The sequence below is a fragment of the Enterobacter sp. 725m/11 genome (genome assembly GCF_011683705.1).
GTDB classification, from domain to species: Bacteria; Pseudomonadota; Gammaproteobacteria; order Enterobacterales; family Enterobacteriaceae; genus Enterobacter; species Enterobacter bugandensis.
Window position 1 is genome coordinate 1 of the sequence record NZ_JAAQOK010000011.1, and the last position, 57671, is coordinate 57671.

At 51.3% G+C, this 57671-nt stretch carries 46 protein-coding genes, 1 tRNA gene and 3 pseudogenes (1 of these 50 running past the window's edge); 28 read left to right on the forward strand and 22 right to left on the reverse strand.

Annotated features, from left to right (window positions below; all coding sequences use genetic code 11):
- Positions 1–754: 754 nt before the first annotated feature.
- Positions 755–1700, reverse strand: a pseudogene (locus HBA26_RS22780) (IS3 family transposase).
- Between the two features lie 81 nt (positions 1701–1781).
- Positions 1782–2000, reverse strand: a pseudogene (locus HBA26_RS23095) (hypothetical protein); the annotation flags it as partial.
- Between the two features lie 95 nt (positions 2001–2095).
- Between HBA26_RS23095 and HBA26_RS06430 the strand changes: the two are divergent.
- From HBA26_RS06430 to HBA26_RS06450, 4 genes are all read left to right on the forward strand, one after another.
- Entirely contained in the window at positions 2096–4012 is a 1917-nt protein-coding gene (locus HBA26_RS06430) for a recombinase family protein (protein ID WP_090419475.1), read from the forward strand.
- Positions 4013–4270: 258 nt separating this feature from the next.
- Positions 4271–5035, forward strand: coding sequence for a lysozyme inhibitor LprI family protein (locus HBA26_RS06435; RefSeq protein ID WP_208298127.1), 765 nt, complete (start codon positions 4271–4273; stop codon positions 5033–5035).
- A 508-nt stretch (positions 5036–5543) separates the two neighbouring features.
- Entirely contained in the window at positions 5544–5918 is a 375-nt protein-coding gene (locus HBA26_RS06445; RefSeq protein ID WP_048224154.1) for a hypothetical protein, read from the forward strand.
- Positions 5919–6269: 351 nt separating this feature from the next.
- Positions 6270–6884 (forward strand): recombinase family protein, encoded by a 615-nt coding sequence (locus HBA26_RS06450; protein ID WP_003846897.1) that lies wholly within the window; start codon positions 6270–6272, stop codon positions 6882–6884.
- Between the two features lie 414 nt (positions 6885–7298).
- Here the strand turns inward: HBA26_RS06450 and HBA26_RS06455 are convergent, their stop codons facing one another.
- Together HBA26_RS06455 and HBA26_RS06460 are read right to left on the reverse strand one after the other, a co-directional pair.
- A complete protein-coding gene (locus HBA26_RS06455) occupies positions 7299–8690 on the reverse strand; it encodes an HNH endonuclease signature motif containing protein (RefSeq protein WP_166720824.1) in 1392 nt (463 codons plus the stop codon).
- A 223-nt stretch (positions 8691–8913) separates the two neighbouring features.
- Entirely contained in the window at positions 8914–10083 is a 1170-nt protein-coding gene (locus tag HBA26_RS06460) for a hypothetical protein (protein WP_166720825.1), read from the reverse strand.
- Positions 10084–11197: 1114 nt separating this feature from the next.
- On the opposite strand from HBA26_RS06460, the gene HBA26_RS06465 reads away from it, so the two are divergent.
- Genes HBA26_RS06465 through HBA26_RS06480 form a run of 4 tightly spaced genes read left to right on the forward strand, consistent with a single transcriptional unit; the run spans position 11198 to position 14496 of the window.
- Complete coding sequence (locus HBA26_RS06465; protein WP_090419463.1) at positions 11198–11557, forward strand: hypothetical protein; 360 nt, start codon at positions 11198–11200, stop codon at positions 11555–11557.
- Entirely contained in the window at positions 11554–12096 is a 543-nt protein-coding gene (locus HBA26_RS06470) for an ABC-three component system protein (RefSeq protein ID WP_072061320.1), read from the forward strand. The genes HBA26_RS06465 and HBA26_RS06470 overlap by 4 nt, the downstream gene beginning before the upstream one ends.
- Entirely contained in the window at positions 12090–12611 is a 522-nt protein-coding gene (locus HBA26_RS06475) for an ABC-three component system middle component 5 (RefSeq protein ID WP_048224162.1), read from the forward strand. Before HBA26_RS06470 ends, HBA26_RS06475 begins: the two co-directional genes overlap by 7 nt.
- Positions 12604–14496, forward strand: coding sequence for an ATP-binding protein (locus HBA26_RS06480; RefSeq protein ID WP_166720826.1), 1893 nt, complete (start codon positions 12604–12606; stop codon positions 14494–14496). Before HBA26_RS06475 ends, HBA26_RS06480 begins: the two co-directional genes overlap by 8 nt.
- Positions 14497–14738: 242 nt before the next feature.
- Here the strand turns inward: HBA26_RS06480 and HBA26_RS06485 are convergent, their stop codons facing one another.
- Both HBA26_RS06485 and HBA26_RS06490 read right to left on the reverse strand, forming a co-directional pair.
- Complete coding sequence (locus tag HBA26_RS06485; RefSeq protein ID WP_048224167.1) at positions 14739–15428, reverse strand: inovirus-type Gp2 protein; 690 nt, start codon at positions 15426–15428, stop codon at positions 14739–14741.
- 180 nt (positions 15429–15608) lie between these two features.
- Positions 15609–15863: a YkgJ family cysteine cluster protein gene (locus HBA26_RS06490; RefSeq protein WP_071841176.1), complete on the reverse strand. Its 255-nt coding sequence runs from the start codon at positions 15861–15863 to the stop codon at positions 15609–15611.
- A 237-nt stretch (positions 15864–16100) separates the two neighbouring features.
- Between HBA26_RS06490 and HBA26_RS06495 the strand changes: the two genes are divergently transcribed.
- Positions 16101–17192: a DUF4236 domain-containing protein gene (locus tag HBA26_RS06495; RefSeq protein WP_048224170.1), complete on the forward strand. Its 1092-nt coding sequence runs from the start codon at positions 16101–16103 to the stop codon at positions 17190–17192.
- A gap of 36 nt (positions 17193–17228) precedes the next feature.
- On the opposite strand, the pseudogene HBA26_RS06500 reads toward HBA26_RS06495, so the two are convergent.
- A pseudogene (locus HBA26_RS06500) lies at positions 17229–17312 on the reverse strand (YkgJ family cysteine cluster protein); the annotation flags it as partial.
- Between the two features lie 162 nt (positions 17313–17474).
- Here HBA26_RS06500 and yeiP point away from each other — a divergent pair.
- Positions 17475–18047, forward strand: a complete 573-nt coding sequence (gene yeiP, locus HBA26_RS06505; RefSeq protein ID WP_008500940.1) for an elongation factor P-like protein YeiP — start codon at positions 17475–17477, stop codon at positions 18045–18047.
- A gap of 45 nt (positions 18048–18092) precedes the next feature.
- Here yeiP and uxuA read toward each other — a convergent pair whose 3' ends face one another.
- Positions 18093–19283 carry a mannonate dehydratase gene (gene uxuA / locus HBA26_RS06510; RefSeq protein WP_069733501.1) on the reverse strand — a complete coding sequence of 397 codons (1191 nt, stop codon included), beginning with the start codon at positions 19281–19283 and terminating at the stop codon, positions 18093–18095.
- A gap of 205 nt (positions 19284–19488) precedes the next feature.
- Between uxuA and HBA26_RS06515 the strand changes: the two genes are divergently transcribed.
- The 9 genes from HBA26_RS06515 (at position 19489) to yejF (ending at position 31081) form a co-directional block, all read left to right on the forward strand.
- Entirely contained in the window at positions 19489–20955 is a 1467-nt protein-coding gene (locus HBA26_RS06515) for a fructuronate reductase (RefSeq protein WP_045629871.1), read from the forward strand.
- A gap of 123 nt (positions 20956–21078) precedes the next feature.
- A complete protein-coding gene (locus tag HBA26_RS06520; protein ID WP_048960965.1) occupies positions 21079–22065 on the forward strand; it encodes a GTP-binding protein in 987 nt (328 codons plus the stop codon).
- A gap of 33 nt (positions 22066–22098) precedes the next feature.
- Positions 22099–22812: a phosphatase PAP2 family protein gene (locus HBA26_RS06525; protein WP_028013876.1), complete on the forward strand. Its 714-nt coding sequence runs from the start codon at positions 22099–22101 to the stop codon at positions 22810–22812.
- Positions 22813–23227: 415 nt separating this feature from the next.
- Positions 23228–23797: a bifunctional murein DD-endopeptidase/murein LD-carboxypeptidase gene (mepS, locus tag HBA26_RS06530; RefSeq protein WP_028013877.1), complete on the forward strand. Its 570-nt coding sequence runs from the start codon at positions 23228–23230 to the stop codon at positions 23795–23797.
- 127 nt (positions 23798–23924) lie between these two features.
- Positions 23925–25481, forward strand: coding sequence for a cyclic di-GMP phosphodiesterase (locus HBA26_RS06535; RefSeq protein ID WP_166720827.1), 1557 nt, complete (start codon positions 23925–23927; stop codon positions 25479–25481).
- Positions 25482–25555: 74 nt separating this feature from the next.
- Positions 25556–27361: an extracellular solute-binding protein gene (locus tag HBA26_RS06540; protein WP_028013879.1), complete on the forward strand. Its 1806-nt coding sequence runs from the start codon at positions 25556–25558 to the stop codon at positions 27359–27361.
- 9 nt (positions 27362–27370) lie between these two features.
- Positions 27371–28465 carry a microcin C ABC transporter permease YejB gene (locus HBA26_RS06545; RefSeq protein WP_028013880.1) on the forward strand — a complete coding sequence of 365 codons (1095 nt, stop codon included), beginning with the start codon at positions 27371–27373 and terminating at the stop codon, positions 28463–28465.
- Positions 28465–29490 carry an ABC transporter permease gene (locus HBA26_RS06550; protein ID WP_063155045.1) on the forward strand — a complete coding sequence of 342 codons (1026 nt, stop codon included), beginning with the start codon at positions 28465–28467 and terminating at the stop codon, positions 29488–29490. The genes HBA26_RS06545 and HBA26_RS06550 overlap by 1 nt, the downstream gene beginning before the upstream one ends.
- Before the next feature lies 1 nt (position 29491).
- Positions 29492–31081 carry a microcin C ABC transporter ATP-binding protein YejF gene (gene yejF / locus HBA26_RS06555; protein WP_047367971.1) on the forward strand — a complete coding sequence of 530 codons (1590 nt, stop codon included), beginning with the start codon at positions 29492–29494 and terminating at the stop codon, positions 31079–31081.
- A 3-nt stretch (positions 31082–31084) separates the two neighbouring features.
- Here the strand turns inward: yejF and HBA26_RS06560 are convergent, their stop codons facing one another.
- The 3 genes from HBA26_RS06560 to rsuA form a co-directional block, all read right to left on the reverse strand.
- Positions 31085–31429 carry a YejG family protein gene (locus tag HBA26_RS06560; RefSeq protein WP_028013883.1) on the reverse strand — a complete coding sequence of 115 codons (345 nt, stop codon included), beginning with the start codon at positions 31427–31429 and terminating at the stop codon, positions 31085–31087.
- Positions 31430–31708: 279 nt separating this feature from the next.
- Positions 31709–32905, reverse strand: coding sequence for a Bcr/CflA family multidrug efflux MFS transporter (locus tag HBA26_RS06565; RefSeq protein ID WP_041908984.1), 1197 nt, complete (start codon positions 32903–32905; stop codon positions 31709–31711).
- Between the two features lie 15 nt (positions 32906–32920).
- The gene (gene rsuA / locus HBA26_RS06570) at positions 32921–33628 is read right to left on the reverse strand and encodes a 16S rRNA pseudouridine(516) synthase RsuA (protein WP_028013885.1); all 708 of its coding nucleotides are present in this window, start codon (positions 33626–33628) and stop codon (positions 32921–32923) included.
- Positions 33629–33780: 152 nt separating this feature from the next.
- On the opposite strand from rsuA, the gene HBA26_RS06575 reads away from it, so the two are divergent.
- Together HBA26_RS06575 and rplY are read left to right on the forward strand one after the other, a co-directional pair.
- Positions 33781–35541, forward strand: coding sequence for a DEAD/DEAH box helicase (locus tag HBA26_RS06575; RefSeq protein ID WP_047363059.1), 1761 nt, complete (start codon positions 33781–33783; stop codon positions 35539–35541).
- Between the two features lie 125 nt (positions 35542–35666).
- Positions 35667–35951 carry a 50S ribosomal protein L25 gene (gene rplY / locus HBA26_RS06580; RefSeq protein ID WP_028013887.1) on the forward strand — a complete coding sequence of 95 codons (285 nt, stop codon included), beginning with the start codon at positions 35667–35669 and terminating at the stop codon, positions 35949–35951.
- A 50-nt stretch (positions 35952–36001) separates the two neighbouring features.
- Here rplY and yejK read toward each other — a convergent pair whose 3' ends face one another.
- On the reverse strand, positions 36002–37009 hold the full coding sequence (gene yejK, locus HBA26_RS06585) for a nucleoid-associated protein YejK (protein WP_008500957.1): 1008 nt from the start codon (positions 37007–37009) through the stop codon (positions 36002–36004).
- A 134-nt stretch (positions 37010–37143) separates the two neighbouring features.
- Between yejK and HBA26_RS06590 the strand changes: the two genes are divergently transcribed.
- From HBA26_RS06590 to HBA26_RS06600, 3 genes are all read left to right on the forward strand, one after another.
- Positions 37144–37371 (forward strand): YejL family protein, encoded by a 228-nt coding sequence (locus tag HBA26_RS06590; RefSeq protein WP_014884596.1) that lies wholly within the window; start codon positions 37144–37146, stop codon positions 37369–37371.
- Between the two features lie 19 nt (positions 37372–37390).
- Complete coding sequence (gene yejM / locus HBA26_RS06595; RefSeq protein WP_028013888.1) at positions 37391–39151, forward strand: LPS biosynthesis-modulating metalloenzyme YejM; 1761 nt, start codon at positions 37391–37393, stop codon at positions 39149–39151.
- Positions 39152–39223: 72 nt separating this feature from the next.
- Positions 39224–39300, forward strand: a tRNA-Pro gene (locus HBA26_RS06600).
- A 37-nt stretch (positions 39301–39337) separates the two neighbouring features.
- On the opposite strand, the gene HBA26_RS06605 is transcribed toward HBA26_RS06600, so the two are convergent.
- The gene (locus HBA26_RS06605) at positions 39338–40525 is read right to left on the reverse strand and encodes an MFS transporter (RefSeq protein WP_028013889.1); all 1188 of its coding nucleotides are present in this window, start codon (positions 40523–40525) and stop codon (positions 39338–39340) included.
- A 123-nt stretch (positions 40526–40648) separates the two neighbouring features.
- Positions 40649–40909 carry a DUF2534 family protein gene (locus tag HBA26_RS06610; RefSeq protein ID WP_008500962.1) on the reverse strand — a complete coding sequence of 87 codons (261 nt, stop codon included), beginning with the start codon at positions 40907–40909 and terminating at the stop codon, positions 40649–40651.
- A gap of 209 nt (positions 40910–41118) precedes the next feature.
- On the opposite strand from HBA26_RS06610, the gene eco reads away from it, so the two are divergent.
- Positions 41119–41622: a serine protease inhibitor ecotin gene (gene eco / locus HBA26_RS06615; RefSeq protein WP_126345347.1), complete on the forward strand. Its 504-nt coding sequence runs from the start codon at positions 41119–41121 to the stop codon at positions 41620–41622.
- A gap of 80 nt (positions 41623–41702) precedes the next feature.
- On the opposite strand, the gene mqo is transcribed toward eco, so the two are convergent.
- Positions 41703–43352: a malate dehydrogenase (quinone) gene (mqo, locus tag HBA26_RS06620; protein ID WP_126345348.1), complete on the reverse strand. Its 1650-nt coding sequence runs from the start codon at positions 43350–43352 to the stop codon at positions 41703–41705.
- A gap of 188 nt (positions 43353–43540) precedes the next feature.
- Here mqo and HBA26_RS06625 point away from each other — a divergent pair, with 188 nt between their 5' ends.
- A complete protein-coding gene (locus HBA26_RS06625) occupies positions 43541–44830 on the forward strand; it encodes a SulP family inorganic anion transporter (protein WP_028013893.1) in 1290 nt (429 codons plus the stop codon).
- On the opposite strand, the gene mgtE is transcribed toward HBA26_RS06625, so the two are convergent.
- From mgtE to HBA26_RS06655, 6 genes are all read right to left on the reverse strand, one after another.
- Positions 44793–46229, reverse strand: coding sequence for a magnesium transporter (gene mgtE, locus HBA26_RS06630; protein WP_028013894.1), 1437 nt, complete (start codon positions 46227–46229; stop codon positions 44793–44795). The genes HBA26_RS06625 and mgtE overlap by 38 nt on opposite strands.
- Positions 46230–46376: 147 nt before the next feature.
- Entirely contained in the window at positions 46377–48020 is a 1644-nt protein-coding gene (locus HBA26_RS06635; protein WP_063155068.1) for a multidrug ABC transporter permease/ATP-binding protein, read from the reverse strand.
- 69 nt (positions 48021–48089) lie between these two features.
- Positions 48090–48746, reverse strand: a complete 657-nt coding sequence (gene alkB, locus HBA26_RS06640; protein ID WP_126345349.1) for a DNA oxidative demethylase AlkB — start codon at positions 48744–48746, stop codon at positions 48090–48092.
- On the reverse strand, positions 48746–49804 hold the full coding sequence (gene ada, locus HBA26_RS06645; RefSeq protein ID WP_166720833.1) for a bifunctional DNA-binding transcriptional regulator/O6-methylguanine-DNA methyltransferase Ada: 1059 nt from the start codon (positions 49802–49804) through the stop codon (positions 48746–48748). Before ada ends, alkB begins: the two co-directional genes overlap by 1 nt.
- A gap of 72 nt (positions 49805–49876) precedes the next feature.
- The gene (gene apbE, locus HBA26_RS06650) at positions 49877–50932 is read right to left on the reverse strand and encodes an FAD:protein FMN transferase ApbE (RefSeq protein ID WP_048958745.1); all 1056 of its coding nucleotides are present in this window, start codon (positions 50930–50932) and stop codon (positions 49877–49879) included.
- Between the two features lie 114 nt (positions 50933–51046).
- Positions 51047–52159, reverse strand: a complete 1113-nt coding sequence (locus HBA26_RS06655) for a porin OmpC (protein ID WP_028013899.1) — start codon at positions 52157–52159, stop codon at positions 51047–51049.
- Between the two features lie 743 nt (positions 52160–52902).
- Between HBA26_RS06655 and rcsD the strand changes: the two genes are divergently transcribed.
- A complete protein-coding gene (gene rcsD, locus HBA26_RS06660; protein WP_028013900.1) occupies positions 52903–55575 on the forward strand; it encodes a phosphotransferase RcsD in 2673 nt (890 codons plus the stop codon).
- Between the two features lie 16 nt (positions 55576–55591).
- Positions 55592–56242, forward strand: coding sequence for a response regulator transcription factor RcsB (gene rcsB, locus HBA26_RS06665; protein ID WP_006176468.1), 651 nt, complete (start codon positions 55592–55594; stop codon positions 56240–56242).
- Between the two features lie 112 nt (positions 56243–56354).
- Here rcsB and rcsC read toward each other — a convergent pair whose 3' ends face one another.
- On the reverse strand, positions 56355–57671 hold the 3' end of the coding sequence (gene rcsC, locus HBA26_RS06670; protein WP_166720828.1) for a two-component system sensor histidine kinase RcsC. 1530 nt of this gene lie beyond the right edge of the window; only the last 1317 of its 2847 coding nucleotides appear in the window; its start codon lies off the right edge, out of view — the gene reads right to left on this strand; it ends in the stop codon at positions 56355–56357.

Genomic DNA, 57671 nt, shown 5'->3' on the forward strand with positions numbered 1-57671 from the left:
AGATGTGTATAAGAGACAGGCAGTATTTACACGGTTTGTGTTGGACTAGTAAATCCTGTATAGTTTTTATAAAATACCAGCAGATAAACTGCTGGTATTTATTATCTTTATTGATATAACTATAAACTTACTTCAGATAAGAATAATTAACCCTTGATTCGAGTACAATTTTTGTAACAGAATGCAATTTCTCTCTATATAGTTTATATCACCGACATGAATAATCTATGCTTAATATCATGGATATAAGCCATCATGTTAGTTTATACTTAAAAATTTTCCACCTGATATATCATCGACATTCGCGAGATACACTATCAATTCCTCTTGGACAAACATTAGACTCATCAAGAAGCTCAACAATAAGTGATTGAACCCCCTCTGTAGAACAACCAACTGATAGTGTACTTAATATAATTAAGCATACTCGAATGATCATAAAACCTTTACTTGTTAGCAACATGTTTGTTATAAATCATTATCCAAATATACTTTCTATTAATGATATGTCCTTTAAGCGACCTAACATTTCATTAATATGTTAGTACATTTTACACGCGAAGAAATGCAAAGACAATTGCTTAACATCAACAATTAGTATACATTTCTTAATAGGATAATGTATTTACATTTCTATACCTTTTAACATGATTGTCAGTAACGTTGCGGAATTTTCTATTAAAATTTGTTAATAGATCCTTTTTGTCCCATGCATTTTTGAGATCCCGACCAGATAATTTTTTTTGCAGTATTCCTACGTTATCATATCATTCAACAATTAATGCGGGCGTTCACGGCTATATTCTGACAACAATTTTTTCCGTCATTTCTCGTGCTTCATTCAGTGCTCTGTACAGATAATAATCGGGTTCTCCTGTATGGTATCTCCGGCTAAAATGCTCATAAAAGCAATCTACATCGATTTACCCGCCTGGTTAAAACTCCAGTTTCAGTATGTTTCATACACATTCGTCACTACCAGCAAAATACACTCCGGACCATTATCCATGCGCAACATAGACGGATAGCCGGACTTTACCGTAATCCTATCGGATCCCTAGACCACTCATGGAGCGGGTAAATAAGGCCAATTCAAATCGGCAACTCCTCCCGGTTACAATCTTGAACTACTTTAAACGTGCGACAACGGACTAAGGAATCATGCATAAAATCGATCGACCATCTTTGGTTTAGTGTTTCCGCAAGGACCAGTGGTGAGGGATTACACACCGATAACAGTGTTTTCCCTGTCGGTGATAATTCAGCTTCATCAGAGTATAAATAGGGCGGATTTTATTGAGATGCCACGGGTATCCCTGTCGTCGCAGAATCAAGTACAGCTAGCAAAAATCGTATTGTGGATATCATTCTACTACCGCCTGCAATGCAGCAATAACGGGTTCGTCACGTAAGATATCCGGACGGTAATCGTAAATCCCCTCAGCTTATTTTCATACAACTACTGGGCTGACGGATACTGAGTCCGGATGTCTTGGCTAGATGAATGACCAGCTCAGGCTTAAAGACTGGTAATCATCTGTTTAAGATGTCAGTTCTCGTCCTTAAGATCCCGTATCTTTAGTATCAGAAACGTCTATATCGCAATAATGAGGCTTCCTGTTGTAGCAGGTGTCTTCTGAAAGGTCTGCCTTCAGCCCTACACCTTTGGCATTTAGTCCAGCTTAAACCGACTTAATCATGGCGATGATCTGCTATTCAGTAAAACGGACTATACGCATGGCGATCTCCTTTGTTAGCTGATTGATTATGCCGGAGGCTCTCTAAATGTGAATGAAACTATTATGTGAGATGCTTACAGTTACAGGGCAAGTATCATTCTCAAGTTTGATTAGGTAGGTCATTGCATCTGTTCGATTCGTTGAACACATTCCCAGAGACGGTTGTAGACTACTGCAAACTTTGGGACGAAGGTTGGATCCAAAAATCTTACATAAATTATCTTTAGATAACTGAAAACACCTTACATTTGCAGGCTTGCCTAACATATAATTATTCACTGTTTAAAATTCACATTCCTGCTGTTAGCATCAGGTCTATCTGATCAATCAATACCATCCGAAGGGAATCACACTCAATGAAACCCAAGCTGTATTCGTACGTGCGTTTTTCATCTGTGAAACAACGGGAAGGTAACTCCCTGGAGCGTCAGCAAGATACCGCTCTAAAAATTGCGGCCCGTTATAATCTCGAACTTGATACAACGGCTTTCCACGATCTCGGCATGTCTGCGTTCAAAGGAAAAAATGCTCATGAAGGGAAGCTATCGGAGTTCATCAAGCAGATTGGGGCTAAGGTTCCCGTTGGCTCGTGGCTAGTCGTCGAAAATCTTGACCGCATTAGTCGTGATGATGCCTGGAGCGCTTTGGATATATTCAAGAACATACTTAGCAGGGGGATAGTCGTTGTTACTGGCATGGATGAAAAGGTCTATAAGTACGCGGACGTAAAGAATAATCCAACCGATTTAATCATTTCATTGTTGATGTTCACACGCGCCCACGACGAGTCGTTGACAAAAAAGAATCGAGTTGAAGCCCAGGCCCGTTCGTTGATACGACACAACCTGACAAGAGAATCGGGAACACCAGCAAAAGCAATAGAATCCGTCGGTCAGAATGTTTGGTGGGTAGATACAAAATCAGGATACGTTACTCCACATCCTCTATATTTTACCGCAGCTCAGAAGATTATCGAACTTAAACAAAACGGTGAAACTCTTCTTGGAATCCAACGATATCTTAACGAACATTACCCTGCCCCTAAAAAGAGGGTTTATAAAGACCAGACAGGTCAAGCGCTGACACCCAAAACTGAACAATGGGGTAAACATTTGATCAGGACATTTTTGAACCCCACTGTTCACGGACAAAAAACCTTTAAGCTGGATAAACGCGATGAATCAGGTGTCATCATATACGATTCCGAATCAGATGAACCGTTAAAAGAAACATTCATTATCCCTGATTACTACCCTGCTCTTATGTCGGAGGTGGACTACTTGACACTTTCGAAATTAGATCGACACCGCGCCATCACTCGTAATTCATCAAAATATCCAGCAGGTAACCCTGAACCAGAAATCCCGCTACTCTCAGGTATCGGTATTCTTTTTTGCGGAAAATGTGGTTCTTTCATGTTCAAATCTGGTTCAAGTGAAAACAAGTACCGTTATATATGTGGTTCAAAAATCGTTCAGGGTAAACCTTGCGGTAAAAAAGGTTTTACGTCATACCAGCTTGAGCACACTGTTTTGCAACTAATCGCTGATCACGTCTGGAACAACCACCAAGAAGATAAAACGGCTTGGTACGAATCTGAGATTGAAAAGGCATCTGAAGCTGTTAAAAAGCTGTTAAAGCTGGCAACTTTGACAGATGACCTCGAAGAATTGGCAGATCAGATTAATGCCAATAAACAGAAAAAAATAACGCTTGAGCGAGAATATCAACAGTACAAAATCAGCCGCTCAGAAATTCAAACAACTGGCTGGGATCAATTCCGAAATTTCGATGTTCATGACACTAAAAACCCTGATCGTAAGCGAATTAGGTTGAAGATAAAGCAAGCTATCAAACGTATTGATTGCTATGACATTGATGGGCGGTATGGTCATTTTGAAGTAACCTTCGCCGACGAGACAAAACAGAGAATCGTGATTAAGTTCAATCGAAACCGATCACCTGGTGTTTCGTATGTAGAAGCACAGACAGTTAATGATCATGACTTACTAAAAATGCAAGGGCTTGTGTTGCACTCCTTCATTGATGAACTGATTTCACCTGAAAAATTTGCACAGCATATTAAGGACAAGCATGAAGTCAGCATTCTAAACCCGACGTTTATAACCAAGCTGGAGGATGGTGTAAACCAAAGCGAAGGTAATGGATTGGCTATCAAGGTAGCTAGCACTACAAATAAATCGTATGCAACTGTCAACGGTAATAAATACGAGATTAACTCGCTGGAAGACTTAGAAAAACTTTTACAGTAAATCACTCTCCCCTTGCATACCTATCAAGGGGAAGCCTACCAACGCCCCCAATAGCCATGTCTCCGTTTCCGTTACATCAAAGCAATCTCGGAATTATACACACCCCAATCGATCGCTTTTATAGATCAATTTTACGTTATTGATAGATTTTATAGATCAATGTAAGATCATGATTCTTCGAGTAGTGTTTCTCACAAGCAAGACTCACGGGATGGTGATCTGCCCCCGATGGAGTGCAATAGAAAGAAGGTATCCAGAATGACTATCCTTATAAAAACTTTAAAAATCATGGCATCAGGCGTTGTTCTCATTTCAGCTATAACCGCCGCCTCCAGTACCGTCTATTTCTTGCCAGAAGCGAAATCAGCAGGTGTCGCCAGCAACGACAAAAACGCCCTGATGTTTCTCGGAATGGACAGGGATGTAAATCTGAAGGGAATATGCTTCGCGATAACAAAGCAATCATCCTCGATCGTGCCGCTGGTAGATATCACTGCTACAACTGATAACGGCAGATTCACGATGCACGGACTACGCCCAAAGAATAACGACGATACGAAGGAATTAGTCTGTTCACTTGGTTCAGAAGCTGGGGATTTCTTGACTGGCATTGCGAAGTCTACCATCGTCAACGTGAAACTAGATTTCAATGGCGAGATCCGCAATTACAGTTTCAACACTACAGAATTCAGAAAGATACTGACTGCCAATGGTCAAGGTGTGTGGGACAAAGCAGCTAAAGACTACGCTCAGGGAGTTCGCGCACCCATTTTCTATAATAACAACCGCGAAGCCATCAAAAACAATGCAGTAACCTCAAATGTCGATACACACAGTTATAAAGCAAGCGATGAGAAACTAAATTCGGTCTGGAAAAACCTTAGCCCTGAAACACGAAAACGCTTACTCCCTTCTCAAAGAGAATGGATAAAGAAAAAATCCGACTGCAATAACGAACAGAAATGCCTTGTTGACATGACAAACAATCGCATTCATGAACTGGAGTCTGAAAATGAGAAATAATGCACAGACTCTAGTTTTAAAAAATGATTGGGTACCTTCGTCTTCTGGTAATGCGTATATCGGAAAATACACGATCGGGCGATTTCACATGACAGAGTCGTTCATCATTGAGTATATGAAACTGATACATGGAATTGAAATACCTGATTCATGGGTCAGTAGCTGTTTCACTAACATATCAGATATTGATACTCGCAAGGTTATGTATATGGAAGGCTGCGATATTTTAACGATAGATACAATGAATAAAATCCGTAACGCAGTGAAGTCCCCGCCTGAAGATTTGAAAATATACTGCAATGGCACTCATGTAACAAAAATAGAACTCATGGAAGAATGAAACAAAATCACCTTACGAAGGTTGTATTAAAATTTCAGTCATCATTTTTGATATACCTTCTTGCATCCATCTCAAGTAGGCAGTTCAGAATCATTCAAAAAATTCAAAGCAATATAGATATTTTAACTTCCTAATAGTAGGAATGATAATTCAAAGAAGGATAATATAATGAAGAAGCTATTAGTAACTACCATTCTTTCAGTAGCATCATTATCAGCTAGTTCCTGGGCGATGTCACCAGGTCTCATGCTAACTGCAAAAGACCTGTCCAAAGTACCGGATGACTCTCTTTGCCAAAACGGTGGACCAAGCAGAGACCTTCTTCTAACTGTTGCATCAGCAGACGCCCGTCAGCATGATGGTACATATGACCAGTTATTCAAATTAGAACAAAATATTCTTGAAAAAATGGAGCATGTTATTGAGCGACGCTGCAAGAAATATACGAACGGTCGTTGGGAACGTGGCTACAAGCCTTACAATCAATACAAATTGAGGGAAGAAATAAACAAACCAAGCAAGAAACTCCCAATTGGCTATTAATTCCCTCTTGGCCTAATTGCACGCCAGAAGAGTAATATTGCGGATGCTCTTGATCCGCCATTCCCGGACAATTTTTGTATTTTAAGTTAACAACGCCCGCTGCCGCCGGAGTTCCCTCGGAGAGTGATATCTCAGCGCGTTGTGCGGGTGGTTTACTGCGTTAAGGCTAATCGGGTATCCCCTTCCTTTCAAAATTGTCGATGTTTTTCTCCATCTTGTAGGTCTCTTTAGGGTATACCTGATAAAGACCATGATACAAAGTCTCAATAGGGTTGAATTTGACTCTATTGACAACAAAAACACGCACTGTATCATATAGGTATCCATTTAACACTCAAAAGAGAATGCATGATGAATGTCCGTATTTACTGCCGTGCATCTACCGAAGGCCAGCATGCTGATCGTGCATTAGTTAGCCTGCGCGAATTTGCGCAAAGCAAAAACTGGCAAGTAGCCGGAGAATACATTGAAAATGCCAGTGGTGCGAAGCTGGAGCGTGTGGAACTGATGCATCTCCTTGAGGAAGCACAACCCGGCGATCTGCTTCTCATCGAATCGATTGACCGTCTCAGTCGTCTTCAACATGAAGAATGGGCTGAACTCAAAGCTACGCTGAACAGTAAAGGACTGGTTATTGTTTCGATGGATTTGCCAACAAGCTGGCAGATGGTTGAAATGTCCGGCAACGACCTTACCAGCGGCATTCTTCGGGCAGTCAATGCTATGCTGATCGATATCCTTGCGACAATGGCACGACAAGATTATGAAACCCGCCGTAAACGTCAGGCACAGGGGATCGAGAGAGCAAAACAGGCAGGTTTGTATACGGGAAAAGAGAAAGATATGGAAGCCCGTGAAGTGGTACGTGAAATGTTGGCACAGAACGTTAAACCAGCTCACATAATGAAAGCTGCTGATATCAGTCGTGCAACGTTCTACCGGATCAAAAAGGAATTGGTAATCTAGTTCAAAATAAGTGTATTAGCTCGAAGTGACAGTTACAGTAGACAAAGTACAATCAAATCTGACTGTCCGCTCTGAGCAAATAGCAGACTGTTACCATGTGCAATTGAATATTTTGCCACTAACATTACATCCCTATTGCGAACCCTGGATCTGATATCTTTAAAACAACAATATACTCCACTTTATAAATCGTAACTCAAGAGATTACTTTGCAGCCAGAACACTCAAGACTTTATCATCGTCCTGTAAGCGCATTAGATACCTCGCCCATTAACCATTAGAGTTTGTGCGTAACGCCCGCTTCTGGCCATATAGGAAGTACTAGGAAAGGGTGATTAGTGGCGGAAATTACACTGGTATCAACAGCGGCAGTTTTTTTATGCCCTGCTTCAAGGTAGCGCTGCATGGCGTATCTCAATTTGCGTCTCTCAGGTATTCACCCCAGCGAGCAGCCAGTTTGTCTTTGTTCAGGCGGTAATGCATTGGGGTGATCACACGGCCTTCATATTCCTCAAACTCAATGCCTGGTTTGAAATGAACAGTCATTGTCTCAGGATTAATTCCCATCTTGTTCGCGTCAAACAGGCGGTGCAGAGTAGGTGACAGCAGAATGCCGTTGCTCGCGCTGTAATCCCCTTTGGCCGCGCTTTCAATGTGAGCGGCATCCAGTACACCGCCCAGATGTTTACCGGAAACGGCACAACGGTAACCGAAGTTGTAGCAAAGCTCTGCTTTAAACTCAGTCTGGATTGCCGCATCGCGCTGACGCACCAGACGTTCGGAGGAGCCGCCTTTCAGCTCGCGGCCATCGCGCAGCGGGTTGACCGTAGTGATATCCTGCTCTCCCAGCTCGTCCATACCTTTCGGCGTTTCGATGCTGATATCCAGCGTCTGGCGGAGGTTTGGTAAGCGCGCTTCTTTAAATGGATCGTGAGATACCGGTAATGGTGCGGTCAACTCTACGGCGGCCGTTTCGTTAATAATCTTCGGCACGACAACAACTGAATCATTTGCTCCAGGTGCAGTAATTGCAGCAGCCAAGTACTGTGCGAGCAGTTGTTCTGCTGTGTAACCACTTTCATGGTGTTTATGTACGAACATCGCAAACTCGTGACGGCTTGCAACGGGAACCATCTTCATGGCCTTCTCAATACCCGTCAGTTTGCGCCTCATGGTGGCCTCTCTAGGCTTAGGCAGCGGAAGATCGTATCTTTTAATGGCAGCCGCTGGCGTGTCAGCCCCCTCTAACCGCTTCTCGTTTCCGCTAAAGCTGATAACTTCAGGCTTAGCTACTGGGTTCTGATGTAATACCGCTCCAAAGGTCAATTTCTTTTGAGGTGCGGATGACCGTGACACGTCGCGTGCAATCGTCCACGCATCCACTTTGCTGCTAGCGGGCTTTTTTTTCAGCAGATGAAGAGTTTTGGCTCTGAGTTTGCCCGGTTTCTGGCGGTTATCCACGGTAGCCGGTGTGGCTAGCGGCGGGACGCGCGATGCTACAATCTTTTCCGCACTGGCTCTGCTTTGCTGTTGATGTTCTTTGGCTCGAAGGCGTTTAACCTCTATAGTACGGCACTGGCCGACCAACGTATCTCGTTCCATATCGTACGTGATTTCAGCGACGTTTTTTCCGCGTGCCAGCTGGATGGTGATATTCTTCCAAATAGAAACGCCCAAGTACTGACTTTTCCCGATCTTGAGGTTGGCCATAACCTCATCGGCTTGCTTATGACGCTGTTCTTCCTGCTTGCGTGCTGCAATCTTCTCAGGTGTTATGTAGTTTTTCGCCTTGCGTTTCTTCGCCATTGTTGCCTCTTGCCCGATAGCCACCGGGGTGATTAGTTAAGGTATGTACTTTCACCTGAACTTATAGAAAACACAGGCCTCATTTTGCAGTTGATATGTTCCCCGTTACTCAACACAAACTGATATCAACAACATCTGCTCCTGGCACGGAGCGGACTGTCAGATTAAGTCCAGCCCTGGGCCACACCTATGTCAGGTCAAATCTGAGCTAATACAAATAAAGTTATCGTTTGACGGTCGCTGAAAGGATCTCATCCTGTGCCAGTAAAGTAATCACATCTCCGGCGATATCCGGCCTTATGCCAGGCGTTTTGGAAGTCGCATACACCGCAACCGATAATGGACTCCAATTGTGCTTCTCAGCAATACGTTTTACCTCCTCGATAACCTTAAAAGTATCGTTTACCAAAGCCAGTCCTAAACGAGCTGTATCCAGATAAACGCGCTGAACTGCGGAGATATACGCGAGCTTTTTAAGTTCTGCGGTAATAATACGCTGCGCTTCCACACCGATAGAGGAGCCCCCCTCAATGACCCCTGTCAATCCCACAAGCTTACCACCATCACTACGAGTAATGTCATCTTTGTCTATGTTGAGCGGAACTAAGGCATTCAACTCCACATCCTGCTGAAGTAACTCCAGCAGTTCGGGCAAAAGCCCAGTTTTGATGACACCTTTTAACGCGGCTGCTCTTTTAGCCAGGCTAACAGGGGACTGCCCCAACCGAGCCGACATTGAAATAAGGCAACTAGCGATTATGAAAATATCGTTTTCCCCGATTAGTGGGGCACACTCAGCACGAAAGGATTGTTCTTCACGAAGGAGAGGATTTGCTTTTTCAGGCCTCCTAATTTTTGATTTTGGCTGCTTCTTGCTATAGCCACGCAAAGCATCCTGTGCGCTTCGGGTTAGAATGCTGATACTTTTAATGAGCCCCTCATTATCCTTGAGGTTGGCAATCATTTGCTGCATATTCTCGAGCCTGCCAAGCATCTCGGGAACAGCTTTGCCCGCAGCGATCTTCTCGCTGATATCATTAAGACTTCTTAGAACACCAGTAACAAGCTGCGAGGATGCAGGAACCGAGGCATTCAGTTGATGGCTTTTTTTGATTTCTTTTTCCATCAACTGGATTACCTGCTTCCAGTCGGTTTGTACACCAGCTTTAAGGGTCCCAAGATTAAGAATAGCAGTTCGAAGACTTTCGCATTTATCTAACGGAATAGGTTCACCATTCTGTTTACCTGTTTTCAGCCAGTTAACTAAGGATACGAAGTCAGCTTTAGCCGTCGCAACAAGTCCATTGATAACACGCTGCCTCGCTTCAAGCGTAAAGTGATTCGTTTTCGGCACTGGCAGACGATCATTTTTGTGCGCTATTGGTCTCTTCATAACGGATATCTCAGCTTGGCTCCATCAACGATAAATCCCATCTGGGTTCCTCACAGCCCCCTATCTTCTTACATATCATGTTTTAAGATAGTGATACCCGCTGCACCTTCAAAATATTGTTATATTTTGATCGCACAGATGGTTGTTCAACTTCCGCTTCTGTCACAGGGCGGAAGTGTCAAAATGGGAGAGGATCTGTGCCAAAGCTGTGTCAGGCCAAATCAAATATTTTATCTTCGATTCTGACCGGACAATGAACATTGAACAAAACGTTCTAAGGGTTGCGAAAATCGTTTCAAACGCTGAAGTTATATCCTGAATGGCGAGCGAAGCGAGTTCCGTCAAGCGAAGCGAAGACGGATAGTTAATGCTGGTTAAAAAACATACGGAAATGTACTGTTTTCTCTATATATAAAATATAAATATTATAAACAGTACATCGTACACAGACACTCACTTCGTTCGTGTCCCTCGCTTCGCGAGGAATTTTGAAGTGATGTATGAATCTATCAGCATAGCAACTATAGTTGAACTATCATGCATCTGACCGAAGCATAAAGTTAACCAGTTACAAATCATGCCTTAAAACGCTCTGAGCGAGGCTGTAAGCGATTTTTATGATATGGCTGATACGATTTGATACCTTGCAAAGAAAAACGCTCTACGGGCTTCCTGTGCGATATTTACGAATCCAGTGCTTTACGACTCAACTTTGATGTTGAGTATAAGCGCGTTCCCTTCCCTGTTTGCAACTTCCTGCGTTCTTTTGCTAGGTAAGAAAGCCAGAATATCGGACCTGCGAGTGTTGTAGGATTAGCACGATGTACGACGTAATGATCGGGATAGTACTGCGTAGCTTTGGGCACGTTTACCATCATTGCTCTGTCTGTCCATTACTATAGTAAGCATTGACAATGCTGCTTGGGCGATGAGCAAAGTCTAAGACTATCAGATCGATTCCTATTTAGTATTCTATCTATCTTTCATTCGATAACCCATTGAAAAACATAAAATAACCTATAGCATATCTTGATTGATTTTTTATGGATTTTAGACTTAGTTAATGGTAAATTGTCAATACTTTCAATGTGCTAACTATAGTATAGGGAAATTTATGAGCGATTTTTGGAGTAAATCAATAAAAAAAGTTGGTCTTCCCGGGCTCGTACTTTACGTTTTTTATTTTGTTATTGATAAAATCTTCGACGAAAAAATAACAGATTTTTTAGGAATTAATAGGTTCTTCATTTTAATCCTAATCATTCTTGTTCTCTTGGCTATATTCTTCATTTATTCTACATTAAAAACAGCAAAAACCTATCCTACAGTTGAAAATGATGACACCCGTCCTCTAGATGCTACTAATAATGAGACCAAGGCAGAGCTGCCGTCATCAACACCTCCCCATGTGAAAATTCAGACCGTTGAATATAAAGATAATGCAAGACATGAGGGAGATAACAATTTCTCATGACTATATCTCAAGTTAAATATCAAGACGGCGCATCGCATGACGGCGACAACAATTTTTATACACTGTCGAGTTTAGAATCGACCATTGATCAGGTTAAAAAGTCTTGTTTAGGCCATGACGAATTAATATCCATAATGGAAGATTTAGCAGAGTATCTAGATGATTATCCAGGAAGAGAGATCATTGGACTGGAAGGTAAACTTTTACGCGGTGACAGATCTGACTTAGTGGAAAGAGCAACAAGGCTAAAAAATAAATTTGCTCGGAGAGTTGCTAAAGATCAAATGTCTCTGGTTGAACAAACAGTATACATTCAGATTCTTTCCGCCATTTGTTCGAGCTGGCATCAGTGTATTTATCCAGCAATAATGAGTGGTCAAAGTAAAGTAGAAATCGATAGACTAGTTAATATTGAAATAATTCAACCAGTGCATAAAGCTATTGTTCGTTACGATAGCTTGATTACTACTGAGTTGGTATCAGGAATGCTTTATTTTTTGACTGGCTTATGTCATGTATCGTGGGGGATTAAATGTTAATATATCACCCAATATTCGATACCAGCCATTGCGTCTATAGATCGTTGCTTTTATTAGAAGAGCAAAATGACTGTGAAATTGATATTGAACTATTCAGGCTAATGGACTTTTATGTACTTTTCCCTAGTCTTTTAAAACTCATAAAACCATTTCCGAATGAATTAAGACGTTATAAAAAAGCAATACAAAAGATAAGTGAACCTTACGAGAACATTCAGAATCCTAATCGGATTTTCATTGAACTAAGACGAATTCAATCTATCGCGTTCCATCATCTTTTGTCCAAGAATTTAATTGATATGGAAAGTTATACAAATGGAAAGATAAAAAGGACTAAAACTGTTTTACCTGAAGATTTAAAACATTCTTTGAGCGAAGTTTCTTACAGGAAGAGTGAATGGTTTGCCCTAATATCCAAAGGGTTCCAGCAAATTGAATTTTACGGCTCCAACGGACTAAAAAAAAGAACAGGTCTTATGGAATATAGATATGACGAGGTAGATACAAATGATTAAGCCTCATTTGATTGTTGAAAGATTCGCTGTATCCAGGAACGGCATTTTTGTGTATGACCAAGAATTCCACAAAGGCGTTAATATAATAAGAGGTTGGAATGGGACGGGCAAATCAACGATTGTAGATTTATTGTCTTATGCTTTAGGTTCAGTTATAACTGACTGGACTCAACATCAATCATATTGTGATAAAGTATTTGCTCAAGTTTCACTCAACGGAATTAGGATCACATTAAAAAGAGATATTGTTGAAAACGGACTGTCAAAGATGTACTTGCATGAAGGTACTATTGACTCATCCATCAAACTCAATTCTCACTGGACAGGTTATCCTTATCGCAGAAGTGATACATTACATAGCTTTTCTCAGCAGCTTTTTGAGCTTTTGAGTCTTCCAAGACATAAAACTGATGATGACCGAAATTTAACTCTCCATCAGATAATGCGATTGATGTACGTTGACCAATTATCAGCAACAACCAAGCTTTTAAAAGAAGAGAAGAACTTTGATAATCCTAACTTAAGAAGAGCTATTGGTGAATACCTTCTTGGCATTGATGACTTAGAAGCTCACAACTTAAGACAAGAACAGTTATCAGAAACAAAACGTTTCGAAAAATTCAATTCAGAAGCAAATTCAATATTTAAGATAATTGGCGGAGATGATGTAAAAGTAAGTGAACATTCATTAAATCAGCGCATTGAAAAATACTCACTTGAACTTGATAAACTTAATGAAGAGATGCAAACGTTGCTTTCTGGTGGAAACACGGATGATAGCAGCGAAGACAAATCCGTTTTAGCAAAATTACAAAATGAAAATCTTGAGTTGATATCTTTCCGATTCAAAATACAGGAAGAAATTATTTCTTTATCAAAAGAAATGAGCGACACGAAACTTTTCTTAATTTCACTAGAATCAAGGAAAGATGCACTATTACATTCTAAGTCCGTTAATAATTCACTTGGTAGTATTGAATTCAAATATTGCCCCTCATGTTTAAATCATATTGAGATAAGCACCGATTTAGAAAGCTGTGGATTATGCAAAAGTAAAAATAGCAAAAACTCGTCTGATGATGCTTATGTCAAACAACTCAACAACCTGAACTTTCAAATAAAAGAAAGCAGTCAAGTTATTGCAAGTCTTGAAAGTGAGATCAGAGACCTTAATGTTAATCTAGAAAAGACAAGCTTAAAAATAAATGAGCTATCTCGTAGCCTTAAGACTTTCTCATTGATTCCATCCGAAAAAGAAAGCTTGATTATTGAAATTGGAAAAAGCATCGGATTTATTGAGGGAGCCATTCTTTCTCTTGAAGAAAACAGAGGTGGCATTTCTAAAATAAATGCTCTCTTACTGGAGAAGCAACAAGCCCAAAAAAGAATTTTGGAAATTAAAGATAAACTTGCTTCATTAGACAAACTTCAAGCAGAAAGACAAGTGGCTGTATACTCCGATATAGAGCAAATAACCAAAAGACTGTTAATATCAGATGGTGGCAACGAGCCTGCATTCGATAACCCTGGCGATGTTATTATTGACTTTGCTCGAGACAGAATGTATTTGGACGGCATGAGTAAATTTTCCGCTAGTTCAATGGTTATTTTCAAAAACAGTATTCGGCTTGCTATCTTCCTCCACTGCGTTGACGATCCAGAGTCACGCCTACCTAATTTCATTATTATGGATAATATTGAAGATAAAGGAATGGTTGATGCACGAAGCCATAATTTCCAACACGTTATAATTAATGAATGCCAAAATTTACATGATGAGTATCAGTTAATATTTACAACATCCATGATATCTCCAGAGTTAAACGACACTTCATATTGTGTTGGCCCTTATTATCCTAAAGGCACTCACACACTTAATCTATAAATACATGTAAACCCGGAAATATTTCTCTCATAAAGCAATTTTCCGGGTTTCATCTATCTTTGTAGCAGATTCTAGAGCGCGTAATTAGTTTGTTACCGAATCTATACCAAGAGTGCTCCATACCCCCTCAAAAAAGCCTTGAATACCACTACGGAGAACTTTTAGGTGAAAACCAATAAAATGTATTCACATCCCATAAAAACGGCTCTTAAAGCGATACAGGAAAGATTTGACTGTCTTTGTTAATTTCCCGCTTTCATTCTGAGCTTGGATGTTGAAAAGATCCTGTGCCCTTCTCCAGATGAAAATTTACCGCTGTTTTTCGCAAGGTACGAAATACGCTCAACAAAATCAGCAAGGGAATCATGATGACCCCTTACGATAGAGTATCGGCCATTCTCAGCTAAATGCACACGGCTGGTATCGTCTGTCAATTCATTCCAAAGCTCACTTATCAACCCAATCATGCCTGTGTTACCAAAGCCAGCGGTTTGAACTTGGAAATGAGGTAATGCTATCCAGCAGTGGTAATGAACCTGCATAGCCCTTTCCTTTTCTCGAACCCAACCGTAAGCAAATTTTTTTATTGGTTGTCCATTCCACGCCTTCTTTTTAAAGCGCCCTCTCAATCGTTCAAAAAGATCACTCACTAATCCATTACTTTCCGAAACAGGCATTCCCTCCGGTACTGACAAATCGAACCGGAAAGCAAAAACCTTGCTGTAGTGCGATTGCATTGCATGGATCTGCTTAATGAACGCATCAATGATTTCTTTTCTGATCGGATGATAACCCTTCTTCATCGAATCATAGTTCAAACGGTATACAAGCCCATCAAGTACATATTCAGAGCTATGGATAAGTGAGTAACGACCATCATCACGATGATTGGTTATTTTTTGAACAGCAGGGAAAGGCAGATCTATAGACATACAACTAACACCACATAGCAGATATTAATAATAACCAGTATGAGGGAGAGACTCTTGGGGAGGACCAAGCCCAACAGCTACTGGCATAAATGCGGTGTTAGTAGATAAATAGAAACTCTGAAAAGTTTCCACAGTAAATTTCTTTCACTATACACCACAAAATTATTTATGGCAACGATTTTATGGTGAGGTTAGTTTTTCAAGATGGATCAAGTAAGCCATAGCCTCTTCGCGATTTTTATGGCACATATCGAGTGAAGGGCGCAGACTGCTACACACCGTGGGGCGGTGGATTGACCCAAAGATGTTGCATAGATTATCTTCCGATAACTGTACACATCTTACATTTGCTGGCTTTCCCTGTGGCATCCCTGGGATTGGAGATGAGATGGAAGGAGCAATACAACAAGCCCCACAATCGCTACGACAGTCCATTTAGCCTTCTGTTCAAAATTTAGCTCAATCGTCAACAATAACAGAAAGACACTTCCACAGACAGGTCACTGTTTAGAGGCAACTAAATCAAAATGGGAAATGCTTACTAACCAATTGAAAAATATAAAAATACGCAGTGCTGTCTTTAAGACATCTAGCCTCATCATTTTCTGATGTAGAATTTGTTAGGATTTTCGTTGACTCACATTCTCATGCTACCTATTACATGGAGTTACTATGGGCATTTACGTTAGGAAAAGCATTCGCGTTGGACCGATAAGATTCAACCTATCCAAATCTGGAGTCGGCGCATCTATTGGCATAAAAGGGCTGAGATTCGGTACTGGTCCAAGAGGAAATTACATCCATGTTGGTGCTGGCGGAGTCTATTATCGTGCTTCGCTTTCACCAAGCATGATCCCAGAGAACGGTAAAAAGGTCCAACGTGTACCTAATGAATCCCCAATAGAACATGACACTACACATGCACCTCTCGAGGAAATCGAGTCATCCCATATCTCGGAAATCGTTGATTCAAGTTCCCGAGAACTGCTTGAAGAGTTGAACAACAAACGTAAGAAGTCACAAATATGGCCCTTGGTCATGTGCCTTTCGATTGCGCTGTTACTTTACGGTTTTTCACAGACATGGCCTGAGTGGTGCCTCGCTATAGGCTTTATCGTAGGGGTAGCAATCTCTGTTTTTGCTTACATGTACGATCAGCTAAGAAAGACTACTGTTCTTTTTTATGACTTTGATGATCAAATGATGGCATGTTACCAGCAACTTCATGATAGTGGAGCCAAGCTCGCAAGCTGCTCAAAAGTATGGCATATAGAAGCTTCTGGAGCCGTTTATGACCCCAAGTATCATGCCGGAGCTGGTAACTTACTACGCAGAAAAGTCACCTCAATCAGCAAATCAAAGCCTCCCTTTGTTAAAACAAATATTGAGACGATTGCTATCAATGTCGGTCGCCAAACATTGCATTTTTTTCCAGATAGAGTACTGGTTTATGACCGTGAAGGTGTAGGCGCTGTTGGTTATAACCAGCTATTCGTTAATGTAGGTGATAGTCGATTCATTGAGAGCGAAGGTGTACCTGGAGATGCCATAGTCGTTGGCAGGACATGGAAGTATGTGAACAAGTCTGGAGGCCCAGACAGAAGATTTAAAGACAATTCAGAACTTCCTATATGTCTTTATGAAAACCTTTCGTTTACAAGTCATTCTGGACTAAATGAGTTATTACAACTGTCTAAAACTGGCTATGGAGAAAGCTTTTCACATTCAATTGAAACACTTAGCAAAAAAGTCATTTCTGCTTAGCTATGTCATTTTTTATACTGAGAATAATTGACTGTTAGGCTTGCCTTCAGGCATGCCTGGAATGGGGCTTGAAATGGACGGAGCGGTACAGCACGCGCCGCAATCTGGACGACAATCCATACATGCTCTCTCGGTGGCGAACACCCGTACAGTCGGGCATCGGGCGCACAGTAACACCTTTTGCGTATTGATAGCAAAAGCCACGAATTCCACTTGCCTGAAAGGCCGCGCGCGAGTAATTTGGCGCGATATTTTTTACCTCCCGTAGACAGGATTACTGCAATGCCAAGAGCGAACGAAATTAAGAAAGGTATGGTACTGAATTACAACGGCAAATTGCTGATTGTGAAAGACATCGACATTCAGGCACCAAGCGCCCGTGGTGCAGCGACGCTGTACAAAATGCGTTTCGCCGATGTGCGTACCGGCCTGAAGGTGGAAGAACGTTTTAAAGGTGACGATATCGTTGATACCGTGACCCTGACCCGTCGCTACGTTGATTTCTCCTACATCGACGGCAACGAATACGTGTTCATGGATAAAGAAGATTACACCCCGTACATCTTCACCAAAGATCAGATCGAAGAAGAGCTGCTGTTCATTCCTGAAGGCGGTATGCCAGACATGCAGGTACTGACCTGGGACGGCGTGCTGCTGGCGCTTGAACTGCCGCAGACCGTGGATCTGGAAATCGTTGAAACCGCGCCGGGCATCAAAGGCGCGTCAGCAAGTGCGCGCAACAAACCAGCGACCCTGACCACCGGTCTGGTTGTGCAGGTGCCGGAATATCTCTCCGCTGGCGAGAAGATCCGCATCCATATTGAAGAAAAACGCTATATGGGTCGTGCTGACTGATTATGGCATTTGTCGGGTGGCGGCTTCGCCACCCGACAATTCCGGTTACAGAAGCTCCGGATACTTCGTCATCTTGAGCGCCAGCTCGACCCCTCGCACTTCCGCCATCCCCTTCAGGCGGCCAATCGCCGAATAGCCCGGGTTGGTTTTCTTACGCAGATCGTCCAGCATCTGGTGTCCGTGATCCGGACGGAACGGAATAGGACGCATATCGCCCGCCTGCTTGCGACGCGCCTCTTCAGCCAGAATAGCGTCGACCACCGCCACCATGTTTACGTCGCCACCCAGATGCGCGGCCTCGTGGAAGGTCTTTGGATTCTCCTCCCGGCAGGTCGCACGCAGATGCGTAAAGTGAATACGATCGCCAAAGGTTTCTATCATCCGCACGAGGTCATTATCAGCGCGCACGCCGTAGGAGCCGGTACACATGGTAAAGCCGTTATAGATGCTGTCGACCGTCTCTTTCAGCCATTGCATATCTTCAATCGTAGACACGATACGCGGCAGGCCGAGGATAGGACGCGGCGGATCGTCCGGATGTACCGCCAGACGCACGCCGGCTTCTTCCGCAACCGGCACGATAGCGCGCAGGAAATACGCCATGTTTTCACGCAGCTGCTGCTTATCAATATTGCCGTATTCCGCCAGACGCGCGCGGAACTGGTCCAGCGTGTACCCCTCTTCCGCACCCGGCAGGCCAGCAATGATATTGCGGGTCAGCTTCTCAACGTCCGCTTCACTGGCGGCATTGAACCATTCAAGGGCCTGCTGCTGCTCTTCAGCGGTGTAATCCGCTTCGGCGCCCGGGCGTTTCAGAATGTGCAGCTCAAACGCCGCAAAGGCAATCTGGTCAAAACGCAGCGCTTTCGAGCCGTCCGGCATCTGATATTCCAGGTCGGTACGCGTCCAGTCCAGAATCGGCATGAAGTTATAGCAGACCGTATCAATGCCGCAGGCCGCCAGGTTGCGAATGCTCTGCTGATAGTTTGCAATCCAGGTCCGGTATTCCCCGGAATGGGTTTTGATATCTTCGTGAACCGGAATGCTTTCTACCACAGACCAGGTTAACCCCTTCTCCGCCAGCAGCGCCTGACGCTGTTGAATCTCCTCAACCGGCCATACCTGGCCGTTAGGAATGTGATGCAGCGCCGTGACGACACCCGTTGCGCCAGCCTGACGCACATCATCAAGAGAAACCGGATCGTTCGGCCCGTACCAACGCCAGGTTTGTTCCATTGCCTCATCCTCTCAAGTTGTTATACCAATATGGGTTACTGCAATGACGACTACCATACATGTTTGCCGTGAAGGGTCAACACGCCGCCACACATTGATTGATCAAACTCACAGAACGGGGATATTTACGGCTTACCAATTTTATTTGCTGTCATATAACTTTAGACTGGCATTGTTAATTAATGGTTAATCAGGTGTGTATTTCATGAAGACAATTGCCTCAACCGCCCTTCCAGCCCAGGTTCAACAACCGCGCTACGATCGTCATCAACTGCGCTCCCGCATCGTCCATTTCGGCTTCGGTGCGTTTCACCGCGCGCATCAGGCATTGTTAACAAACCGGGTGCTGAATGAAAAAGGCGGCGACTGGGGAATTTGTGAGATTAGCCTGTTCAGTGGCGACGTGCTGATGAGCCAGCTGCGCGCGCAGGATCACCTGTTTACCGTGCTGGAGAAAGGTGCTGAAGGAAATCAGCCGATTATTGTCGGGGCCGTGCATGAATGCCTGAATGCAAAGCTGGACTCTCTGCCCGCGATAATAGAGAAGTTTTGCGAGCCGCAGGTGGCGATTGTGTCGCTCACCATTACGGAGAAAGGCTACTGCATCGATCCCGCGACCGGTAAGCTGGATTTACAAAACGCCCGGATCGTCCACGATCTGGAAAATCCCGCTGAGCCGCATTCCGCGCCGGGGATCCTGGTCGAAGCCCTTAATCGCCGCCGCGAGCGCGGCTTGCCTGCGTTTACCGTGCTTTCCTGCGACAACATTCCGGACAACGGCCACGTGGTGAAAAATGCGGTGCTTGGCATGGCGCAAAAGCGCTCCCCGGCGCTGGCGGAGTGGATCGAGGGCCACGTGAGTTTTCCGGGAACGATGGTCGACAGAATTGTTCCCGCCGCGACGGAGGCCTCGCTTGCAGAAATCGCCGACGCGCTCGGCGTTGACGATCCGTGCGCCATAAGCTGCGAGCCGTTTATTCAGTGGGTAGTGGAAGATAATTTTGTCGCCGGGCGTCCGGAGTGGGAAGTGGCGGGCGTTCAGATGGTGCAGGACGTTCTGCCCTGGGAGCAGATGAAATTACGCATGCTTAACGGCAGCCACTCTTTCCTGGCGTATCTGGGGTATCTCGCCGGGTACGCGCATATTAATGAATGCATGGAGGACGCCACCTTCCGCGAAGCTGCCCGGCGGCTAATGCTGGATGAACAGGCGCCTACGCTGCGTATAAAGGATGTCGACCTGACTGCCTATGCCGACAGTCTGATTGATCGCTTTGCTAACCCGGCGCTGCAGCACCGTACCTGGCAAATCGCGATGGACGGTAGCCAGAAGCTGCCGCAGCGAATGCTGGATGGCATCCGCGTCCACCTTGAGCGTAAAACAGAATGGCCGCTGCTGGCGCTGGGCGTCGCTGGCTGGATACGCTACGTCAGCGGGTTCGACGAACGCGGCAACGCGATTGACGTTCGCGATCCCCTCAGCGATAAAATCCGCACGATTGTCGAGGCCAGCAGCGACGCCGACCGCGTCAATGCGCTGCTGGGGCTGAGCGAGGTCTTCGGTCACGATCTCGCGCAAAATAGCGTTTTCGCTGAGGCTGTTAGCCAGGCCTACCAGCGCATCACCCGCCGTGGCGCACGCCAGGCTGTTATTGAAACGTTAAATCTTTAGCGATTATTGCGCTTAATGCGAACGGACATTGCCTCCGTTCGCCCTCCCCCTTCTCATTGCGCCCGTTTTTCGCCAGGATAAGAGCATAGTGTTATAGCATCACAATTCTCTTGCGGAGCGCACGTGACCAAAACCAACCTCATCACCGGTTTTCTCGGCAGCGGTAAAACCACCTCTATTCTTCATCTGCTGGCGAATAAAGATCCCGCCGAGAAATGGGCCGTGCTGGTCAATGAATTCGGCGAAGTGGGGATTGATGGCGCGTTGCTATCATCCAGCGGCGCAATGATTAAAGAGATCCCTGGCGGATGCATGTGCTGCGTAAACGGCTTACCGATGCAGGTAGGCCTCAATACGCTGCTGCGTCAGGGCAAACCGGACCGCCTGCTGATTGAACCTACCGGTCTGGGCCACCCGAAGCAGATCCTCGATTTACTGACCGCCCCGGTTTACGAGCCGTGGATCGATCTTCGCGCCACGCTGTGCCTGCTCGATCCGCGTCAGCTTCTGGATGAAAAAGCGGTGGCTAATGAGAACTTTCGCGATCAGCTCGCCGCAGCAGACGTTATTGTCGCCAATAAAGAAGATCGCGCCACGGCGGAAAGCCGGGCCGCGCTGGACGCGTGGTGGCAACATTTCGGCGGCAATCGGACGCGGGTGCAGGCCACTCAGGGGAATATTGATAGCGCCCTGCTGGATCTTCCCCGTCTGAACCTGGCGCAACTCCCGGCCAGCGCAGAGCATGCGCATCACCATTCTGCAAAGCAGGGTCTGGCCGCGCTTAGCCTGCCGGAACACCAGCGCTGGCGTCGTAACCTTAACAGCGGTCAGGGGTATCAGGCCTGCGGATGGATTTTCGATGCCGATACCGTTTTCGATACCATTGGCATCCTTGAGTGGGCCAGGCTTGCGCCGGTCGACCGCGTGAAAGGGATCATGCGCACGCCAGACGGGCTGGTGCGGATCAACCGCCAGGGCGACGATTTCTTTATCGAAACGCAAAACGTCGCGCCACCTGACAGCCGAATAGAGTTAATTAGTGCGGTTAACGCCGACTGGAATGCCCTGCAGTCCAGCCTGTTGAAGCTTCGTTTAAGTTCGGGCGGCTAACGTTGCCCCAGTTTTCACTCAATGCAGAACGTTATGACGACTCGAATTCCCCAGATACTACTGCTTAATGTCGCCGGTCTGGCGCTCTTTTTCTCCTGGTATATCCCGGTGAATCACGGTTTCTGGTTCCCGCTGGATTCATCCCTGTTTCATTTCTTCAACCAGGGGCTGGTGAAGAGTGATGCCTTTCTGTGGCTGGTGGCGATTACCAATAACCGCGCCTTTGACGGCTTTTCCCTGCTGGCCATGGGCTGCCTGATGCTCTCTTTCTGGCTCAAAGAGGATGACACGGGGCGTCGCCGCATCCTGATTATCGGACTGGTGATGCTTCTGGCTGCGGTGATCATTAATCAGCTGGCACAACATCTGATGCCGGTAAAACGTGCAAGTCCTTCGCTCTCTTTCCCGAATATTTATCGCGTGAGTGAACTGCTGCATATTCCAACAAAAGATGCCTCGAAGGACAGTTTCCCGGGCGATCACGGCATGATGCTGCTTATTTTTTCTGGGTTCATGCTGCGCTATTTCGGTAAGAAGGCGTTCGCAATCGCCCTGCTTATTGTGGTGATATTTGCCTTCCCGCGCGTGATGATTGGCGCGCACTGGCTGACGGATATTGTCGTGGGTTCCCTTTCCGCGGTGCTGATTGGTCTGCCGTGGGTTCTGATGACGCCTTTGAGCGATCGCCTAATTACCCTTTTCGATCGCTATCTTCCGCGTAGAAAGCAACAAAAATTGAACAAATAATTACCGTTTTTTAACGTAAACTATCGGGGATCATCACGATCCCTGATAATGCCCTTCCCGCGATCTTTCTGCGCTGTCATATTCTTGTCATCACATTCGTGATAAAAATGAATCAATTGCACGATTACGCGGCGGATCTGCCGCTATTTTGTGCAATGACAAATTTTTACTTTCTGTATCACAATTTCTTATAAAAAAAAGGCTCTTTTTACTCGCAATAGCCCTGGCAATCGGTTAATCTCGAACTCGTTTTGCCCCATGGAGATAATTATTTCGATGGTGAATAATTTTGTGCGCTGCACCACAAATGTCACCAGAAACAATTGTCTCAATGTGAACAGATAATTAGTCTCGTCACGTTTGGCATTTTTATAACGATATTTGTCGTTAAGGACTTCAAGGGAAAATAAACAAAATGGTCAAATCTCAACCGTTTCTGAGATATATCTTACGGGGGATCCCGGCGATAGCAGTCGCGGTACTGTTATCTGCATGTAGTACATCGAACACCGCAAAGAATATGCATCCTGAGACGCGTGTTGTGGGAATGGAAGATTCCTCTTCACTGCAAGCCTCTCAGGATGAATTTGAAAATATGGTACGTAATCTGGACGTGAAGTCCCGCATTATGGACCAGTATGCTGACTGGAAAGGCGTGCGTTACCGTCTTGGCGGCAGCACTAAAAAAGGCATTGATTGTTCCGGCTTTGTACAGCGTACCTTCCGCGAGCAATTTGGGTTAGATCTTCCGCGTTCGACCTACGAACAGCAGGAGATGGGCAAGTCGATTTCACGTACCAAACTGCGCACCGGCGATTTAGTGCTGTTCCGTGCAGGTTCTACCGGTCGACATGTGGGCATCTACATTGGTAATGACCAGTTTGTACATGCCTCCACCAGCAGCGGTGTGACCATTTCCAGCATGAATGAACCGTACTGGAAGAAGCGCTACAACGAAGCGCGCCGCGTACTGACCCGCAGTTAATATGATAATTGTATCGTTGGTTATCCCTTGGCTGGCGATACAATAAAAAAAAGCACTGCTTCGGCGGTGTTTTTTTTTGCCCGTTACAATGAATACAATCAGCGGCAATTCAGGAACCACGACGTTTATGCTCACCCGCTACTTCTCCAGTCATCGAAAGATACTGTTCCTCAGTATCATTACCGGCCTGATCGCCGCCCTGCTCCTGGGTTCATTGCAATTTTTCTGGAGCTACCACAAGCGGGAAATCCGATTCGATACGTTGATCATGGATGTGCGCATCTACATGGAGAGCTATTTTGACGAGCTGAAAGCCTCCATCGACGTGCTGCAGCCGCTGACGCTCAATAATTGCCAGGACGTTAACGCGGAGCTGACCTCACGCGCGGCCTTCAGCCTCAACGTACGCGCCTTCCTGCTGGTCAGAGACAAAATGGCGTTCTGCTCGTCAGCCACAGGACCAATGAATGCCCCGATGGAGGAGCTGATACCCGAGCTGCACATCAACAAGCAGGTTGATATCGCACTGCTCCCCGGCACGCCCATGCTGCCCAATAAGCCCGCGATTGCCATCTGGTATCGTAATCCGCTTGTGAAGGACGGCGGCGTATTCACCTCGGTGAATCTCAACCTGACGCCTTACCTGCTTTACACCGCGCGCCAGGACGAGTTTGCAGGCATCGCGATCGTCATCGGCGATAATGCGTTATCCACTACCTCAAGCGCCCTCGTCAAAGCGAAGGATTTACATGAAAAGCCGGCGCGCACCGCGACGCTCAAAGACGTTCCTCTGACCATCAACCTGTACGCCGAGGAGTGGACGACCGATGAGATACTTTACGCCCTGTTCTTCGGGCTGGTGTGCGGGATTGCGGCAGGGTCGCTTAACTTCTACATCCTCACGACGCGTCTCAATCCGGGCAAAGAGATTCTGAGCGCCATCAAGCGCGGCCAGTTTTATGTGGTTTATCAGCCCGTTGTAGACGCCAAATCGCTAAGGATGACCGGGCTTGAAGTGCTGATGCGCTGGAAGCACCCGACCATGGGTGAGATCCCGCCGGACGCCTTTATCAATTTTGCCGAAGCGCAGAAGCTGATTGTTCCGCTCACGCTGCATCTTTTTGACCTGATTATTCACGATGCGCCAGTGCTACAGACCGTGCTGCCGCCGGGTGCCAAAGTGGGCATTAATATCGCGCCGGGGCATCTGCATGCGGAAAGTTTCAAAGACGATATGCGCACCTTCAAAGCCCTGCTGCCGCCTGATTACTTCCAGATCGTACTGGAAATTACCGAGCGCGATATGCTGAACCATCGGGAAGCTAACAGCCTCTTCGAATGGCTGCATAACGAAGGGTTTGAAATTGCCATCGACGATTTCGGCACCGGCCACAGCGCGCTGATTTATCTTGAACATTTCACCATGGACTACCTGAAAATCGACCGTGGCTTTGTCAACGCCATTGGCACAGAAACCGTGACCTCCCCGGTGCTGGATGCCGTACTGACGCTGGCAAGACGACTGAATATGTCGACCGTTGCGGAAGGGGTGGAAACACCGGAACAGGTGGCCTGGCTGCGCGAGCATGGGGTTAATTATCTGCAGGGTTACTGGATTAGCCGCCCGATGCCGCTGGAGCAGTTCCGCACGTGGCAAAATACAGTGTCGCCTGACGGGGAATAATTTCACATTGCCCGTGGCGTCACTTATTATTCAGCTTAACTGAGCCGGTCTGTAAAAGAGGGAGCCGCCGCGAGATGTTTATGCGCTTTATGTTGCTTTGGTTGGCAGTCGTGAGCCTGTCCAGCCAGGCGCAAACCATCAAAGAGAACATCGCGTTCGCCGTGATTGGCGAGCCAAAATACGCGGTCAATTTTACGCACTTCGATTACGTCAATCCTGCCGCCCCTAAGGGTGGAAAGGTCACGCTCTCGGCTACGGGAACGTTCGACAACTTTAACCGCTTCGCCCTGCGCGGCGTGGCCGCGGCGCGAACGGAATCGCTCTATGACACGCTTTTTGTCACGTCGGATGATGAACCCGGCAGCTATTACCCGCTGATTGCCGATAACGTGCGCTATGCGGATAACTTCGCCTGGGCCGAAATTACCCTAAACCCCAGGGCCCGCTTTCACGACGGCACGCCGGTCAAGGCCAGCGACGTCGCTTTTACGTTTCATAAATTTATGACCGAAGGCGTTCCCCAGTTCCGCATTGTGTATAAAGGCGCAACGGTGCGCGCCATTGCGCCCCTCACCGTACGCATTGAGCTGAGCGAACCGAACAAAGAGAATATGCTTAGCCTGTTCTCGCTGCCGGTTATGCCTGAATCGTTCTGGAAAAACCATAAGTTAAGTGACCCGCTCTCCACGCCGCCGCTGGCCGGTGGCCCTTACCGCATTACCGACTGGCGCATGGGGCAGTACGTGGTCTATTCCCGCGTGAAAGATTACTGGGCGGCTAACCTGCCGGTAAACCGCGGGCGCTGGAATTTCGACACCCTTCGCTATGACTACTACCTCGACGATAACGTGGCGTTTGAAGCGTTCAAGGCCGGTGCCTTCGATTTACGCGTGGAGAACAGCGCCAAAAACTGGGCGACCCGCTATATCGGCAAAAACTTCACGAAAGGCTACATCGTCAAAGACGAGCACAAAAACGAATCCGCCCAGGACACGCGCTGGCTGGCGTTTAATATTCAGCGCCCGGTATTTACCGACCGCCGCGTTCGGGAAGCCATTTCCCTGGCCTTCGATTTTGAATGGATGAACAAAGCCCTGTTTTACGGGGCGTACAGCCGCGCGAACAGCTATTTCCAGAACACCGAATATGCCGCGCGCGACTACCCTAAAGCCGACGAACTGCTCCTGCTGGCGCCGCTGAAAGCGGAAGTGCCGCCGGAGGTGTTTACCACGGTGTTTCAGCCGCCCGCTTCAAAGGGTGACGGCTACGACCGCGACAACCTGCTGAAGGCCAGCAAGCTGCTGGATGAGGCAGGCTGGCAGCTGAAGAACCAGAAACGCGTCAATGCGAAAACCGGCAAGCCTTTAAGCTTTGAACTGCTGCTCTCCTCCGGCGGCAACGATCAGTGGGTGCTGCCGTTTAAGCACAACCTTGCGCGGCTGGGGATCACCATGAACATTCGCCAGGTCGATAACGCGCAGATCACCAACCGCATGCGCAGCCGCGATTACGACATGATGCAACGCCTGTGGCCCGCACAGCCGTGGCCCAGCTCGGATCTGCAAATCTCCTGGGCCTCCAGCTACATCGACTCCTCGTACAATGCGCCAGGCGTAAAAAGCCCGGCGATTGATGCCCTGATTGCGAAAATTGTGGCGGCGCAGGGCGATAAAGATAAGCTCTTGCCGCTTGGTCGCGCCCTCGACAGGGTGTTAACCTGGAACTACTACATGCTGCCCATGTGGTATATGGGCGAAGACCGCCTTGCGCGCTGGGACAAGTTCTCCGTGCCTGCCGTGCGCCCTGTCTATTCTCTGGGCTTTGACACCTGGTGGTATGACGTGAATAAAGCCGCCAGACTGCCCGCCGAGCGGCGATAAGGAATTATCATGGGTGCCTATTTAATACGCCGTCTTCTGCTGGTCATTCCCACGCTGTGGGCCATTATCACCATTAACTTTTTTATCGTGCAAATTGCCCCGGGCGGGCCGGTCGACCAGGCCATTGCCGCCATTGAGTTTGGCAACAGCGGCGGCATGCCCGGCGGCGGCGGAGAAGGCATGGGCGCCAGCCATGCGCGAACCGGCGTGGGGAATATCAGTGAAAGCCACTACCGCGGCGGGCGCGGGCTGGATCCTGAAGTGATCGCCGAGATCACCCATCGCTACGGCTTTGATAAGCCGATACACGAGCGCTATTTCAAGATGCTCTGGGATTATATCCGCTTTGATTTTGGCGATAGCCTGTTCCGCAGTGCGTCCGTATTAACGTTGATCAAGCAAAGCCTGCCGGTTTCGGTCACGCTGGGGCTGTGGGGGACGCTGATTATCTATCTGGTCTCTATACCGCTCGGGATCCGAAAAGCGGTGCATAACGGCAGCCGCTTCGATATCTGGAGCAGCACCTTCATCATCATCGGCTATGCTATTCCGGCGTTTCTGTTTGCCGTTCTGCTGATTGTCTTCTTTGCCGGAGGCAGCTATTTCGACATCTTCCCGCTGCGGGGGCTGGTCTCCGCCGATTTCAGCACGCTGCCGTGGTACCAGAAAATCACCGACTATCTCTGGCATATCACGCTGCCGGTGCTGGCGACGGTGATCGGCGGGTTTGCCGCCCTGACCATGTTGACCAAAAACGCCTTTCTCGATGAAATCCGCAAGCAGTATGTCGTGACCGCCCGCGCCAAAGGGGTCAGCGAGAAGCAGATTATGTGGAAACACGTTTTCCGCAACGCCATGCTGCTGGTGATTGCCGGATTTCCAGCCACGTTCATCAGCATGTTTTTTACCGGCTCGCTGCTGATTGAGGTGATGTTCTCGCTCAACGGTCTCGGCCTGCTGGGCTACGAAGCCACCGTATCGCGCGATTATCCGGTAATGTTTGGCACGCTCTATATTTTCACCCTGATTGGCCTGCTGCTGAATATCATCAGCGATATCAGCTATACGCTGGTCGATCCCCGAATTGATTTTGAGGGCCGCTGATGTCGCGTTTAAGCCCCGTTAACCAGGCCCGCTGGGCCCGTTTTCGCCATAACCGCCGCGGCTACTGGTCGCTGTGGATTTTTGCTGTCCTGTTTGTCCTGAGCATGTGTTCGGAGCTGATCGCCAACGACAAACCGTTGCTGGTGCACTTTAACGACCGCTGGTACGTGCCGGTACTGGCTAACTACAGTGAAAGCGACTTCGGCGGCCCGTTTGCCACCCCGGCGGAGTACCAGGATCCGTGGCTGCGTCAGCAGATCGAACAGCACGGCTGGGCCCTCTGGGCTCCGGTGCGCTTTGGCGCCAACAGCATTAACTTCGCGACCACAACCCCCTTCCCTTCTCCGCCCTCTGCGCAAAACTGGCTGGGAACAGACGCCAACGGCGGCGACGTGCTGGCGCGCATCCTCTACGGTACGCGGATTTCTATTCTCTTTGGACTGATGCTGACCGTCTTCTCCAGCGTAATGGGCGTAGTGGCCGGCGCCGTTCAGGGCTACTACGGCGGAAAAATTGACCTGTGGGGGCAGCGTATCATCGAAGTCTGGTCCGGTATGCCAACGCTGTTTCTGATCATTCTGCTTTCCAGCGTGGTACAGCCGGGCTTCTGGTGGCTGCTGGGCATCACCGTTCTGTTCGGCTGGATGGCGCTGGTGGGCGTGGTGCGGGCAGAGTTTCTGCGCACCCGTAATTTCGACTATATTCGCGCCGCGCAGGCGTTAGGCGTGAGCGATCGCGCAATCATCTTCCGCCATATGCTTCCCAATGCGGTAGTGGCGACCCTCACCTTCCTGCCCTTTATTCTGTGCAGCTCCATCACCACCCTCACCTCGCTGGACTTTCTGGGCTTCGGCCTGCCGCTGGGGTCGCCGTCGCTCGGCGAACTGCTGCTGCAGGGCAAGAACAACCTGCAGGCGCCGTGGCTGGGCATCACCGCCTTTCTTTCCGTGGCCGTGCTGCTTTCGCTGCTGATTTTTATTGGCGAAGCCGTGCGCGATGCCTTCGATCCCAACAAGGCGGTATAAGATGACGCAGCCTCTTCTCAGTATTGATCGCCTGTCGATTGCCTTCTCGAAGCAGGGCGAGACCCGTACCGTGGTCACCGACCTGTCGCTGCAGATCCAGCGCGGTGAAACGCTGGCGCTGGTGGGTGAATCCGGTTCGGGCAAGAGCGTCTCGGCGCTCTCCATCCTGCGTCTGCTGCCCTCCCCGCCCGTGAGCTATCCGCAAGGGGATATTCTGTTCCACGGCAGTTCGCTGCTGCACGCTGATGAACATACCCTGCGCGGTATTCGCGGCAATAAGATTGCCATGATCTTCCAGGAGCCGATGGTGTCGCTCAACCCACTGCATACGCTGGAAAAACAGCTCTATGAAGTGCTGTCACTTCATCGGGGGATGCGCAAAGAGGCCGCGCGGGGCGAAATTCTGGATTGTCTGGAACGTACAGGCATACGCAACGCGGCCAAACGGCTGAATGATTTTCCGCATCAGCTCTCCGGCGGCGAACGCCAGCGGGTAATGATTGCCATGGCCCTGCTCACGCGCCCCGAACTGTTGATTGCCGACGAGCCGACGACGGCGCTGGACGTCACGGTGCAGGCGCAAATTCTGACGCTCTTGAGGGAGCTGCGTGACGAGCTGGACATGAGCCTGCTGTTTATCACGCACAACCTGAGCATCGTGAAAAAGCTGGCCGACAGCGTCGCGGTCATGCAAAACGGACGCTGCGTTGAACAGAATACCGCGTCCACGCTGCTGAACGCGCCGCAGCATCCCTATACGCAGCGCCTGCTCGACAGCGAACCTTCCGGCGACCCGGTGCCTCTCACGGCAGACAGCACACCGCTGCTGCGCGTCGATGATTTATCCGTCTCGTTCCCGATCCGCAAAGGCGTTCTGCGGCGCATCGTTGACCAGAACCCGGTGCTGAAAAATATCCGCTTCTCGCTGCGACCGGGTGAATCCCTGGGGCTGGTGGGCGAATCCGGTTCGGGGAAAAGCACTACCGGTCTGGCGCTGCTGCGCTTAATTGCCTCTCAGGGCGAGATCCTGTTTGACGATATGCCGCTGCACCGCTGGAACCGCCGCCAGATGCTGCCCGTGCGGCCCCGCATGCAGGTGGTATTTCAGGATCCCAACTCCTCGCTTAACCCGCGCCTCAGCGTGTTGCAGATTATCGAAGAGGGCCTGCGCGTTCACCAGCCTGGCCTGAGTGCGCAACAGCGGGAACAGGAGGTTATGCAGGTGATGGCGGAAGTGGGCTTAGATCCCGACACTCGCCACCGCTACCCTGCGGAATTTTCCGGCGGACAGCGCCAGCGTATCGCCATCGCCCGCGCGCTGATCCTGAAACCGGAGCTGATTATTCTGGATGAACCGACCTCGTCTCTGGACAGAACCGTACAGGCGCAGATCCTGGCGCTACTCAAAGGGCTACAGGAAAAGCACCGGCTGGCCTATATCTTTATCAGCCATGATCTACAGGTGGTTCGGGCGCTATGCCATCAGGTGATTGTGCTACGACAGGGTGAGGTGGTCGAACAGGGTGATTGCCAGCGCGTATTTACTGCGCCAACGCAGAGCTACACGCGCCAGCTGCTCGCGGCAGACTAGCGCTTAAAACGGATACTGGCCGGAGAAAGGTTCAGCAATCGCAACACCAAAGTTTTTCAGGCGGCAGGTCGCGGCGAATTCGTCCTGGCTTTTGACGAACAGGCACGGCTCCCCTTCGCACTCCAGTACGGAGCTGTCCACTTCGATATCCGTCAGGGCCTGGCTGAGACGCTCCATCACCCGCCACGCATTTTCGTCGCTCGGGCTCAGCAGCTTGAGCGCCACCAGGCAATTCTCACAGCCCGCGACGCTTTGCGGAATCGGTTCAACTTTCGAACCTGCAAAACCCGCCGACCAGCGATAGCTCTGGGGCAAGCGATGGACAATGGAGAGTTGTAATGTATTCACGTTCGTTCCCCGGAAGCAAAATTTACTTCACAATTTATTTACATTTATAGTAACACATCATCGCCAACCTGCACTATTCAGCGCTTTTTTATCGGTATCGAGGCTCGCGTCGGCGCTATATGTACCCGTTTCTGCGATCTAACTCAACCTTTTTGAATACAATGATGTGACTTTTTACATAAATAGATTTTACATAAAATAAACAAACACGGAATAAACGAACGCGAGTTTGGTTGATATGCGTCAACAAAAAAGGCCCTTTCGGGCCTTATCTGCGCGTTAGTGCGCCGCTTTTCGCGGCCGGCTGGCGTAAAGACAGAAAAGCACAGAGCTGGTTGCGCAAAAAGCCATCGCCCACAGCATAGGCCAGGCCGTAGTAAAGGTCGCCATAGAGAGTAACGCCCCGACGATGGCACCAATCCCGAAGCGGAAGGTTCCCGCCAGTGACGATGCGGTTCCCGCCATGTGCGGGAATTCGTCGAGGATCACCGCCATCGCATTGGACGAGATCATCGACACGCAGCCGACAAAGGCCGCCACGCCGATCACCAGCGCCCAGAAGCCCACGTCCAGAAACGCGCTCACCACCAGCCAGACCGCCATCACAAACTGGATCCACAGCCCGGCGCGGAACATGTTCAGCGCGCCCACCCGCCGGACAAAGCGGCTGTTAATGATGGTCAGGACAAACAGGAAGACGATATTGAGCGCAAAATAATAGCCAAAGTGCTGCGGCGAAACGTGGTTCAGCTCGATATAGACAAACGGCCCGGCACTCAGGAAGGAGAACATTCCGGCGAAGCTGAACCCGCTCGCCAGCATATAGCTCAGCACCCGCTTGTGGCGAAACAGCGAGGCAAAGTTGCCTATCGTGGTTCGAATATGAAATTTCTGGCGGCGCTCGACGGGCAGCGTTTCATCAATAAAGAAGAAAATCATCGCCGAGGCCAGCAGCGCGGCCAGCGCCAGGATCCAGAAAATCGCGTGCCAGCTAAACCACACCAGCACCGCACCACCGGCCATCGGTGCCACCAGCGGCGCAATCGTCGTCACCAGCATGACGAACGACATCATGCGGGAGAACTCTTCTTTCGGGTAGATATCACGCATCAGGGCGTTGATCACCACGCTCGCGGCAGCGGCGGCCAACCCGTGCAGGAAGCGCATGATAATCAGCTGATCGATACTCTGCGCCAGCGCACAGGCGACCGCTGCGGCCGCAAAGACCAGCGTCCCGCCAAGAATAACCGGCTTACGCCCCAGGCTGTCGGCCATTGGGCCATACAGCAGCTGTCCGAGCGCGAAACCGAGAATATAGGTGCTGAGCGTCATCTGCGCGCTGCCTGCCGGTACGCCAAACTGGGCGGAAATCACCGGCAGCGCAGGCAGATACATGTCGATAGACAGCGGCATCAGCATCGCCAGCAGGCCAAGAATGAAGACAATTTTGAACGACGAGTGTGGCCTGGTGGTCACAGGGTTCTCCTGAAATTAGTGAGAAGGCAGACCGACGCTGGCAATCTCTTCTTCCGTCAGCGGACGATATTCACCGGGCGCCAGGTCGGGATCGAGCGCAATCGCACCGATGCGTTCACGGTGCAGGCCCACAACGTGGTTACCCACGGCGGCAAACATGCGTTTCACCTGATGGTAGCGTCCTTCGCTGATGGTCAAACGGACTTCCGTCGGGGTGATGACCTCAAGCACGGCGGGTTTGGTCAGATCCTTTTCATTATGCAGCTGAACGCCTTTCGCGAATTGCTCTGCCGTGTCATCCGCAACCGGTGACTCCAGCGTGACCAGATAGGTTTTCTCGCAGTGGTGGCGCGGGGAAGTGATGCGATGCGACCACTGACCGTCGTCGGTCATCAGCACCAGACCGGTGGTATCGATGTCGAGGCGGCCTGCGGCATGCAGCTTGTGCGCCACCGGCTCGTCGAGGAAATAGAGCACCGTCGGGTGATCCGGATCGTCCGTTGAGCAGACATAGCCTTCCGGCTTATTGAGCATGAAATAGCGGGGACCGTGCTGCTGGGTCAGCGGATTGCCGTCGTACTCAACCTGATGGTCAGGCTGCAGTTTGAACGCGCTGTCTCGCACAATGTCGCCATCCACGGTAACGCGGTTGGCGCGAATTTCACGCCCGGCAATAGCGCGGCTTACGCCGAGTTGCTGAGCGATAAACTTATCAAGTCGCATGAAATCTTTTTAGCCTTAATGGTGCTGGATGTCGGACCGTGCGTCCGAAAAAAGAAGCAGTCAGGAACGGTTCAGTATAATGGTCTGGTTGCGCCACTCAAGGGAAAAAGTTTCGTGGCATACTATATGCGGATTAACGAAACCGAGACCCCATGACTTTTACACTTCGTCCCTATCAGCAGGAAGCCGTTGACGCGACGCTCGCCTGGTTCCGTAAACACCGAGAACCGGCGGCCATTGTCCTCCCGACCGGTGCAGGCAAGAGCCTGGTCATTGCCGAACTGGCGCGCCTGGCGCGTGGTCGCGTGCTGGTATTGGCCCACGTCAAAGAGCTGGTGGCGCAAAACCATGCCAAATATTGTGCGCTGGGGCTGGAAGCCGACATTTTCGCCGCCGGGCTGAAGCGCAAAGAGAGCCACGGCAAAGTGGTTTTCGGCAGCGTACAGTCGGTGGCCCGCAACCTGGATCTGTTCCGCAGCGAGTTTTCGCTGCTGATTGTCGACGAATGTCACCGCATCAGCGATGACGACGACAGCCAGTATCAGCAAATCCTCACTCACCTTAAAGAGGTGAACCCTCACTTACGCCTGCTCGGCCTGACGGCAACCCCGTTTCGTCTGGGCAAAGGCTGGATCTACCGCTTTCATTATCACGGCATGGTGCGCGGCGACGAGAAAGCGCTGTTCAGCGACTGTATCTATGAACTTCCGCTGCGCTACATGATTAAGCACGGCTATCTGACGCCGCCCGAGCGGCTGGATATGCCGGTCGTGCAGTACGATTTCAGCCGCTTACAGGCGCAGAGCAACGGGCTGTTCAGCGAGGCGGATCTTAACCATGAGCTGAAAAAACAGAAGCGGATCACGCCGCATATCATCAGCCAGATTGAAGAGTTCGCGCAAACGCGTAAAGGGGTGATGATTTTTGCTGCCACCGTCGAACACGCGCGCGAAATCACGGGACTGCTACCCGCTGACGACGCAGCGCTGATCACTGGCGAAACGCCCGGCCCGGAGCGCGACAGGCTGATTGAGGCTTTCAAAGCCCAGCAGTTCCGCTACCTGGTGAATGTCTCCGTATTAACCACCGGGTTTGACGCCCCGCACGTCGATCTGATTGCGATTCTGCGCCCGACGGAATCCGTCAGCCTGTATCAGCAGATTGTCGGCCGTGGCCTGCGCCTGGCGCCGGGCAAAACCGACTGCCTGATACTGGATTACGCCGGCAACCCGCACGATCTGTACTCCCCGGAAGTGGGCGCGCCAAAAGGCAAAAGCGACAACGTGCCAGTACAGGTGTTTTGCCCGGCCTGCGGCTTTGCCAACACCTTCTGGGGAAAAACCACCGCCGACGGCACGCTGATTGAACACTTTGGCCGCCGCTGTCAGGGCTGGTTTGAGGATGATGAGGGGCATCGCGAGCAGTGCGATTTCCGCTTCCGCTTCAAAAACTGCCCGCAGTGCAACGCCGAAAATGACATCGCCGCCCGCCGTTGCCGCGAGTGCGACACGGTGCTGGTGGATCCGGACGACATGCTGAAAGCGGCGCTGAAGCTTAAAGATGCGCTGGTGCTGCGCTGCTCCGGCATGGCGCTGCAGCCCGGCGCGGATGAAAAAGGCGAGTGGCTGAAAATCACCTATTACGACGAGGATGGCGCTGACGTCAGCGAACGGTTCAGGGTTCAGACGCCTGCCCAGCGCACGGCATTTGAGCAGCTGTTTATCCGGCCACATACCCGCACGCCTGGCGTGCCGCTGCGCTGGATAACCGTGGCGGATATCGTGCATCAGCAGGCGCTGCTGCGCCACCCCGACTTCGTGGTCGCCCGTAAGAAAGGCCAGTTCTGGCAGGTTCGCGAGAAGGTCTTTGACTATGAAGGTCGCTTCCGTCGGGCAAATGAATTGCGCGGTTAACGGGACTTTTCATTGATGTGCGGGGCATTTGAGTATAAAATGCCGCCCGCTTCACATCCGTGGGGCAGAACACTCACCTGCTGCTGGGTCGCCTGTAGTAGGGTTTTAAATACAGAGAGAAATCAATGTTCACTATCGAAGCAGAAGTACGTAACGTGCAGGGTAAGGGTGCGAGCCGCCGCCTGCGTAACGCTAACAAGTTCCCGGCTATCGTTTACGGTGGCGAAGCTGCTCCAGTTGCTATCGAACTGGATCACGACAAAGTGTGGAACATGCAGACTAAAGCTGAGTTCTACAGCGAAGTTCTGACCATCGTTGTTGGCGGTAAAGAAGAAAAAGTGAAGGTTCAGGCTGTTCAGCGTCACGCGTTCAAGCCAAAACTGACTCACATCGACTTCGTTCGCGCGTAATCGCAAACCTGTCGAGAAAACCCCGCTTCGGCGGGGTTTTTTTATGGCTGCTATTTACCGCCAGACGTGCGGCGCTGAAGCTGATCGCGCAGGTTCGGCGGCGTACCTTTGATGGTCAGGGTATCGGTGGCCGGATCCCAGAAGATGCGTTCCCCCAACAGCATGGCGTCAAAGTTGATGGTTAACCCACCGCCGCTGCCGGCAAATTTGGTTAACTGACGCAGCGTGCTGCGATCCGCCGGGAAGCTCTCCTCAAGCTCATAGCCCTTCTCCGCGGTGAATTCCTGGAAGCTCACTTCGCTGACGCCCGCCAGCTCTTTTGACAGGGACTCCAGCTCAATCTCTTCCCCGGCCTGCAACTGCTCGTTGCAGTAGCTGTAAACCTGCTGACGTACGGTCTGGCGTTCAGATTTATCGAGCTGCGCTTCCGCCGTGAAGTCATCAACGGCCTGCAGCAGCCCTTTGTTCTGCGCTTTGGCGTTCAGGCCTTCGCTGGCACCGAGGAAGTCCATAAAGAAATCCGCCACTTTGCGGCCCACCCGCCCCTTCAGGAAGGTGAGGTAGCGGGTCGACTCCGGGTTAGTTTCCCACTCGGTCAAATCAATACGCGCCACAATATCCGCATGGTTGATATCCAGATAGTGCGTTGAGCTGATGTCCAGCTGCTCGTTCACGCGCATGCTGCTTAAGTTATTCAGCACGGTAACCAGCAGGTACTCGACCGCCAGGTAACGATAGTGGCAGAACAGGACAATACCGCCGTCGGCGAACGGATATTTCGCCAGCTCGTCGCGCAGACGCCCGGTTGCCGCGCGGCTAAACGCCAGGAAATCCTCTTCACCCTGACGCTGCAGGCGCAGGCTATCGGCCAGCTCACTCTCTTCGCTGAACAGACCATAGGCTTTATTTTTAGCGCTGTAGACGCGATGCAGCTCTGCCATCATTTCCACAACGGTTGCCGTGGGTTCCAGTAACGAATCGCGTAGCACCACTTCAAGGGTTTGCTCATCACGCTTGATAAGCTGGTGCAAGGCAATCTGGTTGATTTCCAGACTCATGATAAACTCTCCTTTTAGACCGGGCGGTATTCAACCACCACCAGGACATGTGTGCAACAACAGATAAAAAAGGGGAAAAAAAGCTGTTGCTACGGTAATATGTTGCCCTTTCATCAACAAACTGATTTTGATTTATGCCACAACATTCCCGCTACAGTGATGAACACGTTGAACAACTGCTCAGTGAGCTGGTCAACGTACTGGAAAAACATAAAACGCCGACCGATCTCTCCCTGATGGTTTTGGGAAATATGGTCACCAACCTTATCAACACCAGCGTTGCTCCGGCTCAGCGTCAGGCGATCGCCAAATCTTTCGCCCAGGCGTTACAGTCATCCGTCAGCAACGACCAGGCCCATTAAGGGAAACGAACAACAGTTTATGGTGACGAATCGTCAGCGCTACCGTGAAAAAGTCTCCCAGATGGTCAGTTGGGGACACTGGTTTGCCCTGTTCAACATTCTGCTAGCGACGGTAATTGGCTGTCGTTATCTGTTTGTCGCAGACTGGCCCACAACGCTAACCGGGCGTATCTACTCCTGGATAAGCGTTGTTGGTCACTTTAGCTTTTTGGTATTCGCCACCTATCTGCTGATCCTGTTTCCTCTGACGTTTATCGTCATGTCGCAGCGTTTGATGCGGTTCTTGTCCGCAATCCTTGCGACGGTGGGGATGACGCTGCTGCTTATCGACAGTGAAGTGTTCACCCGGTTCCACCTGCATCTCAACCCTATCGTCTGGGAACTGGTGATCAACCCCGACCAGAACGAAACGGCCCGCGACTGGCAGCTGATGTTCATCAGCGTTCCGGTGATCCTGTTGATCGAGATGCTGTTTGCCACCTGGAGCTGGCAAAAGCTCCGCAGCCTGACCCGACGCCGCCATTACGCGAAGCCCGTCGCCGCGCTCTTTTTCGTCTCATTTATCAGTTCGCACCTCATGTATATCTGGGCGGATGCGAACTTCTATCGCCCTATTACCATGCAGCGCGCTAACCTGCCGCTCTCTTATCCGATGACGGCCCGTCGTTTCCTTGAGAAACACGGCCTGCTTGATGCCCAGGAGTACCAGCGCCGTCTGGTCGAACAGGGCAATCCGGAAGCGGTTAGCGTGCAGTATCCACTGAGCGATCTGCGCTATCGCGATATGGGTCGCGGGCAAAACGTCCTGCTGATTACCGTCGATGGCCTCAACTATTCTCGTTACGAGAAGCAGATGCCTGCGCTGGCCGATTTCGCGAGTCAGAACGTATCGTTTACCCAACATATGAGTTCAGGTAACTCAACCGATGCAGGTATCTTTGGCCTGTTCTATGGCATTTCTGCCGGATACATGGACGGCGTGCTGTCTGCGCGCATTCCTGCGGCGCTGATCACCGGGCTTAATCAGCAGGGCTATCAGTTAGGGCTGTTCTCATCGGACGGCTTCAACAGTTCACTGTACCGCCAGGCGCTGCTCTCTGATTTCTCACTGCCTGCCGCGCAGAGCCAGTCTGATGCCCAGACCGCAAACCAGTGGATAAACTGGCTGCAGCGCTACGCGCAGGAAGATAACCGCTGGTTCTCGTGGGTGGCCTTTAACGGCACAACGCTTAACGACAGCAACCAGGCAGGCTTTGCGCGCCGCTACGGCCGCGCGGCCAGCGATGTTGACGCACAGATTGGCCGCGTGCTTGACGCGCTACGTGAATCAGGCAAGCTTGATAACACGGTCGTGATCGTGACCGCGGGGCATGGCGTACCGTTAGGCGACGAGACGAAGAGCATGAGCTGGTCACGTCCAAACCTGCATGTTCCGCTGGTGATCCACTGGCCGGGAACGCCGGCGCAGCGCATCAATATGCTCACAGAACATAAAGACGTCATGACGACCCTGATGCAGCGCCTGCTGCACGTCAGTACGCCAGCAAACGAGTATTCGCAGGGGCAGGATCTCTTCAGCGCCACGCGCCGCCATAACTGGGTGACTGCAGCTGACGGTAACACGCTGGTGGTGACCACGCCGAAGCTGACGCTGGTGCTGAACAGCAACGGGAACTATCAGACCTATAATCTGCAGGGTGAACGGCTGAAGGACCAGAAACCACAGCTGAGCCTGCTGTTACAGGTTCTGACGGATGAGAAGCGCTTCATCGCTAACTGATTAATAATAAACCAGTTAGCGACGGATTCCCTTGCATTCGAAACGGAATCGAGTAGTATTCTTTCTATGCGTCGGCACGTAGCGCAGCCTGGTAGCGCACCGTCATGGGGTGTCGGGGGTCGGAGGTTCAAATCCTCTCGTGCCGACCAAAAACACATTGAAAACCAGCCTTTTACGGCTGGTTTTTTATTTTGCCTCGTCCGGTGTTTTGCGCAGGTACATCAGCGTAACAAGACAAATCACGGCTCCGGCATAAAACGTATATTCCGCGCCAAACGTTTCCCAGATGGCCCCGGCGCCCAGGCTGGCGACTAACAATCCCACGCCGCTGACCAGACTAAAAATGCCGTAGGCGGTACCGCGCAGATCCGCAGGAGCTGTTTTTGCGATCATTGCCGCCAGCAGCCCCTGCGTCATCCCCATATGCACTCCCCAAAGCGCAACGCCCAGAAGCATTCCAGCCCAGTGGGTGCTTAGCGCCAGCACAATATCTGCCCCAATCAGCATCACCAGGCCCCACTGCAGTAGTCGGGTGTGGCTCATCCCGTCCGATAACTTGCCAAACGGATAGGCTGACAGGAAATAGAGCAAATTCATGGCCACCATCACCAGCGGGATCAGCGCCAGCGGCACCCCCGACTGCTGTGCGCGCAGGACAAGAAAGGCTTCACTGAAACGTGCGAGCGTGAAGATGGCGCCCAGGCCAATAACCCACCAGCAGCCTTTCCCGAGACGCCTGAGGTTCTCTTTTTTGATGGGGTTCGTGCGTTTATGTTCGACGGGCGTTTTCGGCTCATGCAGGCCGAAAAAAAGCAGTGCAACGGCGAGGACGCCGGGGATCACCGCGATCCAGAAAATCGTGCGGAAATCATCGTTCCACAGTAGCATTAAGCCTACGGCCAGCAGCGGCCCGAGAAATGCGCCGACGGTATCCATCGACTGACGCAGCCCAAAGGCCGCGCCGCGAAGTTCCGGCGGCGTAACGTCAGCGACCAGCGCATCGCGCGGCGCGCCCCGGATCCCCTTCCCTACCCGGTCGATTAAGCGTGCCCCCAGAATCATGCCCGACGAAGAGGCGATAGCGAACAACGGCTTACTCAGCGCGCCAAGACCGTAGCCCAGCACCGCCAGTCCTTTACGTTTACCCAGGTAGTCACTGATGGCACCGGAAAAAACTTTGATAAACAGCGCGGTGGCTTCAGCCAGGCCTTCAATCAAGCCAATGAAAATCACGCTGGCTCCCAGCGTCGTGACCATAAACAGCGGCAGCAGGCTGTGAATGATCTCCGAGGAGATATCCATCAGCATACTGACCCCACCCACAACCCAGACGCCTTTCGGGATCCGGCTGAGCGTTGCAAACCGGGATAACATTGAACATCTCCTGCTTTATGTCGAACGACCTTGTTCGACACAGAATACCCTGGAAATGCGAATAAATATCATCACACATAAAAAAGCCAGCCCGCAGGCTGGCTTCTTATAGCAGGTGAATGCTCAGTGTTTTTCACGTCCGCCCAGGAAGAAAATGCCCAGCGGGATGGCAAGCAGAACGGTGAAGACAAGGCTGTAAACGAAGATCATCGCCGACTGCAGCACATACATGCTGGTAGTCCAGGCGGAGAGAGGAATGTTGTACTGTTCAATGACGCCAACAATGGTGGCCCGCCCGACGCACGCGGCAGCAATCATAAACACGACGAGTAGCGCCAGGAGGAACTTGCGGCCTTCAGGTGTTTTCAGTTTTGCACGAACCATCTCTCTTCCCTTTCACAGATGAATAACATTATCGATGGACTAAAATAACACGAACGCCCGTCACACTCCACACCAGTACAAACACCTGCCAAAACGGTTAATGTTAAGTTTATTACGCTGCATATAATGAAAATGTAAGTAAATCACACCAATCATTCATACTCGTTATGTTAGTCTGTTCAGGACCGTTTTGACATAAAGGAATGACAATGAAAAACGCACCTAAATTTGCCATCGCGCTTCTCGCCGCCGCGTGCGTCAGCACCAGCGCTTTCGCCAGCGACGCCCAAAAAGCGCAGCCGCTGGAAAAAGTTGCACCCTATCCGCAAGCGGAAAAAGGCATGAAGCGTCAGGTGATACAACTGCCGGTTCAGCAGGACGAAGCGAATTACAAAGTCGAACTGTTAATTGGCAAGACGCTGGAAGTGGACTGCAATCAGCATCGTCTGGGCGGCCAGCTGGAAAGCAAAACCCTGGAAGGCTGGGGTTATGACTATTACGTCTTTGATAAAGTGACCTCTCCGGTCTCTACCATGATGGCCTGCCCGGACGGCAAGAAAGAGATGAAATTTGTGACGGCCTATCTGGGCGACAACACCCTGCTGCGCTACAACAGCAAGTTGCCGATCGTGGTATATACGCCTGAAAACGTGGAAGTAAAATATCGCGTGTGGAAGGCAGAAGAGACGGTCGGACAAGCGGTAGTACGTTAAAAACAAGTCGGGTGGCGGCTTCGCCTTACCCGACCTGCTAAACTAAAAACGGTAACAGATGTTACCGTTTTGCTTTTACCTTACAGCGCGATATCCGCAACCGGCTTGTTTTCCGGCTGAGGCTTCAGCTCCGCCTTCGGCGCAGCATCCGCAGCCTGCGGCTTCACGTACTGCAGCTGCAGCACGCGGCTGGTGTACTCCAGCTCTTGTTCCGTCGCATCCACGTTACCGTTCAGCTTCGTGCCGTAGGATGGAATAATGGTTTTCAGCTTCGCCTGCCATTCCGGGCTGGCAACTTTGTCTTTAAACACTTTTTCCATCAGGTGCAGCATGATTGGCGCAGCGGTAGATGCACCCGGTGACGCACCCAGCAGCGCGGCAATCGTGCCATCCTTATCGCTCACCACTTCGGTACCCAGACGCAGCACGCCGCCCTCTTTCGGATCGCGCTTGATGATCTGCACGCGCTGACCCGCCTGCCACAGACGCCAGTCTTCTTTCTTCGCCTGCGGATAGTACTCTTTCAGCGCCTCGAAGCGTTCTTCATCAGAAAGCATCACCTGGCTAATCAGGTATTTCACCAGGTCGAAATTATCCAGGCCCACGTCCATCATCGGTTTGACGTTAGAGGTGGTGGTCGCGCTCAGCAGATCCCAGAGGGAGCCGTTTTTCAGGAACTTGGTTGAGAAGGTCGCGAACGGTCCGAACAGCACCACGCGTTTACCGTCAAGCATACGGGTGTCGATGTGCGGGACGGACATCGGTGGCGCACCGACGGAAGCCTGACCGTACACTTTTGCCAGGTGACGGTTCACCACTTCCGGGTTCTCGGACACCAGGAACTGGCCGCCGACCGGGAAGCCCGCGTAGTCGTCAGCTTCAGGAATACCGGACTCCTGCAGCAACTTCAGCGCCGCGCCGCCCGCACCGATGAAGACAAATTTCGCCTTAATGACGTGCTCGGCTTCATTGTTTTTCAGATCGGCAACCGTCACGCTCCAGCTGTTGTCCGCATTGCGCTTAAAGCCGCGCACTTCGGTGCTGAACTGCAAATTGAAGTTATCTTTCTTCTTCAGGGACGCCACCAGCTGACGGGTAATTTCGCCGTAGTTCACGTCGGTGCCAATTTCGGTACGGGTCGCCGCCACTTTCTGGTTCGGGTCACGGCCTTCCATGACCAGCGGAGCCCACTCTTTAATCTGCGCGTGGTCTTCAGAGTATTTCATCCCGCGGAACAGGGTGCTCTGCTGCAGCGCAGCGTAGCGCGCGCGCAGGAAATTCACGTTTTGCTCGCCCCACACAAAGCTCATGTGCGGCACGGTATTGATGAAGGAGTGCGGATCGTGCATCACGCCGCTGTTGACCTGGTGAGACCAGAACTGACGCGAGATCTGGAACGCTTCGTTGATCTCTACCGCCTTCTCGATACTAATGGAACCGTCCTTTTTCTGCGGCGTATAGTTCAGTTCCATGAGTGCCGAATGGCCCGTACCAGCGTTATTCCAGCCGTTCGAACTCTCCTGCGCCACGCCATCGAGGCGCTCGACCATGGTCATGGACCAGTCCGGCTGCAGTTCTTGCAGATAGGTTCCCAGCGTGGCGCTCATGATGCCGCCACCAATTAAAAGGACGTCCGTTTCCTGCTCTTTTGGTGCGTCTGCTTTCGCTGCCATTGAGACGGCGTTGAGCCCGACGGCCAGAGAAAAGAGCATGGCAGTCATTTTTTTCATAATTTATGCCTTAGTGTAAAAGTGCTTGATGCGTGGAAATTGCAGGTGAAAAAAGCTGCGTGGGCACGGTAACAACTTTTAAATATTGTTTAAAGGTTACGAAATTATTGTAATTGTGAAATTTAATGATGGATTGTTTGTAGGGGATTGCGGCGTGCAACTGGTATAAGGAGGAATTTATGGCTACTATGCTGCACTTTGTGATCGCGCGCACGGAAGCCTGCCCTAACCAGCGAACTGTTATGTCCTTACCTCATTCTGCCGTATCCCCTGAAGACAGTGTAGCCAGCGTGCTGCACTCCCCTAAACAACTGGCGCGTGAAACGCTGGCGGGCGTGATTACCGCTCTGGCGCTGATCCCCGAAGTGATCTCATTTTCCGTGGTGGCGGGCGTTGACCCGAAGGTCAGCCTGATCGCCTCCGTGGTGCTGTGTCTTGCTCTCTCCGTGCTGGGCGGTCGTCCGGCGATGGTCACGGCTGCGGCCGGTTCCGTAGCGCTGGTGATTGGCCCGATGGTGCATCAGCACGGGGTGCAATACATTCTTCCCGCCGTGCTGATGGCTGGCGTGATCCAGATTCTGTTTGGCGTGCTGGGCATGGCAAGGCTGATGCGCTTTATTCCCCAGTCGGTGATGACCGGATTTGTTAACGCCCTTGGCATTTTGATTTTCTTCGCTCAGGTGCCGCATTTCTGGAGCCGAAGCCCGCTGATTGTGGGCCTGTTCGTGCTGACGCTGCTGATTGTGCTGTGGGTGCCGCGCTATATTAAAAGCGTCCCTTCCCCGCTGATTGCGATTGTGCTGTTAACCCTTTTCACCGTCACCACCGGTCAGATCCTGCCGACTGTCGGTGATGAAGGCTCAATGACTGGCGGTCTGCCTGGATTTACCGAGCTGCTGGTGCCGCTTAATTTACAGACGCTGAACATTATCTGGCCGTGCGCGTTGAGTATTGCCTTCGTCGGTCTGCTGGAGTCCCTGCTGACGGCAAAACTCGTGGATGAACTGACGGTTACGCCTTCCAGCAAGCGTCGCGAGAGCATCGGGCTGGGCGTGGGGAATATCATGGCCGGGCTCTACGGTGGCATTGCGGGCTGCGCGATGATCGGACAAACCATCGTTAACGTGGAGATGGGGAAAGGACGAAGCCGCATTTCAACCATTGCGGCGGGCATCGTGCTGCTGCTCCTGGTAACGGCGCTCAGCGAAGTGATGGCCAAAATCCCTATGGCGGTGCTGGCGGGGATTATGGCGATTGTTGCCGTCAAAACCTTCAGCTGGCACAGCCTTCAGCCCGCCACGATAAAAAACGCCCCGATTGCCGAAACGGTGGTGATGCTGGTGACGGTAGCCGCCACGGTATCAACCGGCAACCTGGCGGTTGGCGTGCTGGGCGGGATTATCGTCATGGCACTGATCCCCGCCCGCATTAAGCGTCGGGTTAAAGCAGAAAAATCGTTGCCAGCCCAAGAAAAATAAAGAAACCGCCGGTATCGGTGATGGCGGTGATCATCACGCTCGACCCCACCGCGGGGTCGCGCCCCAGTTTGGTCATCGTCAGCGGGATAATGACGCCCATCATCGATGCCACCAGCAAATTCAGCACCATCGCCAGCATCATCACGCCGCCTAAGGCCATATCGTCATACAGCCACCACGTGATGCCGCCCATAATGCCGCCCCATACCAGGCCGTTAATCAGCGCCACGCCCATTTCCCTGAATATCAGAAAGGCGAAGTTACCGGGCTGAATATTTTCCAGCGCCAGCGCGCGGACGATCATGGTGATGGTCTGGTTTCCGGTGTTGCCGCCAATTCCGGCCACAATCGGCATCAGCGAGGCCAGCGCCACCAGCTGCGAGATGGTGTGTTCAAAGCCGTCAATCACGCGAGAAGCGATGAAGGCAGTACACAGGTTAATAGCCAGCCAGGCCCAGCGTGTTTTTACCGCCTTACCGACGGAGGCGTGAACGTCATCTTCGGCGCTGATCCCGCCTAGCGCGCGCAGGTCGTTATCGGTCTCTTCATAAACCACGTCAACGATTTCATCGATGGTCAGACGGCCCATCAGCTTGCCAACGGAGTCTACGACCGCCGCACTCACAAGGTCATCACGTTCAAAGGTACGCGCCGCTTTTTCCGCATCGTCTTCCGGGGAGAAGACCATCGGCTCGTTTTCCATCACCTCGCTCACCCGCTGCTGGGCGCTGTTGAGCAGGATGGTTTTCAGCTCCAGCTCGCCGAGCAGGGTTTTATCCCGCGAGGTGACAAACAGCTTATCGGTGTTGTCCGGCATTTTGCCCAGGCGGCGCAGGTAGCGCTGCACGGTACCGAGCGTGACGTCCGGACGTACCGTGATAACGCCGAACTCCATGATCGCGCCGACGCTGTTTTTCTCGTAGTGCATCACCTGACGCACACGCGCACGTTCATCGGCAGGCAGAGAGGCCAGCAGGCGGCCGGTCAGGTTACGCGGCAGGTGCTGTACAAGGTAAATCTGCTCGTCGATATCCAGGGTTTGCAGGGCGTCGAGGATATCCCGATCGCTCATCTCGTCGATCAGGTCATCCCAGACGTTTTCCGAGGCTTCAAGCAGAACCTGGCCGCGCTCGTGATCCTGTACCAGGCGCCAGAGGGCGTGACGCTCTTCCGAAGGAAGCGCTTCCAGGGTATCCGCCAGATCCGGCGGCGGTAAATGAGCAACCAGCGCACCTACCTCAGCAATATCGTCGGCTAAGGTGCCGACATCATATTGCTCAGCCAGGGTCAGTTTGCCTAATAGCGTAGACGTGACCGCTTTATCGGTCGTGAGAAGCCAGATGAGTCGCGCACGTTCCTGATCACGCTGCCTGGCGCTGTTTTTCTTTAATACCGACATCAATCATAAATCCATTAAATGAGTTGAGACTAAGCATAGCGCGAGGATATGTAAATAAGAATAAACAGCGAGGCGGGATGGAGAAAAAAGCGGCATTACGGCCACGATTATCCCCTCTCCCTGTGGGAGAGGGTTAGGGTGAGGGCATCAGGCCGTGCGCGCCACCGCGTCACGCGACGCCGCATCGCGCTCGTCGCCGGTAAGCTCGCTCAGCCTGCCGTCGCGCATCTCCAGCAGACGGTCGGCGTGAATGAAGTAATGATCGTCGTGGCTGATGGCGAAAATGGTCTTGCCCATCTCCTGCATCAGCGGCAGCAGCACCTGATAAAACTCGCGGCGGAAGTGCGGGTCTTGATCCGCCGCCCATTCATCCAGCAGGATGATGTCACGCTCTTCCGCCAGCGCCAGCAGCAGCGCCACGCGCTTCTTCTGCCCCTTAGAGAGCTTGAGGTTCAGGATTTTGCCGTCCTGGAGTTCAAGCTTGTGCGACATCTGCAGCTGCGCAAGCCATTTCTCAACCAGCGCCGGATTGGCCTGCTGCCCTTCCGGCCCAAGCAGCTGGTCAAACAGCCAGACATCGGTGAATACCGCTGAGAAAAGCTTGCGGTAATCCTCGGGTTTCTCCGCGCTCAGCGCCTTACCGTCCAGCAGGATCTCGCCCGACTGCGGCTGGTAAAGTCCGGTGAGCAACATCGCCAGCGTGGATTTTCCGCTACCGTTGCCGCCGATGAGGAACAGCAATTCGCCGCGGTGAATCGTCAGGTTGACTGGTCCCACGGAGAAGGCGTTGTCCTGATAGCGGAACGTCACGTCGCGCAGCTCCAGGGTCTGCCAGTTCGGAAAGGCCTGCGGGCGCGGGAATTCAGCCTTAAATGGCGCCAGATCGAACTTCTTAAGCTTGTTAAACGCCACCTGCGCGCTCAGCAAGGTGGGCAATGCGCCGACGGCCGAGAGCAGCGGCGTACGCAGGAACAGCAGGGTCAGCGAGTAGGTCGCCGCCACGTTGGTGTCCGCCCAGCCCAGGCTGTTCGCCATCCAGAATACCAGGCCAATGGCGCCCAGCATCATAATGTTGGACCAGTTCACCGCGCTCAGGTGGAAGGTATCGGCGCGAATAATGTGGTGCCGGTATTCGCGCGCGTCCGGGACATAGAGGTTATTGAAGATATGCTCGGCACGCTCGCGGTTGAGGGTCAGCTCTTTGCGCCCTTCCAGTACCGTCTGGTAATCGTTATAGAGCTTATCTTCCGTTTCGCGCAGGACCGCCATGTGTTTATAGACGCGCGACACCAGCATGAAACCGCCCCAGATGGTGATGGCAATCCACACCGCGGTCACCGCCAGCATTTTGGTCGAAAGCCAGGCGAGATAGGCCGCCGAGCCAAAGGTCAGGATGATCCCCTGCACCAGCTCCGGCAGGCGGACAAACGCGATGGTAATCGCGCGCACGTCGCTGGTCAGCCCCGCCAGCAGGGAGGCGCTGCCGAGCTGCTCCACGCGCTCAACCTGCGTGTCGAGGATCCGCTTGATGAACTCGCTGCGCAGGCGGAAAACGAAATGGTGACCAAGCGCGGTCAGCGCCAGCTGAGAGCCGAGCGTAACCGCCATCAACAGCAGCAGCAGGCCGAGAAACTCCGGCAGAACCGAGAGTGAGGTATCGACCATTTCGATCAGCCGCACGTTTATAAACGCGATCAGGCCAATACCCAGCGCCGCGCTGGCAAGGCTTAAGGCCATTACGGCAATGAAGGGCCAGCGGTACTGACGCCAGACAAGAAGAAGTAGTTGCATGCAGGCAATCCGGACAATAAAAATCAGCCAGCAGTGTAAACTGCCCTGAGCGGACATCAAGAATAATTCTTATTTTTGTTTGTTCAATCCCGCCTGACGGAAAGTCAGATTATAGCGGTACTCGCCAGTGAGGGGATGAACCCCGGGCTTCAGGGGCTGAATGCCGTGATAGTACAGCCGTGACTCCCTGCCCCACACCACCACGTCGCCGTGCTCCAGCATAATGCGCCTGAGCGGATCGTTGCGGCGCAATCCGCCAAACTGGAAGACGGCGGGCAGACCCAACGATACCGAGACGATGGGCGCGCGCAGATCGGGTTCATCCTTGTCCTGATGCAGGGAGAGCTTCGCGCCGATGGCGTAGCGGTTAATCAGGCAGGCATCCGGCCGGAAGTCAGGGTAATCTGCTGCAACGGCAGCCTCGTGACAAAGCGCCTGAAACACCGCAGGCATGGGAGGCCACGGCCGGCCGGTCGTGGGATCGTTCGGGGCATACACATACCCACGTTCGTTCGTCGCCCACCCCAGTTCGCCGCAGTTGGCCATGGCCACCGACATGGTGTAGCCGCCCGGCGTCACCATATGGCGAAACGGTGAAACCGCCGTGACCTCTTCAATACCGACAAGCAATGCCGCCGCACGGGAGAGTGCAAAGCGGCGCAGGATCACTGCCCCGGGCGCAAGCGGCTCCTGCCACGGTTCAGCATCCGCAAAAAGATCGAGCATTATCCCTCCCGGCGTTTCGCCTCACGTTTCAGTAATAGCGCTTTTCGCGCCGCCCCCCAGCGATAGCCCGACAGCGCGCCGTCGGTGCGGACCACGCGGTGACAGGGGATCACAATCGCCAGCCTGTTTGCCGCACAGGCACCCGCGACGGCACGCACCGCGTTGGGCTGGCCAATCGCCTTCGCCACCTGCTGATAGCTGGCCGTTTCCCCGCAGGGGATGTCACGAAGGGCCTGCCAGACCCGCTGCTGGAACGCGGTGCCGCGTATATCCAGCGGCAGCGCCAGCGGCACCGTGTGGTTATCAATACTGGCAATGACCTGGCTGATACGCTGGGCAAAGGCATCTTCCTGCGGGGCATGCTCCGCGTTTGGAAACAGCGTCGCAAATTCTTCTGCCAGTTTGGTATCGTTGTCGCCCAGCAGTATCGCGCAAATTCCCCGCTCGCTTTCCGCAACCAGGCAGCGTCCCAGCGAACAGTCGCCGATGGCGTAACGCACCGCCACCTCGCCTTTGCGGTACTGCTTCGCCGTCATGCCCAGCGCATCGTTGGCTTTGCGGTAATAGCTGCTGCTGTCGGGAAAACCTGCCGCCAGCACGGCATCGGTAATTTTGTTTCCCTGCGCAAGCGCCGCGCGCAGACGCTGCCCCCGCGCCGCCTGCTGCCAGGATTTTGGGGTCATCCCGGTGACAGACTTAAACAGCCGATGGAAATGGAAAGGACTCATGGCGACCTGCTGCGCCAGGCCTTCAAGCGTCAGCGCGGGATCCTGCTCCAGAAGGCGACAGGCGTGCTCCACTTTCGCCAGCTTTTGCTGATTCGGATCGCGTTTGTCCGGCATGCAGCGCTTACACGGGCGAAACCCTGCCTGAACGGCATGCTGGGCATCGGGATAAAAGCAGACGTTTTTACGCAGCGCGTGACGGGCGCGGCATGACGGGCGGCAGAAAATCCCCGTCGTCTGCACGGCAAAGACAAACCGATCGTCAGCGCGCGGATCGCGAGCCAGAACGGCCTGCCAGCGATCCTCATCATTCATATAGGTTGGATTTTTCATCATCAGCTCCTCTTACAAGCATACCTTTAGCGTGCCCGAGTGCCAGTGATAAAAAACCCGCAACCTTGCTTTTTAATTTTTGTCGCTCACCAGGAAGCTGTTGAACTGCGGCGAGCTCCAGGTTTTGAACCCGTCGCCCTCTTTAGTGATCATATAAACCGCCAGTCCTTCCTGACGAACCACCTCTTTGGCTTTTTCCGGGCCGAGAACCATTAATCCGGTATCCCAGGCGTCGGCTTCCAGCGCAGTGGGAGCAATCACGGTCACCGAGACCAGGTTATGCGTGATGGGACGTCCGGTCAGCGGATCGATCACGTGCGAAATACGCTTCCCGTCGAGCTCGTAATAGTTACGGTAGCTCCCGGAAGTGCTGATGCCGTGCCCGTTAATATCCACAATGGCCTGTACGGCGTTTTGCCGATCGGTCGGTTTTTGAATCGCCACGCGCCACGGTTTACCGCTGGCGTTCATGCCCCGGCTGACTAACGCGCCGCCCACGGAGACCAGGTAGCGCGATATCCCTTCCTGCGTCATCAGCTCGGCAAGGTGATCCGCCGCGTAACCTTCACCTACCGTCGACAGATCGACAAACAGATCGGGGATGTCTTTCTGCAGATACTGCTGGCCGTACTGGTTGATCACCGTCAGATGCTTTAGCCCTGTCCGGGCGCGGGCATCATCAATGGCCGCCTGATCGGGTGTGGTATCCGGCTGTTTGTTCGGGCCAAATCCCCAGAGATTGACCAGAGGCCCGACGGTGACATCCATCGCGCCGTTGGTTTTATATCCCACGCGCATTGATTCGGTGACGATATCGGCCATCGCTTCGCTCACCGGCCACAGGGAGGTACTGGTGGAAAGATTAAAGCGCATCAGCGCCGAGTCATTTTTATAGGTTGAGAGCAGCTGGTCGTCGGCGTCCAGCTGAGACTGGATTTTACCGCGAAGTTCATCAGCGCGCGTTTTATCCAGGCCCATCACGCTGACGCGCCAGAAGGTGCCCATCGTTTTGCCTTCGAGCACCGTCGCGGCGGGTGCATCGGTTTTCGCCACGGGCGCGGAATCGTCACACGCGGTCAGGAAAAAAAGCATAGCCAGAAAGCTGGCGCGTAAAAAAGTCATGTCCATTCATTATTATCCTCATGCCAGGGCGGCAAGAGTACACCAAAACGGTTGCATTGTGAGGCCAAAAAAAAGCACAAAAAAGGGGCCTTCAGGCCCCTTAGTCACACGATGACGCGATTAGAACTGGTAAACCAGACCCAGCGCGACGATATCATCAGTGCCGATACCGGCCTGACGGGTGAACTCATTTTCATCAACCAGGTTGATTTTGTAATCCACGTAGGTGGACATGTTTTTGTTGAAGTAGTAAGTCGCACCCACATCAACATATTTCAGCAGATCCTGATCGCCGTAACCTTCGATGTCTTTACCTTTGGACTGCAGGTAAGCCACGGATGGACGCAGGCCGAAATCGAACTGGTACTGAGCAACCACTTCGAAGTTCTGCGCTTTGTTAGCAAAACCGTAAGCGGTAGTCGGGCTGCTGCCGTTAGAGGTACCGAAGCGGGTTGCGTTGTAGGTCTGAGAGTACTGCGCAGCCAGGTAGATGTTGTTGGCATCGTATTTCAGGCCGCCAGAATAGACTTCTGCATGATCGCCGTTACCGTAAACGCCCGGTGCGTTCTGGTCAGCGGTACGTTTGGAGGAGGACATCGCACCACCCACGCTGAAGCCTTCGCCCAGGTTATAAGTTACGGATGCACCGTAGCCGTCGCCGTTCTGTTTCAGCAGGCTGCGTCCACCGACGTTTTCACCACTTACGCTACCGTTTTTACCCTGATACTGCAGCGCAAAGTTCAGGCCATCCACCAGACCAAAGAAGTCCTGGTTACGATAGGTCGCCACGCCGTTAGCACGAGACTGCAGGAAGTTGTCTGAGCCGTAGGTATCGCCGCCAAATTCTGGCAGAACGTCAGTCCAGGAAGTTACGTCGTAGATCACGCCGTAGTTACGACCGTAATCGAAAGAGCCCGCTTCAGCGAATTTCAGACCGGCAAACGCCACACGCGTCCAGGACTGGTTGTCGCTTTCAGTCGTGTTGCCCTGGATCTGGTATTCCCACTGGCCGTAACCGGTCAGCTGATCGTTAACCTGAGTTTCGCCTTTGAAGCCAAGACGCATGTAGGTCTGGTCGCCGTCAGCACTCTTGTCGTCAGAGAAATAGTGCAGACCATCAACTTTGCCGTACAGATCTAATTTGTTGCCATCTTTGTTATAAATTTCGGCCGCATTTGCTGCGCCTGCTACCAGCAGTGCTGGTACCAGGAGGGACAGTACTTTAACTTTCATTTTATTAACCCTCTGTTATATGCCTTATAATTGCCACTGCTTACTGGTTAACCCTCATTAACCAGTCGGCAAATTCATTCTCCGCAAAATTACAGAATAATCCAATGCGAATATGATACGAAAACTTTGAAGATGTTTCATTTATCCATCAACATGTTTCAAGATGTAAATGAAAAGGAACTTTTACAAAGCACAAAAAGCTTAGAAATTTAGCACTTATAATCAAAACGAAAAATGACCCAATACATATCAAAGAGTTAAAATAAAAAACGTTACCGCACTGAATGACAAAACAAGATCGACTCCAGTCTCTAAAATAACTCTCGCTATCATCATTAACTTTATTTATTACCGTCATTCAGCTTTGAATGTCTGTTTATCCCTAATTCAACCGGATGCGTCGCATTCGGTTTTTTTTTACCCTTCTTTACGTAACTTTTCCTTTTTTGTGCTACCGCCGCGTAATTGTAACGACTATTAACTAAATTCACGCTCGCCCCTGTGCATAACGGGAAAATTCGCTCAAAACTTAATTTCTTGTTAATTCGTGCTATTTTCTGACGAAATGCATTTTTTATTTGTACATGCATTATGTACTTGTACATATTTAAGGCGTACTTCCTCTCTCGCACGGGTCATCGAAAAAGTCGCTTGTTCAAGGACAGTGGCGCTGGAAATTCAGTTATTACCCTTTATACTGCCCTATCGCCACAGAGCACGACCATCACGGGTTAAAGATATCAATGAGTCAGACTGAAACTACCGCCCAAAGCAAATTCTCCCTTCTGCCCGGGAGCATCACCCGTTTCTTTCTTCTTTTGATCGTGGTGCTGTTAGTCACAATGGGCGTGATGGTGCAGAGCGCGGTTAACGCCTGGCTGAAGGATAAGAGCTATCAGGTGGTGGATATTACCCACGCCGTACACAAGCGCATTGATACCTGGCGCTACGCCACCTGGCAGATTTACGACAACATTGCGGCAGCGCCTGCCAGCTCATCCGGAGATGGACTTCAGGAGACGCGGCTGAAGCAGGATGTCTACTATCTCGAAAAACCGCAGCGTAAGACTGAAGCGCTAATCTTTGGCTCTCACGACAGCGCGACCCTTGAGATGACGCAGCGTATTTCGACCTACCTGGATACCCTCTGGGGCGCCGAAACGGTGCCGTGGTCGATGTACTATCTGAACGGTCAGGACAACAGCATGATCCTGATCTCGACGCTGCCGTTGAAAGATCTCTCTTCCGGATTTAAAGAGACGACGGTCGGCAGCATTGTCGACTCCCGCCGGGCAGAAATGCTGCAGCAGGCCAACGCCCTTGATGAACGTGAGAGCTTCTCATCGCTGCGCCGTCTTGCCTGGCAGAATGGTCACTATTTTACCCTGCGTACCACCTTTAACCAGCCGGGTCATCTGGCGACGGTCGTGGCCTTCGATTTACCCATTAATGATTTGATCCCGCCGGATATGCCGCTCGACAGCTTCCGTCTGGAGCCGGACAGCAGCACCCAGAACATGCGTGCGGCGTCCGATAAAGAGGCCGCAGAGAGCGTCACCATCTCCTTTAACGGCTCGAAAATTGAAATTGCCTCGTCGCTGAACTCAACCGGCATGCGTCTGGTGTGGCAGGTACCGTTCGGCACGCTGCTGCTTGATACCCTGCAAAATATTCTGCTGCCGCTGCTGCTGAATATTGGCCTGCTGGCGCTGGCCCTGTTTGGCTACAGCACCTTCCGCTTCCAGCCGGGACGCCAGAGCGACGCGTCTGCGGTCTCCGCGGGCAACACCAACGAGCTGCGCGTATTGCGCGCGCTCAATGAAGAGATTGTCTCCGTGCTGCCGCTAGGGGTGTTAGTTCACGATCAGGAATCGAATCGCACGGTGATGAGCAATAAAATTGCTGACCATCTGCTGCCGCACCTTAACCTGCAGAACATCACCACTATGGCGGATCAACACCAGGGGGTTATTCAGGCCACGATTAACAATGAACTTTACGAGATCCGTCAGTTCCGCAGCCAGGTGGCACCGCGTACGCAAATCTTCATCATTCGCGATCAGGATCGCGAAGTGCTGGTGAATAAAAAGCTCAAGCAGGCGCAAAGGCTGTATGAGAAGAACCAGCAGGGGCGCGCGGCATTCATGCAGAATATTGGCGATGCCTTCAAGCAGCCGTTAAAAACGCTGGCGACCCAGGCGGCGGCGTTAAACACGTCTGAAAGCCACCAGCTCGCCTGCCAGGCCGACTCGCTGGTCCGCATGGTGGATGAGATCCAGCTGGCAAACATGCTGGAAAATGATTTCTGGAAAGGCACCCCTTCTCTCTTCTCCATTCAGGATCTGATCGATGAAGTGGTTCCCGAAGTCCTGCCCGTAATTAAGCGTAAAGGGCTGCAGCTGCTAATCAACAACCATTTACCCGCCAATGACGAACGTCACGGCGACCGCGAGGCGCTGCGTCGTATTCTGCTGATGATTATTCAGTACGCCGTGACCACCACGCAGATCGGCAAGATCACCCTTGAAGTGAGCACCGACGAGTCGGCGGAAGATCGCCTGACGTTCCGCATTCTGGACACCGGGGAAGGCGTGACGGCGAGTGAAATTGATAATCTGCACTTCCCGTTCCTGAATGACACGCAAAGCGATCATTACGGCAAGGCTAACGCCCTGACCTTCTGGCTGTGCGATCAGCTGGCGCGTAAGCTCGGCGGCCATCTGAATATCAAGGCCCGTGAATCGCTCGGCACCCGTTACTCTCTGCACGTGAAAATGGCCGCCAATCCACAGGAAGAAGATGAAGAACGCCTGCTGGATGACGTCGTGGTGATGGTGGATGTAACCTCAAACGAGATCCGCAATATTGTGGTTCGTCAGCTCGAAAACTGGGGCGCGGCCTGCATCACGCCGGATGAAAGGCTGGCAAGTCAAGAATTTGATCTGTTTTTAACTGATAATCCGTCTAATCTTACTGCCTCGGGCTTGCTTTTAAGCGATGATGAGTCACGCGTGCGGAAAATCGGCCCTGGCCAGCTGCGCGTCAACTTTAATATAAGCAATGCGATGCAGGAAGCTGTACTACAACTAATAGAAGAGCAGCTGGCGCAGGAAGAGATAACGGAATCCCCGTTAGGCGGTAATGAAAATGCCGAGCTTCACGCCAGCGGATACTATTCCCTCTTTGTTGATACAGTACCAGATGATGTGAAGCGGTTGTATACTGAGTCCGCTGCGAATGATTTTGCAGCGCTGGCACAGACAGCACACCGGCTTAAAGGGGTGTTTGCCATGCTTAATCTGGTTCCCGGCAAGCAGTTATGTGAAACGCTGGAACATCTAATTCGTGAGAAAGATGCCTCTGGCATTGAAAAATACATCAGCGACATTGACGCCTACGTCAAAAGCTTGCTGTAGCAAGGTAGCCTTATACATGAACAATATGAACGTAATTATTGCCGATGACCATCCGATTGTACTGTTCGGTATTCGCAAATCACTTGAACAGATCGAGTGGGTGAATGTAGTCGGTGAATTTGAAGACTCTACAGCACTGATCAATAACCTCCCAAAGCTTGATGCGCACGTGCTCATTACCGATCTCTCTATGCCTGGAGACAAATACGGTGATGGGATCACGCTCATCAAATATATTAAACGTCACTTCCCTGACATCTCGATTATTGTTCTGACCATGAACAACAACCCGGCGATCCTGAGCGCCGTGCTGGATCTGGATATCGAAGGAATTGTGCTGAAGCAAGGCGCCCCGACCGATCTGCCAAAAGCGCTGGCTGCGCTGCAGAAAGGCAAGAAGTTCACGCCTGAGAGCGTCTCTCGTCTGCTGGAAAAAATCAGCGCGGGTGGCTACGGTGACAAACGCCTGTCGCCGAAAGAGAGCGAAGTTCTGCGCCTGTTCGCCGAAGGTTTCCTGGTGACCGAGATTGCCAAGAAGCTGAACCGCAGCATTAAAACCATTAGCAGCCAGAAAAAATCAGCAATGATGAAGCTGGGCGTGGACAACGATATTGCCCTGTTGAACTATCTCTCCTCCGTTACGCTGAGCGCATCGGATAAGGATTGATCCCCCACTGTAAATGCCGGATGGCGCTCACGCTTACCCGGCCTACAGAACCCGTAGGCACTCGCAAGCGCAGCGCCGCCGGGCAAATAAAAAAGGCCCTTACGGGCCTTTTTTATATTCTGGTTTTTCTCACGCGATCCGCATAAACAGACAGCGTTTGTTTGAGCACGTCCAGCGTCACCGGTTTCGACAGGCAGCTGTCCATGCCCGACTCCAGACAGCGCTGTTTCTCTTCCGCCAGCGCGTTCGCCGTCACGCCCACGACCGGCAGCGTCAGGCCAAGCTGTCGGATGCGCTGCGTCAGCCGGTAGCCGTCCATGTTAGGCATGTTGACGTCGCTCAGCACGATATCAATATGATTTTTACTCAGCACATTCAGCGCATCCACGCCGTCATTGGCGGTTTTGCACTGGTAGCCCAGCGATCCGAGCTGGTCAGCCAGCAGGCGGCGGTTAATCGGATGGTCATCCACCACCAGAATCATCATATCGTCATTCACTGACGCCAGACCTTCCGATGACGGCAGCGCGACTGCACCGTCGTTCTCTTCCAGCTCGACTTTATAGATACGGGCCAGCAGGCTCAACAGCTCATGCGGCGTTGCGACGCTGTGCACCCATTCCCCCGGCGCACGTTCAACCGGTATGCCAATGTGGCGACGGCAGAAGAGCACCGTTCCTCTCCCCTGCCACGGCTGTTCCGGCATCTCGTCGGCGATGAGCACATCGTCCACGTCCGGCGTCTGACCTTCATAGCGGCAGACCCTCACGCCGCTATGGGCGAGCAGCGCCGTCAGATAGTCATTCAGCGAGGCATTATTGACCGCCAGCCAGCAGCGCTTATCGTTCAGCCCGTCAACCGTGGTTTTTGCCGGATACTGCGCGGAATAGAGCGGAATGCGGATGGTGAACTGGCTGCCCATGCCGGGCTCGGTATCCACGGAAATGTCGCCGTCCATCATGCTGACGAGCTTCTCGCAAATCGCCAGCCCCAGACCGGTGCCCTGGAAGTTACGCTGCACGCCGGTGCCGACCTGGAAGAACGGATCGAACAGACGCACCACCTCCTTGGCCGGTATGCCCACCCCCGTGTCGCGCACGCGGATGCTGAGATAATCTCCCGCCCGGCAGACGTGTAGCACAATGCAGCCGATATCGGTGAATTTGATGGCATTGCTGAGCAGGTTAGAGATGACCTGCTGCAGGCGCATCGGGTCGCCGTGCAGCGTCAGCGGCACGTGCGGTTCGATGAAGCAGTAGAGCCCCAGCTGTTTACGCACCACCAGCGGCAGATAGTTGGCGCTGATGTGGTTCATGACCTCACGCGGCGAAAACTCGCGCGGCTCAATTTTCAGCTGCTCAGACTCAATTTTAGAGAAGTCGAGAATATCGCTGATGATCTTCAGCAGCAGGCTGGAGGAGTTGTTCAT

What these genes read in the sequence shown, in the direction of transcription:
- HBA26_RS06430 (WP_090419475.1), top strand. Translation starts at nt 2,096, where the DNA reads ATGAAACCCAAGCTGTATTCGTACGTGCGTTTTTCATCTGTGAAACAA.
- HBA26_RS06435 (WP_208298127.1), top strand. Translation starts at nt 4,271, where the DNA reads ATGACTATCCTTATAAAAACTTTAAAAATCATGGCATCAGGCGTTGTT.
- HBA26_RS06445 (WP_048224154.1), top strand. Translation starts at nt 5,544, where the DNA reads ATGAAGAAGCTATTAGTAACTACCATTCTTTCAGTAGCATCATTATCA.
- HBA26_RS06450 (WP_003846897.1), top strand. Translation starts at nt 6,270, where the DNA reads ATGAATGTCCGTATTTACTGCCGTGCATCTACCGAAGGCCAGCATGCT.
- HBA26_RS06455 (WP_166720824.1), bottom strand. Translation starts at nt 8,690, where the DNA reads ATGGCGAAGAAACGCAAGGCGAAAAACTACATAACACCTGAGAAGATT.
- HBA26_RS06460 (WP_166720825.1), bottom strand. Translation starts at nt 10,083, where the DNA reads ATGAAGAGACCAATAGCGCACAAAAATGATCGTCTGCCAGTGCCGAAA.
- HBA26_RS06465 (WP_090419463.1), top strand. Translation starts at nt 11,198, where the DNA reads ATGAGCGATTTTTGGAGTAAATCAATAAAAAAAGTTGGTCTTCCCGGG.
- HBA26_RS06470 (WP_072061320.1), top strand. Translation starts at nt 11,554, where the DNA reads ATGACTATATCTCAAGTTAAATATCAAGACGGCGCATCGCATGACGGC.
- HBA26_RS06475 (WP_048224162.1), top strand. Translation starts at nt 12,090, where the DNA reads ATGTTAATATATCACCCAATATTCGATACCAGCCATTGCGTCTATAGA.
- HBA26_RS06480 (WP_166720826.1), top strand. Translation starts at nt 12,604, where the DNA reads ATGATTAAGCCTCATTTGATTGTTGAAAGATTCGCTGTATCCAGGAAC.
- HBA26_RS06485 (WP_048224167.1), bottom strand. Translation starts at nt 15,428, where the DNA reads ATGTCTATAGATCTGCCTTTCCCTGCTGTTCAAAAAATAACCAATCAT.
- HBA26_RS06490 (WP_071841176.1), bottom strand. Translation starts at nt 15,863, where the DNA reads ATGGACTGTCGTAGCGATTGTGGGGCTTGTTGTATTGCTCCTTCCATC.
- HBA26_RS06495 (WP_048224170.1), top strand. Translation starts at nt 16,101, where the DNA reads ATGGGCATTTACGTTAGGAAAAGCATTCGCGTTGGACCGATAAGATTC.
- yeiP (WP_008500940.1), top strand. Translation starts at nt 17,475, where the DNA reads ATGCCAAGAGCGAACGAAATTAAGAAAGGTATGGTACTGAATTACAAC.
- uxuA (WP_069733501.1), bottom strand. Translation starts at nt 19,283, where the DNA reads ATGGAACAAACCTGGCGTTGGTACGGGCCGAACGATCCGGTTTCTCTT.
- HBA26_RS06515 (WP_045629871.1), top strand. Translation starts at nt 19,489, where the DNA reads ATGAAGACAATTGCCTCAACCGCCCTTCCAGCCCAGGTTCAACAACCG.
- HBA26_RS06525 (WP_028013876.1), top strand. Translation starts at nt 22,099, where the DNA reads ATGACGACTCGAATTCCCCAGATACTACTGCTTAATGTCGCCGGTCTG.
- mepS (WP_028013877.1), top strand. Translation starts at nt 23,228, where the DNA reads ATGGTCAAATCTCAACCGTTTCTGAGATATATCTTACGGGGGATCCCG.
- HBA26_RS06535 (WP_166720827.1), top strand. Translation starts at nt 23,925, where the DNA reads ATGCTCACCCGCTACTTCTCCAGTCATCGAAAGATACTGTTCCTCAGT.
- HBA26_RS06540 (WP_028013879.1), top strand. Translation starts at nt 25,556, where the DNA reads ATGTTTATGCGCTTTATGTTGCTTTGGTTGGCAGTCGTGAGCCTGTCC.
- HBA26_RS06545 (WP_028013880.1), top strand. Translation starts at nt 27,371, where the DNA reads ATGGGTGCCTATTTAATACGCCGTCTTCTGCTGGTCATTCCCACGCTG.
- HBA26_RS06550 (WP_063155045.1), top strand. Translation starts at nt 28,465, where the DNA reads ATGTCGCGTTTAAGCCCCGTTAACCAGGCCCGCTGGGCCCGTTTTCGC.
- yejF (WP_047367971.1), top strand. Translation starts at nt 29,492, where the DNA reads ATGACGCAGCCTCTTCTCAGTATTGATCGCCTGTCGATTGCCTTCTCG.
- rsuA (WP_028013885.1), bottom strand. Translation starts at nt 33,628, where the DNA reads ATGCGACTTGATAAGTTTATCGCTCAGCAACTCGGCGTAAGCCGCGCT.
- HBA26_RS06575 (WP_047363059.1), top strand. Translation starts at nt 33,781, where the DNA reads ATGACTTTTACACTTCGTCCCTATCAGCAGGAAGCCGTTGACGCGACG.
- rplY (WP_028013887.1), top strand. Translation starts at nt 35,667, where the DNA reads ATGTTCACTATCGAAGCAGAAGTACGTAACGTGCAGGGTAAGGGTGCG.
- yejK (WP_008500957.1), bottom strand. Translation starts at nt 37,009, where the DNA reads ATGAGTCTGGAAATCAACCAGATTGCCTTGCACCAGCTTATCAAGCGT.
- HBA26_RS06590 (WP_014884596.1), top strand. Translation starts at nt 37,144, where the DNA reads ATGCCACAACATTCCCGCTACAGTGATGAACACGTTGAACAACTGCTC.
- yejM (WP_028013888.1), top strand. Translation starts at nt 37,391, where the DNA reads ATGGTGACGAATCGTCAGCGCTACCGTGAAAAAGTCTCCCAGATGGTC.
- HBA26_RS06605 (WP_028013889.1), bottom strand. Translation starts at nt 40,525, where the DNA reads ATGTTATCCCGGTTTGCAACGCTCAGCCGGATCCCGAAAGGCGTCTGG.
- HBA26_RS06610 (WP_008500962.1), bottom strand. Translation starts at nt 40,909, where the DNA reads ATGGTTCGTGCAAAACTGAAAACACCTGAAGGCCGCAAGTTCCTCCTG.
- eco (WP_126345347.1), top strand. Translation starts at nt 41,119, where the DNA reads ATGAAAAACGCACCTAAATTTGCCATCGCGCTTCTCGCCGCCGCGTGC.
- mqo (WP_126345348.1), bottom strand. Translation starts at nt 43,352, where the DNA reads ATGAAAAAAATGACTGCCATGCTCTTTTCTCTGGCCGTCGGGCTCAAC.
- HBA26_RS06625 (WP_028013893.1), top strand. Translation starts at nt 43,541, where the DNA reads ATGCTGCACTTTGTGATCGCGCGCACGGAAGCCTGCCCTAACCAGCGA.
- mgtE (WP_028013894.1), bottom strand. Translation starts at nt 46,229, where the DNA reads ATGTCGGTATTAAAGAAAAACAGCGCCAGGCAGCGTGATCAGGAACGT.
- HBA26_RS06635 (WP_063155068.1), bottom strand. Translation starts at nt 48,020, where the DNA reads ATGCAACTACTTCTTCTTGTCTGGCGTCAGTACCGCTGGCCCTTCATT.
- alkB (WP_126345349.1), bottom strand. Translation starts at nt 48,746, where the DNA reads ATGCTCGATCTTTTTGCGGATGCTGAACCGTGGCAGGAGCCGCTTGCG.
- ada (WP_166720833.1), bottom strand. Translation starts at nt 49,804, where the DNA reads ATGAAAAATCCAACCTATATGAATGATGAGGATCGCTGGCAGGCCGTT.
- apbE (WP_048958745.1), bottom strand. Translation starts at nt 50,932, where the DNA reads ATGGACATGACTTTTTTACGCGCCAGCTTTCTGGCTATGCTTTTTTTC.
- HBA26_RS06655 (WP_028013899.1), bottom strand. Translation starts at nt 52,159, where the DNA reads ATGAAAGTTAAAGTACTGTCCCTCCTGGTACCAGCACTGCTGGTAGCA.
- rcsD (WP_028013900.1), top strand. Translation starts at nt 52,903, where the DNA reads ATGAGTCAGACTGAAACTACCGCCCAAAGCAAATTCTCCCTTCTGCCC.
- rcsB (WP_006176468.1), top strand. Translation starts at nt 55,592, where the DNA reads ATGAACAATATGAACGTAATTATTGCCGATGACCATCCGATTGTACTG.